The 56,937-nt window shown below is 69.1% G+C and carries 49 protein-coding genes (2 of these 49 cut by a window edge); 16 read left to right on the forward strand and 33 right to left on the reverse strand.

Annotation, left to right across the window (positions count from 1 at the left end):
• The 3 genes from AC07XP_RS09755 to AC07XP_RS09765 all read left to right on the forward strand — a co-directional run.
• A protein-coding gene (locus tag AC07XP_RS09755) for a transglutaminase TgpA family protein (RefSeq protein WP_495264523.1) crosses the window boundary here: on the forward strand, positions 1-1,610 show its 3' portion. It extends 421 nt beyond the left edge of the window; the window shows 1,610 of its 2,031 coding nt (coding positions 422-2,031); its start codon lies off the left edge, out of view; it ends in the stop codon at positions 1,608-1,610.
• 65 nt (positions 1,611-1,675) lie between these two features.
• Entirely contained in the window at positions 1,676-2,779 is a 1,104-nt protein-coding gene (mltB, locus tag AC07XP_RS09760) for a lytic murein transglycosylase B (protein WP_062482271.1), read from the forward strand.
• 5 nt (positions 2,780-2,784) lie between these two features.
• Positions 2,785-3,405 carry an HD domain-containing protein gene (locus AC07XP_RS09765; RefSeq protein ID WP_495264524.1) on the forward strand — a complete coding sequence of 207 codons (621 nt, stop codon included), beginning with the start codon at positions 2,785-2,787 and terminating at the stop codon, positions 3,403-3,405.
• On the opposite strand, the gene AC07XP_RS09770 is transcribed toward AC07XP_RS09765, so the two are convergent.
• The 16 genes from AC07XP_RS09770 to glpD form a co-directional block, all read right to left on the reverse strand.
• Entirely contained in the window at positions 3,384-3,905 is a 522-nt protein-coding gene (locus AC07XP_RS09770; protein WP_495264525.1) for a hypothetical protein, read from the reverse strand. The genes AC07XP_RS09765 and AC07XP_RS09770 overlap by 22 nt on opposite strands.
• Positions 3,902-4,981: a beta-ketoacyl synthase N-terminal-like domain-containing protein gene (locus tag AC07XP_RS09775; protein WP_495264526.1), complete on the reverse strand. Its 1,080-nt coding sequence runs from the start codon at positions 4,979-4,981 to the stop codon at positions 3,902-3,904. Before AC07XP_RS09775 ends, AC07XP_RS09770 begins: the two co-directional genes overlap by 4 nt.
• Positions 4,978-5,256 (reverse strand): acyl carrier protein, encoded by a 279-nt coding sequence (locus AC07XP_RS09780; RefSeq protein ID WP_139706326.1) that lies wholly within the window; start codon positions 5,254-5,256, stop codon positions 4,978-4,980. The genes AC07XP_RS09775 and AC07XP_RS09780 overlap by 4 nt, the downstream gene beginning before the upstream one ends.
• Positions 5,253-6,410, reverse strand: coding sequence for an ABC transporter permease (locus AC07XP_RS09785; RefSeq protein WP_495264527.1), 1,158 nt, complete (start codon positions 6,408-6,410; stop codon positions 5,253-5,255). Before AC07XP_RS09785 ends, AC07XP_RS09780 begins: the two co-directional genes overlap by 4 nt.
• A 9-nt stretch (positions 6,411-6,419) precedes the next feature.
• Positions 6,420-7,328: an ABC transporter ATP-binding protein gene (locus AC07XP_RS09790; protein ID WP_495264528.1), complete on the reverse strand. Its 909-nt coding sequence runs from the start codon at positions 7,326-7,328 to the stop codon at positions 6,420-6,422.
• A complete protein-coding gene (darH, locus tag AC07XP_RS09795; RefSeq protein WP_495264529.1) occupies positions 7,328-8,308 on the reverse strand; it encodes a BtrH-related acyltransferase DarH in 981 nt (326 codons plus the stop codon). Before darH ends, AC07XP_RS09790 begins: the two co-directional genes overlap by 1 nt.
• Positions 8,305-8,700 (reverse strand): DarG family dialkylresorcinol biosynthesis protein, encoded by a 396-nt coding sequence (locus AC07XP_RS09800; protein ID WP_495264530.1) that lies wholly within the window; start codon positions 8,698-8,700, stop codon positions 8,305-8,307. Before AC07XP_RS09800 ends, darH begins: the two co-directional genes overlap by 4 nt.
• 2 nt (positions 8,701-8,702) lie before the next feature.
• Positions 8,703-9,839, reverse strand: coding sequence for a beta-ketoacyl-ACP synthase III (locus tag AC07XP_RS09805; RefSeq protein WP_492685257.1), 1,137 nt, complete (start codon positions 9,837-9,839; stop codon positions 8,703-8,705).
• Positions 9,829-10,833, reverse strand: a complete 1,005-nt coding sequence (locus AC07XP_RS09810; protein ID WP_495264531.1) for a dialkylresorcinol condensing enzyme — start codon at positions 10,831-10,833, stop codon at positions 9,829-9,831. Before AC07XP_RS09810 ends, AC07XP_RS09805 begins: the two co-directional genes overlap by 11 nt.
• Positions 10,834-11,001: 168 nt before the next feature.
• Entirely contained in the window at positions 11,002-12,732 is a 1,731-nt protein-coding gene (locus tag AC07XP_RS09815; protein ID WP_070059465.1) for an ABC transporter substrate-binding protein, read from the reverse strand.
• A gap of 88 nt (positions 12,733-12,820) precedes the next feature.
• A complete protein-coding gene (locus AC07XP_RS09820) occupies positions 12,821-13,129 on the reverse strand; it encodes a DUF2160 domain-containing protein (RefSeq protein WP_062476731.1) in 309 nt (102 codons plus the stop codon).
• A gap of 12 nt (positions 13,130-13,141) precedes the next feature.
• Positions 13,142-13,954, reverse strand: a complete 813-nt coding sequence (locus AC07XP_RS09825) for a carbohydrate ABC transporter permease (RefSeq protein WP_062476734.1) — start codon at positions 13,952-13,954, stop codon at positions 13,142-13,144.
• Positions 13,951-14,841, reverse strand: coding sequence for a carbohydrate ABC transporter permease (locus tag AC07XP_RS09830; RefSeq protein ID WP_062476737.1), 891 nt, complete (start codon positions 14,839-14,841; stop codon positions 13,951-13,953). The genes AC07XP_RS09825 and AC07XP_RS09830 overlap by 4 nt, the downstream gene beginning before the upstream one ends.
• Positions 14,838-15,908 carry an ABC transporter ATP-binding protein gene (locus AC07XP_RS09835; RefSeq protein ID WP_062476739.1) on the reverse strand — a complete coding sequence of 357 codons (1,071 nt, stop codon included), beginning with the start codon at positions 15,906-15,908 and terminating at the stop codon, positions 14,838-14,840. The genes AC07XP_RS09830 and AC07XP_RS09835 overlap by 4 nt, the downstream gene beginning before the upstream one ends.
• Positions 15,909-15,910: 2 nt before the next feature.
• Complete coding sequence (locus tag AC07XP_RS09840; RefSeq protein WP_495264532.1) at positions 15,911-16,984, reverse strand: ABC transporter ATP-binding protein; 1,074 nt, start codon at positions 16,982-16,984, stop codon at positions 15,911-15,913.
• Positions 16,984-18,660, reverse strand: coding sequence for a glycerol-3-phosphate dehydrogenase (gene glpD / locus AC07XP_RS09845; RefSeq protein WP_495262248.1), 1,677 nt, complete (start codon positions 18,658-18,660; stop codon positions 16,984-16,986). The genes AC07XP_RS09840 and glpD overlap by 1 nt, the downstream gene beginning before the upstream one ends.
• A gap of 122 nt (positions 18,661-18,782) precedes the next feature.
• Between glpD and AC07XP_RS09850 the strand changes: the two genes are divergently transcribed.
• Both AC07XP_RS09850 and glpK read left to right on the forward strand, forming a co-directional pair.
• Entirely contained in the window at positions 18,783-19,553 is a 771-nt protein-coding gene (locus tag AC07XP_RS09850) for a DeoR/GlpR family DNA-binding transcription regulator (protein ID WP_062476748.1), read from the forward strand.
• A gap of 19 nt (positions 19,554-19,572) precedes the next feature.
• Positions 19,573-21,069, forward strand: coding sequence for a glycerol kinase GlpK (gene glpK, locus AC07XP_RS09855; protein ID WP_159272363.1), 1,497 nt, complete (start codon positions 19,573-19,575; stop codon positions 21,067-21,069).
• A 12-nt stretch (positions 21,070-21,081) separates the two neighbouring features.
• On the opposite strand, the gene AC07XP_RS09860 is transcribed toward glpK, so the two are convergent.
• Complete coding sequence (locus tag AC07XP_RS09860) at positions 21,082-21,546, reverse strand: SH3 domain-containing protein (RefSeq protein WP_095947351.1); 465 nt, start codon at positions 21,544-21,546, stop codon at positions 21,082-21,084.
• A gap of 42 nt (positions 21,547-21,588) precedes the next feature.
• On the opposite strand from AC07XP_RS09860, the gene AC07XP_RS09865 reads away from it, so the two are divergent.
• Entirely contained in the window at positions 21,589-23,400 is a 1,812-nt protein-coding gene (locus AC07XP_RS09865) for a sulfatase-like hydrolase/transferase (protein ID WP_495264533.1), read from the forward strand.
• A gap of 6 nt (positions 23,401-23,406) precedes the next feature.
• On the opposite strand, the gene AC07XP_RS09870 is transcribed toward AC07XP_RS09865, so the two are convergent.
• The 4 genes from AC07XP_RS09870 to AC07XP_RS09885 form a co-directional block, all read right to left on the reverse strand.
• Positions 23,407-24,009 (reverse strand): Lcl C-terminal domain-containing protein, encoded by a 603-nt coding sequence (locus tag AC07XP_RS09870; RefSeq protein ID WP_495264534.1) that lies wholly within the window; start codon positions 24,007-24,009, stop codon positions 23,407-23,409.
• 112 nt (positions 24,010-24,121) lie between these two features.
• Positions 24,122-25,078 (reverse strand): alpha-E domain-containing protein, encoded by a 957-nt coding sequence (locus AC07XP_RS09875; protein WP_062476763.1) that lies wholly within the window; start codon positions 25,076-25,078, stop codon positions 24,122-24,124.
• An 11-nt stretch (positions 25,079-25,089) separates the two neighbouring features.
• On the reverse strand, positions 25,090-26,586 hold the full coding sequence (locus AC07XP_RS09880) for a circularly permuted type 2 ATP-grasp protein (protein ID WP_495264535.1): 1,497 nt from the start codon (positions 26,584-26,586) through the stop codon (positions 25,090-25,092).
• 98 nt (positions 26,587-26,684) lie between these two features.
• Positions 26,685-29,144, reverse strand: coding sequence for a DNA internalization-related competence protein ComEC/Rec2 (locus tag AC07XP_RS09885; RefSeq protein WP_495264536.1), 2,460 nt, complete (start codon positions 29,142-29,144; stop codon positions 26,685-26,687).
• Between the two features lie 121 nt (positions 29,145-29,265).
• Here AC07XP_RS09885 and AC07XP_RS09890 point away from each other — a divergent pair, with 121 nt between their 5' ends.
• The 5 genes from AC07XP_RS09890 (at position 29,266) to AC07XP_RS09910 (ending at position 38,053) form a co-directional block, all read left to right on the forward strand.
• The gene (locus tag AC07XP_RS09890; protein WP_495264537.1) at positions 29,266-32,766 is read left to right on the forward strand and encodes a transglutaminase family protein; all 3,501 of its coding nucleotides are present in this window, start codon (positions 29,266-29,268) and stop codon (positions 32,764-32,766) included.
• A gap of 215 nt (positions 32,767-32,981) precedes the next feature.
• Positions 32,982-35,726, forward strand: a complete 2,745-nt coding sequence (locus AC07XP_RS09895; protein WP_495264538.1) for a circularly permuted type 2 ATP-grasp protein — start codon at positions 32,982-32,984, stop codon at positions 35,724-35,726.
• 42 nt (positions 35,727-35,768) lie between these two features.
• Positions 35,769-36,590, forward strand: coding sequence for a basic amino acid ABC transporter substrate-binding protein (locus AC07XP_RS09900; protein ID WP_307583858.1), 822 nt, complete (start codon positions 35,769-35,771; stop codon positions 36,588-36,590).
• A 15-nt stretch (positions 36,591-36,605) separates the two neighbouring features.
• On the forward strand, positions 36,606-37,598 hold the full coding sequence (locus tag AC07XP_RS09905) for a transglutaminase family protein (RefSeq protein WP_307694111.1): 993 nt from the start codon (positions 36,606-36,608) through the stop codon (positions 37,596-37,598).
• The gene (locus AC07XP_RS09910; protein ID WP_062476784.1) at positions 37,595-38,053 is read left to right on the forward strand and encodes a RidA family protein; all 459 of its coding nucleotides are present in this window, start codon (positions 37,595-37,597) and stop codon (positions 38,051-38,053) included. Before AC07XP_RS09905 ends, AC07XP_RS09910 begins: the two co-directional genes overlap by 4 nt.
• Before the next feature lie 22 nt (positions 38,054-38,075).
• Here the strand turns inward: AC07XP_RS09910 and AC07XP_RS09915 are convergent, their stop codons facing one another.
• Entirely contained in the window at positions 38,076-39,272 is a 1,197-nt protein-coding gene (locus AC07XP_RS09915) for an ABC transporter substrate-binding protein (RefSeq protein ID WP_495264539.1), read from the reverse strand.
• A gap of 122 nt (positions 39,273-39,394) precedes the next feature.
• Here AC07XP_RS09915 and AC07XP_RS09920 point away from each other — a divergent pair, with 122 nt between their 5' ends.
• Positions 39,395-40,459 carry a sensor histidine kinase gene (locus AC07XP_RS09920; RefSeq protein WP_495264540.1) on the forward strand — a complete coding sequence of 355 codons (1,065 nt, stop codon included), beginning with the start codon at positions 39,395-39,397 and terminating at the stop codon, positions 40,457-40,459.
• Positions 40,456-41,088: a response regulator gene (locus tag AC07XP_RS09925; RefSeq protein WP_062476788.1), complete on the forward strand. Its 633-nt coding sequence runs from the start codon at positions 40,456-40,458 to the stop codon at positions 41,086-41,088. Before AC07XP_RS09920 ends, AC07XP_RS09925 begins: the two co-directional genes overlap by 4 nt.
• A 17-nt stretch (positions 41,089-41,105) precedes the next feature.
• On the opposite strand, the gene AC07XP_RS09930 is transcribed toward AC07XP_RS09925, so the two are convergent.
• From AC07XP_RS09930 to AC07XP_RS09955, 6 genes are all read right to left on the reverse strand, one after another.
• Positions 41,106-42,860: a carboxylesterase/lipase family protein gene (locus AC07XP_RS09930; protein ID WP_495264541.1), complete on the reverse strand. Its 1,755-nt coding sequence runs from the start codon at positions 42,858-42,860 to the stop codon at positions 41,106-41,108.
• A 166-nt stretch (positions 42,861-43,026) separates the two neighbouring features.
• On the reverse strand, positions 43,027-44,031 hold the full coding sequence (locus tag AC07XP_RS09935) for a hypothetical protein (protein ID WP_495264542.1): 1,005 nt from the start codon (positions 44,029-44,031) through the stop codon (positions 43,027-43,029).
• Positions 44,028-44,780 carry a hypothetical protein gene (locus AC07XP_RS09940; protein WP_495264543.1) on the reverse strand — a complete coding sequence of 251 codons (753 nt, stop codon included), beginning with the start codon at positions 44,778-44,780 and terminating at the stop codon, positions 44,028-44,030. Before AC07XP_RS09940 ends, AC07XP_RS09935 begins: the two co-directional genes overlap by 4 nt.
• Positions 44,781-45,049: 269 nt before the next feature.
• A complete protein-coding gene (locus tag AC07XP_RS09945) occupies positions 45,050-45,709 on the reverse strand; it encodes an aspartate/glutamate racemase family protein (protein WP_495264544.1) in 660 nt (219 codons plus the stop codon).
• A 40-nt stretch (positions 45,710-45,749) separates the two neighbouring features.
• Positions 45,750-47,204, reverse strand: a complete 1,455-nt coding sequence (locus tag AC07XP_RS09950; protein ID WP_495264545.1) for an MFS transporter — start codon at positions 47,202-47,204, stop codon at positions 45,750-45,752.
• Between the two features lie 273 nt (positions 47,205-47,477).
• Positions 47,478-48,014 (reverse strand): peroxiredoxin-like family protein, encoded by a 537-nt coding sequence (locus AC07XP_RS09955; protein WP_390344961.1) that lies wholly within the window; start codon positions 48,012-48,014, stop codon positions 47,478-47,480.
• 119 nt (positions 48,015-48,133) lie between these two features.
• Between AC07XP_RS09955 and AC07XP_RS09960 the strand changes: the two genes are divergently transcribed.
• Entirely contained in the window at positions 48,134-48,787 is a 654-nt protein-coding gene (locus AC07XP_RS09960) for a TetR/AcrR family transcriptional regulator (RefSeq protein WP_495264546.1), read from the forward strand.
• Between the two features lie 6 nt (positions 48,788-48,793).
• Here the strand turns inward: AC07XP_RS09960 and AC07XP_RS09965 are convergent, their stop codons facing one another.
• Genes AC07XP_RS09965 through AC07XP_RS09985 form a run of 5 tightly spaced genes read right to left on the reverse strand, consistent with a single transcriptional unit; the run spans position 48,794 to position 54,976 of the window.
• On the reverse strand, positions 48,794-49,825 hold the full coding sequence (locus tag AC07XP_RS09965) for an acyl-CoA dehydrogenase family protein (RefSeq protein WP_495264547.1): 1,032 nt from the start codon (positions 49,823-49,825) through the stop codon (positions 48,794-48,796).
• 24 nt (positions 49,826-49,849) lie between these two features.
• Positions 49,850-51,040 (reverse strand): acyl-CoA dehydrogenase family protein, encoded by a 1,191-nt coding sequence (locus AC07XP_RS09970; RefSeq protein WP_495264548.1) that lies wholly within the window; start codon positions 51,038-51,040, stop codon positions 49,850-49,852.
• 40 nt (positions 51,041-51,080) lie between these two features.
• Positions 51,081-52,049 (reverse strand): tripartite tricarboxylate transporter substrate binding protein, encoded by a 969-nt coding sequence (locus tag AC07XP_RS09975; protein WP_495264549.1) that lies wholly within the window; start codon positions 52,047-52,049, stop codon positions 51,081-51,083.
• A gap of 38 nt (positions 52,050-52,087) precedes the next feature.
• Complete coding sequence (locus tag AC07XP_RS09980) at positions 52,088-54,175, reverse strand: acetate--CoA ligase family protein (RefSeq protein WP_495264550.1); 2,088 nt, start codon at positions 54,173-54,175, stop codon at positions 52,088-52,090.
• 3 nt (positions 54,176-54,178) lie between these two features.
• Positions 54,179-54,976 carry an enoyl-CoA hydratase gene (locus AC07XP_RS09985; protein WP_070059491.1) on the reverse strand — a complete coding sequence of 266 codons (798 nt, stop codon included), beginning with the start codon at positions 54,974-54,976 and terminating at the stop codon, positions 54,179-54,181.
• Between the two features lie 90 nt (positions 54,977-55,066).
• On the opposite strand from AC07XP_RS09985, the gene AC07XP_RS09990 reads away from it, so the two are divergent.
• Positions 55,067-55,828 (forward strand): IclR family transcriptional regulator, encoded by a 762-nt coding sequence (locus AC07XP_RS09990; protein ID WP_495264551.1) that lies wholly within the window; start codon positions 55,067-55,069, stop codon positions 55,826-55,828.
• A gap of 384 nt (positions 55,829-56,212) precedes the next feature.
• A protein-coding gene (locus AC07XP_RS09995) for an RES family NAD+ phosphorylase (protein WP_495264552.1) crosses the window boundary here: on the forward strand, positions 56,213-56,937 show its 5' portion. It continues 508 nt past the right edge of the window; the window shows 725 of its 1,233 coding nt (coding positions 1-725); it begins with the start codon at positions 56,213-56,215; the stop codon falls past the right edge of the window.

The following is a 56,937-nucleotide window of genomic DNA, read 5'->3' on the forward strand; positions in this document are numbered from 1 at the left end:
TGGCGCTGCTGGGCCTGCTGACGGCGCTGGTCAACGCCCACATGCCGGTGGGCCGGCCGCCGCTGATGCAGGCCGCGCGCATGGCCGGCTGGATGGCGCTGGCGGGGGCACCGGTGATGCTCGCGCTGTTCCTGCTGTTCCCGCGCTTCGCGCCGCTGTGGGGCACGCCCGGCGACGCCATGGCCGGGCGCACCGGCCTGTCGAACACGATGCGGGTCGGCACCATCGCCGAGCTGGCGCTCGACGGGAGCATCGCGGCACGCATCAAGTTCGACGACAACCGCGCGCCGCCGCAGAGCCAGCTGTACTTCCGCGGCCCCGTGCTGGCGCAGTTCGACGGCCGCGAGTGGACCGCACTGCCGACCTGGGCGCGCAGCGGGCAGGCGATGCCGAACCTGCGCACGCGCGGTGAGCCGGTGCGCTACGAGGTCACGCTCGAAGCCAGCCAGCGCCCGTGGCTGCTCACGCTCGACGCTGCGCCACGTGCGCCCGAGGTGCCCGGCTACGAGGTCACCGGCACGCCCGACCTGCAGTGGTTCGTGAACCGGCCGATCATGGACCTCGTGCGCTACCGCGCCGAGAGCCACCCGCAGTTCCAGAGCGGCCCAATAACGCGCACCGGCGGCCGGCTGCAGCCCTACCTGGCGCTGCCGCCCGGCAGCAACCCGCGCACCGCCGCCCTCGCCGCCCAGATGCGTGCCGACCCCGCGCTGGCCGGCGCCGATGCCAACGCCTTCGTGCAGGCCGCCTTGCAACGCCTGCGCACCGGCGGCTACACCTACACGTTGGAGCCCGGCGTGTATGGCAACGAGACCGCCGACGAGTTCTGGTTCGACCGCAAGGAAGGCTTCTGCGAGCACATCGCCTCGGCCTTCGTGGTGCTGATGCGCCACCTGCAGATTCCGGCGCGCATCGTCACCGGCTACCAGGGCGGCGAGCTCAACAACGTCGACAACTACTGGGTGGTGCGCCAGAGCGACGCGCACGCCTGGGCCGAGGTGTGGCAAGAAGGCGCGGGCTGGGTGCGCGTCGACCCGACCGGCTCGGTCGCGCCGGGGCGCATCGGGCAGTTCCAGCGCCTCACGCCGCAGCCCGGCCTGCTGGCCGGCGCCATCGGCGTCATGAGCCCGACGCTGGTACAGAACCTGCGCGCCGCCTGGGAGGCCGTGAACAACGGCTGGAACCAGTGGGTGCTCAACTACACGCAGAGCCGCCAGCTCGACCTGCTCAAGACCCTCGGCTTCAACGCCCCGAGCCTGGAAGACCTGGGCTACGTGCTGCTGTACCTGCTGGTGGCCGCGAGCCTGGCCGGCGCCGGCTGGACGCTGTGGGAGCGCAGCCGGCACGACCCGTGGCTGCGCCTGCTGGGCCGGGCCCGCGCGCGCCTGGCCAAGGCCGGCCTGCCGCTGCCCGAGACAGCGCCGCCGCGCCAGATGGCCCAGGCCGCCGACGCCCGCTTCGGGCCCGCCGCGCAGGCCGTGCGCGACTGGCTGCTCAAACTCGAAGCCCAGCGCTACGCGCCCGCCGCATCCGGCCCATCGGCCTCGCTCGCCGCGCTGCGCGCCGAGTTCCGCCGGCTGCCTTGGCCGCCCGCACCGCCGCGCGCCTGAAGCGCGGCTGCAACCACATGTGTCCCCCGAAAGTGCGCATGCGCACGGGCGGCACAATCGTGCCCATGTCACACGCCTTCCCCACGCCCTTGCGCGCCGCAGTGGCCGCCACCGCCCTCCTCGCCGCCTGCGTCGCCTGGCCCACGGGCGCCCTGGCCCAGAAGCCCCAGGCCAATGGCCGCCCCGCCGTCACGCCGGTGCGCGGCAGCACCCCCTACGCCACGCGCGACGACGCCATGGCGTTCGCCGACGACGTCGCCCAGCGCCGCAACCTCGACCGCGACTGGGTGCGCGCCACCATCGGCGCCGCGCGCTTTCTGCCCAACGTGCCGCGCCTGATGCTGCCGGGCCCCGTCGGCACCGTGAAGAACTGGCAGACCTACCGCAGCCGCTTCATCGACCCGGTGCGCATCGCGGCCGGCGTGCGCTTCTGGCGCGCCAATGCCGAGACGCTCGCGCGCGCCGAGGCCACCTACGGCGTGCCGCCGGAGATCATCGTCGGCATCGTCGGCGTCGAGACCATCTACGGCCGCAACATGGGCAACTTCCGCGTGATCGATGCGCTGGCCACGCTGTCCTTCGACTTCCCGCAGGGCCACCCGCGCGCGGCCGAGCGCATCGCCTTCTTCCGCGGCGAACTCGAGAGCTTCCTGAGCACCGAAAGCCGCACCGCCGACGACCCGCTCACACCCGTGGGCAGCTACGCCGGCGCCATGGGCATGCCGCAGTTCATGCCCAGCAGCATCGCCAAGTACGCGGTCGACTTCGACGGCGACGGCCGCATCGACCTCGTGAACAACCCGGTCGACGTGATCGGCTCGGTGGCGAGCTACTTCAAGGGCTTCGGCTGGACGCCGGGCATGCCGTCGATCTATCCGGTGCACTTCGAGGAAGCGCGCCTGAAGAAGGCGCTGCTGCTGGCGCCCGACATCCTGCCGACCTTCAGCGCCGACAGCTTCGTGGCCGCAGGTGCCGTTCCCGAGGGCGAAGGCCTGAAGCACAAGGGTCTGCTGGCGCTCATCGAACTGCAGAACGGCCTCGACGCGCCGCCCACCTATGTCGCGGGCACGCGCAATTTCTACGTGATCACGCGCTACAACTGGAGCAGCTACTACGCGATGTCGGTGCTCGACCTCGGCCAGGAGGTCAAGGCCGCGATGGAGCAATAACGGCGATGACACCGCAGGCGCTGCACGCGAACTGGAACGCCGCCTGGCAGGCGCTGGGCGTGGCCGCGCCCGACGACGCGCTGCGGCTCGAACTGCAACGCCGCTACGGCGAACCGCAGCGCCACTACCACACGATGCAGCACCTGGGCGAATGCCTCGCGTGGTTCGACCGGGAGCAGGCGCTCGCCGAACGCCCCGGCGAGGTGGCGTTGGCGCTGTGGTTCCACGACGCGATCTACGACGTGCATGCGCACGACAACGAAGCCCGCAGCGCCGACTGGGCGCGGCAGGCGATGCAGGCCGCCGGTGTGGACGCTGCGGCGGCCGACCGCGTCCACGCACTCGTCATGGCCACGCGCCACGACGCCGTGCCCGAAGGCCGCGACCCCGAGCTGCTGATCGACATCGACCTGTCGATCCTCGGCGCCGAGCGCGCGCGCTTCGACGAGTACGAGCGCCAGGTGCACGTGGAATACGGTTTCGTTCCCGAGGAGATTCGCCTGCCGCGCCGGCGCGCGATCCTCCAGCGCTTTCTCGACCGTCCGGCGATCTACGCCACGCCGCGCATGCACGCCCTGCTCGAAGCACGGGCGCGCGAGAACCTTCAGCACTCGATCGCAGGCTGAACCGTCGGCACCAGCCTCCACCATTCGGAGCGCGGCGGCACGTCGCCGAACGTCTCCTCCACCACGCCGAACAGCAGCCCGTCGCGCCCCGCGCCCAGCTGCGACAACGCCAGCGGCCGCGCGAGATCGCGGCACAGCATGAAGCTCGCATCGCCCTGCCACTCGAGGCAGCGGCCGACCTCGGCCAGCATCAGTGCGGGCTGGCCCTGCATGAAGGTGAAGGGCATCGGCAAGCCCGCGTCGAGCTGCGCCAGCCCCGCGCGTGTGGCCTCCCAGGCACCGCGCCGGCTGGTCACGCGCAGGCGCGCGCCCGCCGGCAGCGCGGCCTCGCCGGCCGCGTCGAGGCAGCGCAGCGCGCCGTACATCGCCAGCTCGGTCCACAGGCCGACGCGGCGCGGCCGGCGGCCCAGGCGGGTCGCGAGCGCGTCGCGCCAGTCGTCGGGCGGCGGATGCGCCACGACGTGCGCGACGGTGCGCCAAGGGGTTGCAGCGTGGCTCATGCGGCGTTGCAATCCTTGAGCACCAGCGACGCATGCCCGCCGCCGAAGCCCACCACGTTGAGCAGGATGTGACGCAGCTGCGCCGGCGGCCCGTCGCTCAGCGCGATGCCCAGCGTCTCGTCCAGCGCGTAGCCGACCGACGGCCAGGCGCCGCCTTCGATGCAGCCGACCAGCAGGGCCAGCTCCGCTGCCCCGGCCGCGCCCAGCGTGTGGCCGATCGCCGACTTGAGCGACACCAGCGGCGGCAGCGGCGCGAACACCTGCCGCAGCGCCTCGACCTCGATCGCGTCGTTGACCGGACTGCCGGCCGCCTGCACCTTGATGAGGTCGATGTCCGCGGGCTGCAGGCCGCTGCGCGCCAGCGTGTCGCGGCACATCGCGCGCACCGCGCTCGCCTCGGTGCCCGAGGGGTTGCGGCCGTCGACCACGTTGGCGCCGCCCAGCAGCGCCCAGCGCGCGGGTTGCGATCCGAGCCGCAGCGCCGCCACCGCTTCGCCGAGCACCAGCCCCTGGCGCCCCGCGCCGAAGGGCCGCGCGCTGTCGGGCGCCAGCAGCTGCATCGCGCCGAAGCCGGCCACGGTGAAGCGGTTGTCGAGTTCGGCGCCGATCACCAAGGCTTCGCGCGCCTCGCCCGCGCGCACCATGTCGGCCGCCGCCAGCATCGCGTTGAGCGCCGAGGTGCAGGCGGTCGAGACGGTGAAGACCGGGCCTTGCCAGTCGAGCGCGGCGGCGGCGATGTCGGCGAAATCCTGCAGGTCGCCGCTCAGCCGTGCGTCGTGCTGCGCGTGCTCCATGGCCCCGATGTCGAGCGACGACGAGGCCACGAACAGCGGCCCCTGCCGGTCCAGCCCGTCGCCGGTCTGCGCCACCACGCGGCGCACCGTGTGCTGCACGCGCTGCGCCCAGTCACCGGGCGGCACCGCCAGCGTGTAGACCGGCCACTGCAGACCCTCGGCCACCGTCACCGGCGTGGGCGGCACGCCGCCGCGCCGCAGCGCTGCGAGCGCCGACGGCACATCGTCGCCGAGCACACAGGCCAGGCCCATGCCGGCCAGGTACACCGGCATCAGGCTCATGCCTTGCCCGCTTGCACCAGGTGTTCCGCCAGGTGCGCGATCGACGTCATCGCGCGGCGCGTGTCCTTGCTGTCGGGCATGCGCAGGCCGAAGTGCTGCTGGATCGCCATCGACACCTGCAGCGCGTCGAGCGAGTCGAGGTCGAGCCGCGCCTCGGGGCCGAACAGCGGCTCGTCGTCGCCGAGGCCACCGGGCGGCGCGTCTTTTTCGACAGCCTCGAGCACGAGGGCCTTGAGGCGGGCGATGAATTCAGGAGAAGAAACGGTGCTCGTCACGGTGCGCGCCTGCGAAACAGAAAGACAGCCACGAAGAACATGAGGGCCGCGAACGCCACCAGCCGACCGACCTGCGGCAGCACCTCGGCCACGCCGCCGCCGCGCAGCAGCACGGTGAGCAGCGCTTCGAGCCCCCAGTTCATGGGAGAGATTTCGACCATGCGCTGCATGAAGCCCGGCATGACGAACTTGGGCACCATGATGCCGCCCGCCGCCGCCATCAGCACATTCACCATCGGCCCCAGCGTGGCGGCCTGCGCATGGCTCTTGACGAGGCAGGCCACCGCCAGCGACAGGCTCACCGCCGCCAGGCTCACGGCCGCCAGCGACAGCAGCAGGCCGCCCCAGTGGATGCCCGCGAGCGAGAGCGCGTCGCCGCCGATCAGCGGCATGAACCAGATGCCCGCCGCCAGCATCAGCAGCGCCTGCAGCGCGTTCACGCCGAGGTAGGGCAAGGCCTTGGAGGCCAGCAGCATCGAACGCGACACGCCCAGGCTCTGCAGCCGCCCGAGCGCGCCCGAGCCGCGCTCCTGCACGAACAGGCTGGACAGCGAGGCCACCACGAAGAACATGCCGAACACCAGCCAGGCCGGCACGTTCTGCTGCACCGACGTGGGCCGCGGGCCGGTGGTGGCAAAGCGCTCGGCCTGCACCATCGCCTGGATGGACGCGTCGGGCGCGGGGCTGGCCGTGCCGGGCACCGCCAGCGCAAGCCGCGCCTTGAGTTCGCCCGAGGCGCCGATGAGTTCGGCACGCAGTGCGTTGAACAGGTTGGCGTCGATGCCGGGCTCGGCCAGCAGGCGGATGTGAGCGCGCGTGGAGAGCGCGGCCGATTCCAGTTCGTCCGACAGGCCGGGCTCCAGCACGATCACGTACTTGAGCGTGCCGCTGCGCAGCCGCGCCTGCCAGTCGCTGCCCAGCGGTTGCGGCGCGCCGTGGCTGCGCTGCCAGATCTGCAGCAGCCATTTGGCGGGCGTGCCGCTGTCGCGTGCATCGACCGCGTAGCTCAGCTCGGCCAGCGGCGGGCGGTAGATGTCCTTCAGCGTGAGCGACATCAGCACGATGAACACCATCGGCATCACGAACAGCACGGCCAGCCCGTGCATGTCGCGCACGAGGGCCAGCAGTTCCTTCTTGATGAGCGCTAGGAGCATGGCGTTCGGTCAGTCGCGCAGCGAACGGTGGGTGAGCGCCATGAAGAGCTGCTCGAGGTCGTGCCGGCCGAACTCGGCCTGGCGCACCTCGATGCCTTCGGCTTCGAGCGCGGCCAGCACGGGGCCGGGGCCGGTGCCTGCGTGCAGGTGGATGCGCCAGTGCGTCGCGCCCTGCTCCACCGTGCCGAAGCGCGACAGCGTCTGTGCGTCTAGCCCGTCGGCGGCCAGGGTCAGCAGCATCGCGCTTTGCGACAGCAGCGCGTCGAGCGGGCCTTCGCGCAGCACGCGGCCCTGGTCGAGGATGGCCACGCGGTCGGCGATGGCCTCGATCTCTTCCATGTAGTGCGAGGCGTAGATCACCGCCGCGCCGGCCTGCGCCAGGCTCTTGATCGCATCGAGGATGAAGGCGCGCGACTGCGGATCGACGCCCACCGTCGGCTCGTCGAACAGCATCAGCTCGGGTTCGGGCAGCAAGGCGATCGCGAGGTTCAGGCGCCGCTTCAGGCCGCCCGAGAGCCGCTCGGCGCGCACGCCCGCGAACTGTTCGAGCTGCGCGAACTGCGTGCAGGTGTCGATGCGCGCCTTCCTGCGCGCGCCCGAAAGACCGCCGGCCGCGGCGAAGCACGCCAGGTTCTCGGCCACGGTGAGCATCGGATAGAAGGCCTGGTCCTGCGGCGCGACGGCGATGCGCGTGGGCGCCTTCGCGCGCACCTGCTGCAGCGGCAGGCCGTCGATGCGGATGTCGCCCGACTGCACCGCGAGCGCGCCCGACAGGTGCGAGATCAGCGTGGTCTTGCCGGCGCCGTTCGGGCCGAGCAGGCCCAGCACGCAACCGCGCGGCACGGCGAGCGACACGTCGGCCAGCGCGGCCTTGTCAGCGTGCGGGTAGCGGTAGCCGAGCTGGTGCAGCTCCAACATCAGGCAACAGCGGCCTTGAGGTCGCGGAAGAAGGTTTCCTCTTGCTGCGCCTGCTCGCGCAGCTTGCCGGCGAGTGCGACGGGATCGACCGGCTCGCGGCCCTTGACCATGCGCGCTGCCTTGAGCGCGAACGCGCGCCAGCCGTCGCCGATGGCGATCAGGCGTTCGGACATCTGCGTGAGCTGCGGCTTGTCGAGCAGCTGCGCCGCCTCCTGCAGGAAGCCCGCGTAGATGAAGCGAAAGCCCGCCCCGCCCGTGCCGATTTCTTCCTGCATGCGCACCAGGTGGCCGATGAAGTCGATGCTGCGCGGATCCGTAGGCGACAGCTTCTGCATGCGCTTGGCCAGCGTGCGCATGCCGCGCACGCCCACGATGGGCACGGGCGCGAGCATGTTGCGCACGGTCTTGCGGATGGCCTTGGTGACCGAGGCGGCGTCGACCGCCTTGCGCTCGATGGCCTGCGGGTAGTACATGAGGCCCTTGGGCGCCAGCACGCCCTTGGCGAAGCGCGCGCGCGACAGGTCTTCGCTCGCGCAGCGCACGGGCTCCTCGAACACCGGGTCGCTGATCAGGTAGTCGTCGCCGTCCTTGCCGTAGACCAGCAGGTTGTGCGCGTTGAAATGAAAGCGCATGTTCGGCGGAAAGTACGGCAGCCAGTAGACCGAGGTCTGCAGGCCCACGAGCTGGCCGTCGGCCAGCAGCGCGTCCAGCCGCTGCTGCCCGGCCTGCGGGCTGCGGAAGGTCTCGAAGCGAAAGCGCGCGGCCATCGGTGCCAGCAGGCCCTTGATGATGGCCTTGGGCGGCATGCGGTACGAGATGAGCGGCAGGCCCGACAGCTTGATGAACGGCAGGTAGGCGAACGACAGCGCCGAGGACAACCCCAGCGCCATCGCCTCGCTCATCGGCGCGCCGTGGTGGCGCATGAGGCTGGAGATGACGCCGCTTTCGCAGTGCGCCGCCTGTTGGTGTTGGAAGTTCACGGCAGGCCTTGCAGGGTGGAAACGGGCAGCCCCAGCGCCTGGCCATAGCGGGCAAGCTGGGCCGGCGACAGCGCGGCGAAATGGCGCGGCAGCAGGTGGCGGCGCACGCGCCATTGCCAGAAGCCGCTGGTCTGCGAGAGCAGCGCCACGTCCATGCGGCGTTCGTACATCCAGTACTCGAGCGGCGAAGCCAGTCCGGCCTTCACGCGCGCCCTCGCCTCCTGCGTCTGCTCGATGAGCACATCGACCGCGTGGCTGGTGACGATCTCTTCCGCCTCCCAGCCCTTGGACGTGGTGGTGACGACGCGGCCTTGCGCGTCGCGGGCGTACATCAGCTTGGAATGGCCTGCGAGGGTTGCGTTGCCCTCTTGCGGCACGGCATCGAGGTCCATGGCTACACAGCCTCCAGGTAGATGAAGCCGCTGGAGAAGCGACCGCTTTCGGGCACGAACATCAGCAACTTCTGGCCGGGCTTGATACGACCGGAACGGAACAGCTCGTCCAGCATGATGTACGGCGAGGCCGAGCCCGTGTTGCCCTTGGTCGCGAGGTTGCTGAACCAGCGCTCGCGCGGAATCGGCAGGCCCAGCGATGCCAGGCTCGCGGCCACGGGCTCGACGAAGTAGTGCGACGACAGGTGCGGCAGGAACCAGTCGATGTCGTCGGTCTTGAGCCCGCGGCGTTCGATGATGGCCGCGAGTGGCTCGGCCAGCGTGGCGCGCACGATGTTGTCGTTGAGCAGTCGCACGTCCTGCTTGACGGCGAAGGTCGAGTCGCGCTGCCAGTCGGCCGGCGAGGTGCGGGCCCAGCCGTCGAGGCCGCCCTGCTCGTTCTTGTCGGCGCCGGCGTACATGCACACCGGCAGCTCGTGCGCCGCCGACGACAGCTCGATCCATTCGACGCGCAGCGACAGCGGCCCGCGCGGCTCGCGCTCCAGCAGCACCGCGCCGGCGCCGTCGGACAGCATCCAGCGCAGGAAGTCTTTCTCGAAGGCGATCTCCGGGCGCGCTTCGAGGGCCTCGAGCTTGTGCTCGAGCTCGGCCTCGAAGTTGATGCCGCGCATCACGGCCGAGGCCAGCTCGGAGCCCGTGGCGACCGCACGGCGCGCATCGCCCGCACGCACCGAGAGCCACGCATGCTTGAGCGCCGCCGCGCCGGCCAGGCAGATGCCGGCGCAGGCCACCACCTCGAGCCGGGGCCAGCCCAGTTCGCCGTGCACCATCACCGCGTGGTTGGGCATGAGCTGGTCGGGCAGCGAGGTGCCGGTGGCCAGGCAGTCGACCGGGCCGATGTCGTCACCCAGCGCGCGGATGGCCGCGGCGGTGAGCTGCGCGTTGGTCATGGCCAGCTGGCCGGTGGCGCGGTCGATGGCGTAGTGGCGCGACTGGATGCCGTTGCTGCGCAGGATGAGGCGTCGCGCACGCGACACCTTGCCGCCGATGCGGCCCAACACTTCTTCGATGTCTTCGTTGCTGACCGGAGAAAAAGGCAGGAAGGCAGCGGTGCGGGTCAGGAAAACATCAGTCGTCATAGAGAGGGAGCCGGTCCGTGGCAGAGCCCGACGGGCGCTCGAATTGAGCCGTCATTTTAGTCAGCCACCCTCGGAACAACGGCCGCAGCAGGGCCTGCAGCGTCAGGCTCACCGGCACGACGGTGACGATCAGTGCCAGCAGGAACAGCACGTACAGCAAGAGCAGCGGCTTGCGCACCGCCGCGCCCGGCCCGCCGGCCGCCATGATCAGCTTGCCCCAGAGGTAGAAGCTGCGCGTGCCGGCCTTCTCGCTGATGAGCAACCGCGCCTGGGCGCGCACCGCGCCCAGCCCGGCCAGCAAGGGCGCATCGCCCTGCTCGCGGCCTGCGTGCAGCGCATCGCGCAGGGCCCGGCCGAAGCGGCCGCAGCCGCGGATCTGTTCCTCGCTCAGGCCCGCATCGGGCATGCCCCAGAAGCCGCGCTTGCGGCCCCAGATGAGCCAGGCCGGCGTGGTGAAGAAGGTGGCGAGCGTGGGGCCCGGGTCGGTGAGCACCACGTTGTCGATCAGGCGCGCGCCGGTGGCGGCGAGCAGGCCCTTGAGCTTTTCGTGGGCCAGCAGCCACATGTTGCGACAGGCAATGACCGTGACCACGGGTTTTCCCTTGAGCAGCCGCGCCGCAACGGGGTGCTGCAGGAAGGCCACGACCGGCTGCGCGGGCGCCAGGAACCACACCTGGTACGGCAGGATGACGAGGTCGAAGTCTTCATCGCCCATGAGCGTCAGCGGCGCCAGCGGGCCCGGCTTCAGGTGGGCCGACTCGGGGAACGCGTCGAAGAAGGTCAGGAAGGGCCAGGGAAAGGGAAAGCGCTGCAGCGGCCGCAGCGTTTCCACGCGCAGTTCGATGCCCGGGTCGGCGCGCAGTGGCGCGGCGATCTGCCCGGCCACGCGGTCGAGTTGCCCGGTCTGCGAGTACTGGATCAGCAGGACGCGTTTGACACGCGCGCTCGGGGTGGCAGGAGGGCTGGCGGTGGGGCTGGAAGAACTTGGATTCACTGGCGGGCCGTGGCGGGGGCCGTCGAATGTAAGCGAACCTTTTCAAAGGTGCATCTGCCATAGGTCATGGCGTCGCGTGAATCCGACGAACCAGGGCGCCAGAAAGCGAAAAAGGGCCGCACCTCGCGGCGCGGCCCTTGTTTGCAATTGCTGCTGGCGAAGCGCCGATCAGCGCACCTTGCCGGCCTTCCAGGCGCTCAGCAGCTTGTTGTAGTCGATGGTCTCGCCCTTGGGCTTCTCGTTGGCCAGCTTCTTCCACGGGGCGTGCTGGTCGCTGAGCCACTTGTTCGGGTCGCCCTTGGCGTTGAGCTTGGGCGCGCAGTGGGCCATGCCGGCGCGTTGCAGGCGGCCCATCACGTTGTCCATCTCGTCGGCCAGGTTGTCCATGGCTTTCTGCGGGGTCTTCTCGCCCGTGACGGCCTCGGCCACGTTCTTCCACCACAGCTGCGCCAGCTTGGGGTAGTCGGGCACGTTGGTGCCGGTGGGCGTCCATGCCACGCGGGCCGGGCTGCGGTAGAACTCGACCAGGCCGCCCAGCTTGGGCGCCATGTCGGTCATGGCCTTGCTCTGGATGTCCGATTCGCGGATCGGGGTCAGGCCCACGATGGTCTTCTTGAGCGAGACGCTCTTGGAGGTCACGAACTGGGCGTAGAGCCAGGCGGCGGCCGTCTTGTTGGCGTCATGGCCGTTGAAGAACGACCACGAACCCACGTCCTGGTAGCCGTTCTGCATGCCCTGCTTCCAGTACGGGCCGTTCGGGCCGGGCGCCATGCGCCACTTGGGCGTGCCGTCCTCGTTCACCACGGGCAGACCCTTCTTGGTCATGTCGGCGGTGAAGGCCGTGTACCAGAAGATCTGCTGGGCGATCTGGCCCTGCGCGGGCACCGGGCCGGCTTCGCCGAAGGTCATGCCCATGGCTTCCTTGGGCGCGTACTTCTTCATCCAGTCGATGTACTTGGTGAGCGCGTACACGGCGGCCGGCGAGTTGGTCGCACCGCCGCGCGACACGGCCGCGCCCACGGGCGTGCACTTGTCGTCGGCCACGCGGATGCCCCACTCGTCGATCGGCATGCCGTTGGGGGTGCCGATGTCGGCGGTGCCGGCCATCGAGAGCCACGCATCGGTGAAGCGCCAGCCCAGCGACGGGTCCTTCTTGCCGTAGTCCATGTGGCCGTAGATCGGCTTGCCGTCGATGGTCTTCACGTCGACGCTGAAGAACTCGGCGATGTCCTCGTAGGCGCTCCAGTTCAGCGGCACGCCCAGGTCGTAGCCGTACTTGGCCTTGAACTTGTCCTTCAGGTCCTTGCGATCGAACAGGTCGGCGCGGAACCAGTACAGGTTGGCGAACTGCTGGTCGGGCAGCTGGTAGAGCTTGCCGTCGGGCGCGGTGGTGAACTTGGTGCCGATGAAGTCCTTGAGGTCGAGCCCGGGGTTGGTGTACTCCTTGCCCGCACCGGCCATGTAGTCGGTGAGGTTCATCATCTTGCCGTAGCGGTAGTGCGTGCCGATGAGGTCGGAGTCGGAAATCCAGCCGTCGTAGATCGACTTGCCCGACTGCATCGAGGTCTGCAGCTTCTCGACCACGTCGCCTTCCTGGATCAGGTCGTGCTTGACCTTGATGCCGGTGATTTCCTCGAAGGCCTTGGCCAGCGTCTTCGATTCGTATTCATGCGTGGTGATGGTCTCCGACACCACCGAGATTTCCTTGACGCCCTTGGCCTGCAGCTTCTTGGCCGCGTCGATGAACCACTTCATCTCGGCCGCCTGCTGGTCCTTGCTCAGGGTCGACGGCTGGAACTCGCTGTCGATCCATTTCTTGGCTTCGGGCTCTGCGGCCCATGCGCCGTGCGCGGCGACCATCGCCGCCGCCATTGCCAATGCCGTGTAGCGCATCTTCATGAATGTGTCTCCTCGGTTGTGCTTCCCCGGTTTTTTCATCGCGGCTCCGGGGAGGCGGAGAGCCGGACGCGTTGACGAAATCGGTGGGCTAGCCTTTGCGCATCACGAGCGCGAGCACGAACATCGACAGCACGAAGCCGATCCAGATCGAGGGCTCGGCCTCCAGGCTCAGCCACTCCTGCACCTTGCCGGCCAGGCCGACGAAGATCAGGTTGACGTAGGCCGCGGACAAGAGGCCGATGAAGAGCCGGTCGCCGCGCGTGGTGGCAATGGGCAGCCAGCCGCGGCGCATCGTGGTGGGCGACTTGAATTCCCACACGGTCATGCCGACCAGCATGAGCGCGATGCAGCTGAAGAAAACGGCCACCGGGGTGGTCCAGACCATCCAGTCGAACATCTTTCGACCTCCTTAGACGCGACCCATCGCAAAGCCTTTTGCGATGTAGTGGCGGACAAACCAGATCACGATCGCGCCCGGCACGATGGTGAGCACGCCGGCCGCGGCCAGCGTTGCCCAGTCCATGCCCGAGGCGCTCACCGTGCGCGTCATCGTCGCCACGATGGGCTTGGCGTTCACGCTCGTGAGCGTGCGCGCCAGCAGCAGCTCGACCCAGCTGAACATGAAGCAGAAGAACGCCGCCACGCCCACGCCGGCCTTGATGAGCGGCAGGAAGATGGTGAGGAAGAAGCGCGGGAACGAGTAGCCGTCGATGTACGCCGTTTCGTCGATCTCGCGCGGAATGCCGCTCATGAAGCCTTCGAGAATCCACACCGCCAGCGGCACGTTGAACAGCAGGTGCGCCAGCGCCACGCCCAGGTGCGTGTCCATGAGGCCGACGGTGCTGTACAGCTGGAAGAACGGCAGCAGGAACACCGCGGGCGGCGTCATGCGGTTGGTCAGCAGCCAGAAGAACACGTGCTTGTCGCCCAGGAACGAATAGCGCGAGAACGCATAGGCCGCCGGCAGCGCCACGGTGAGCGAGATCACCGTGTTGATCGCCACGTAGATCAGGCTGTTGATGTAGCCCGAGTACCACGACTCGTCGGTGAAGATGCGCGCGTAGTTGGCCCAGGTGAGCTGCTGCGGGAAGAACGAGAAGCTCGACAGGATCTCCTCGTTCGTCTTGAAGCTCATGTTGACCATCCAGTAGATGGGCAGCAGCGCGAACAGGATGTACAGCAGCAAGAAGATGCTGCGCTTGTGGAAGCGTTTTTCGTTCATTGTTCTTTCTCCACCTCTTGCGTGCCCACGCGCTGCATCCAGTTGTAGAGCACGAAGCAGAACAGCAGGATGATCAGGAAATAGATCAGCGAGAACGCCGCCGCCGGCCCGAGGTCGAACTGCCCCACGGCCTTCTGCGTGAGGTACTGGCTCAGGAAGGTGGTCGCATTGCCCGGCCCGCCGCCCGTCAGCACGAAGGGCTCGGTGTAGATCATGAAGCTGTCCATGAAGCGCAGCAGCACCGCGATCATCAGCACGCCGCGCATCTTGGGCAGCTGGATGTAGCGGAACACCGCGAACTTGCTGGCGCCGTCGATGCGCGCGGCCTGGTAGTAGGCGTCGGGAATGGAGCGCAGGCCGGCATAGCAGAGCAAGGCCACCAGCGGCGTCCAGTGCCACACGTCCATCACCAGCACCGTGAGCCAGGCGTCGGTCGCACTGCCCGTGTAGTTGTATTCGATGCCCATGACCTGCAGCGCGTGGCCCAGGAGGCCAATGTCGGCACGGCCGTAGATCTGCCAGATGGTGCCCACCACGTTCCATGGAATGAGCAGCGACAGCGCCACCACCACCAGCACCGCCGACGACTTCCAGCCCGTGGCCGGCATCGACAGCGCGAGCGCGATGCCCAGCGGAATCTCCACCAGCAGCACCGACAGCGAGAAGCCCAGCTGGCGCCACAGCGCCTGGTGCAGCTCGTCGTCGCGCATCACGGCGGCGAACCATTCGGTGCCGACGAACACGCGCCGGTCGGGCGAGATGATGTCCTGCACCGAGTAGTTGACCACCGTCATCAGCGGCACGATGGCCGAGAAGGCCACGCAGATGAGCACGGGCAGCACGAGCCACCACGCCTTCTGGTTGATCGGCTTGTTCGTCGGGTTCATGCCACCAGTTCCTCGTCCTTGTAGTAGCAGGTGTGGGTGTCGAGCACCCGCAGCCACACCGTGTCGCCCACCGAGGGCGGCTGTTCGTCCGAATGCATGCGCACCTTGACCACGCCGCCGTCGACCTCGGCGCTGAGCATCGCGTGCGTACCGACGTCCTGCACCTGCTTCACCACCGCCGGCACGGCGCCGGCGGCGCCCGCGTTCGACAGGCGCAGGTACTCGGGCCGGATGCCGATCTTGAGCGCGCCGGGCGGCAGCTCGCGCGTGGGCACCAGCGGCGTGCCGGCCACTTCGAGCGCACCGTTGGCACTGTGGGCCGACAGGAAGTTCATGCCCGGCGAGCCGATGAAATGGCCGACGAAGGTATGGGCCGGCCGCTCGAACAGCGCCTCGGCGCTGCCCACCTGCACGGCCTTGCCGCGCGTCATGACCACCACCTCTTCGGCGAAGGTGAGCGCCTCGACCTGGTCGTGCGTCACGTAGATCAGCGTGAGCTTGAGCTCGCGGTGGATCTGCTTGAGCTTGCGGCGCAACTGCCACTTCAGGTGCGGGTCGATCACGGTGAGCGGTTCGTCGAACAGCACCGCCGACACGTCGCTGCGCACCAGGCCGCGGCCCAGCGAGATCTTCTGCTTGGCGTCGGCCGCCAGGCCCGCGGCGCGCTGGTTGAGCTGGCCGCTCATGTCGAGCATTTCGGCGATCTCGCCCACGCGCTTCTTGATCTGGTCTTCGGGCACCTTGCGGTTGCGCAGCGGGAACGCCAGGTTCTCGGCCACGGTCATGGTGTCGTAGATCACCGGGAACTGGAACACCTGCGCGATGTTGCGCTCCTGCGGCGTGGCGCGCGTCATGTCGCGGCCATCGAAGCTCACGCTGCCCTGCGAAGGCACGAGCAGGCCCGAAATGATGTTGAGCATGGTCGTCTTGCCGCAGCCCGAGGGGCCGAGCAAGGCGTACGCGCCGCCGTCGCGAAAGCTCATTTTCAGCGGGAGCAGCGCGTAGTCGCTGTCCTGCGTGGGGTTGGCGCGGTAGGCGTGGGCCAGGTCGAGATCGATGCGTGCCATGACTAGCTTCCTTTGCGCCATGCCGGCGCGAGCGCCAGCTTTTCGCTGGCATCGAACACATAGGCTTGCGATGCGCTGAAGTACAGCGTGATCGAAGCGCCCAGCTCGAAGCGGTGCACACCGGTGAGCTGCGCCACCAGTTCGCCCACCGCCGTGTCGACGTGCACGAAGGTGTCGGAGCCCGAAATTTCGGCCAGCTCCACCTTGCCGGGCAAGGCGATGTCGCCCTCCCCTGCGTTCACGTTCAAGGCGCTCGCGCGCAGGCCGACCGTGACCGCGCCCGACACGCTGTCAGGCAGGGCCAGCGTCAGCGCGGGCCCGCCCGAGAGTTGCACGCGGCCGGCCGCCGCCGTGCCCGCCAGCAGGTTCATCGGCGGATCGCTGAAGGCGCGCGCCACGCGCAGCGACTGCGGCGCGTGGAACACCTCGGCGGTCGGGCCGTACTGCAGCAGCTCGCCGGCGTCCATCACGGCCGTGTAGCCACCCAGCAGCAGCGCTTCGCCCGGCTCGGTGGTGGCGTAGATGACGGTCGAGTCGCCGGTGGCGAAGAGCTGCGTGAGTTCTTCGCGCAGGCCTTCGCGCAATTTGTAGTCGAGGTTGACCAGCGGCTCGTCGAGCAGCATGAGCGGTGCGTTCTTGGCGAGCGCGCGCGCCAGCGCCACGCGCTGCTGCTGGCCGCCCGACAGCTCCTGCGGGTAGCGGTCGAGGAACATGCCGATGTGCAGCTTGTCGGCCAGCGCCTTCACCCGCGCGTCGATGTTCGACTCGCCGCGCAGCTTCAGCGGCGAGGCGATGTTGTCGGCCACCTTGAGCGAGGGGTAGTTGATGAACTGCTGGTAGACCATCGCGACATTGCGCTCGCGCACCGGCGTGCCGGTGACGTCCTTGCCGTCCACCAGCACACGCCCGGTGCTCGGCGTGTCGAGCCCGGCCATGAGGCGCATCAGGCTGGTCTTGCCGGCCTGCGTGGCGCCGAGCAGCACGGTCACCGCGCCGCTTTTGGGCGCAATGCTCTGCTCGTAGAGCCAGGTTTGCGCGCCGACCTTCTTGGTGACGCGCTCCAGAGTCAGCTGCATCAGCTCACCTCCACTTCCACGGTGTCGTTGTTGTTCTTTGCGTTGGCCTGCAGCCAGATGGCCACTTGCTCGCGCTCGGCGGGCGTGTAGTGCAGGCCGAGCTTGGTGCGGCGCCAGAGCACGTCGTCCGAGCTCACGGCCCATTCGCGCGCCTGCAGGAAGCGCAGCTCGCGCTCGTACAGGCCGGGCGCCACCTCGGCGCCCATGTCGGCCAGCGATTGCGCCTCGCCGACCAGTTCGGCCACGCGCGCGCCGTAGCCGCGCGCCAGCCGCAGCGCGACCTGGGCGTCGAGCCAGGGGTACTTCGCCTGCACGGCGGCCACGAAGCGGGCGAAGTCGTCGTCGGGGCGCTTGGGCGCGCCGATCCAGGCCGACAGGTCGCCGCCGGCCAGGAAGGCGCCGTCGGTCCAGGCCGGGCGCTGGGCATTCGACTGGCCGAGCATCTTGCCGACCTCGTCGGCCGCGTCCTCGGCCAGCTTGCGGAAGGTGGTGATCTTGCCGCCCCACACCGACAGCAGCGGCGCGGCGGTGGTGTTCGACTCGAGCAGGTAGTCGCGCGTGACGGCCGAGGGGTCGCCCGAGGCGTCGTCCAGCAGCGGGCGCACGCCCGAGTAGGTCCAGACCACGTCGGCCGGCACGATGGCCTTGTCGAAGTAGCGGCTGGCCTGGGTGCACAGGTAGTCGATCTCTTCCTGCGCGATGCGCGCGGCGCCGGGGTCGTCGCCGCTGATCTCGATGTCGGTGGTGCCGATCAGCGTGAACGCGCCCTGGTAGGGAATGGCGAAGATGATCCGCTTGTCGGGGTTCTGGAAGATGTAGGCGTGGTCGTGGTCGAACAGGCGCGGCACGATGATGTGGCTGCCCTTCACGAGCCGCAGGCTCTTGGTGGCCAGCGCCTCGCCGCGCGCCGACTGGGCCACGCCGCGCAGGAAGGATTCGGCCCAGGGGCCGGCCGCATTCACCACGGCGCGCGCACGCACGGTGCGGTGCGCGCCATCGGGGCCTTCGAGCGTCGCGACCCAGCCGTCGGCGCCACGCTGTGCGTGGATGCAACGCGTGCGCGTGAGCACTTCGGCGCCCTTCGAACGCGCATCGATGGCGTTGAGCACCACCAGCCGCGCGTCGTCGACCCAGCCGTCGGAGTACACGAAGCCGCGCTTGTACTGTGCCTTGAGCGGCGCGCCGGCCGGGTGCTGGCGCAGGTCGATGCCGCGCGACGGCGGCAGCACCTCGCGCCTGGCGAGGTGGTCGTACATGAACAGGCCGATGCGGATCATCCAGGCCGGGCGCATCGAGGGGTCGTGCGGCATCACGAAGCGCAGCGGCCACATGATGTGCGGCGCGCTCTTGAGCAGCACCTCGCGCTCCTGCAGCGCCTTGCGCACCAGCGAGAACTCGTAGTACTCGAGGTAGCGCAGCCCGCCGTGGATCAGCTTGGTGGACGACGACGAGGTGTGCGAGGCCAGGTCGTCCTTCTCGCACAGGACCACGCGCCAGCCCCGGCCGGCGAGGTCGCGCGCAATGCCGCAGCCGTTGATGCCACCGCCGACGATCAGCACATCGCAATCGGTGGCAGGTTCGGCCGCTGGAGAGGAGAAATCGGTCACAGGCTGGAGGTCCGTAGGTTCGTGACTTTTGTCAGCAAAGGCCGAGATTGTATTTTCGCGTTTTTTCATTTGGATTCCTTTTGGCGCGATTTTCCTCCGAGTTTTCCCTTACTCGGCTTCGTTTTCTTTCGTTTTAAAGTGACGCGGCCTGTACCCTCGACCCCAGTCTTTCCGCTTTCCACGACGCCTCTGTGAACTCCAACCCGCGCCAGATCAACCTCCTCGACACCGTGCGCGCGCGCGGTTCGGTCACCGTCGAACAGCTCGCCGACATGCTGGGCGTCACGCTGCAGACCGTGCGGCGCGACGTGCAGCGGCTGGCCGATGCGGGCTTGCTCACGCGTTTCCACGGCGGCGTGCGCGTGCCCAGCTCGACCACCGAGAACATCGGCTACCAGCAGCGCGAAACGCTCAATGCCGACGGAAAAGCGCGCATTGCGCGCCGCGTGGCCGAGCTGGTGCCCAACGACTGTTCGCTGATCCTGAACATCGGCACCACCACCGAGGCCATCGCCAAGGCGCTGATGCGCCACACGGGCCTGCGCGTGATCACCAACAACCTGAACGTGGCGACCATCCTCAGCGGCAACACGGCCTGCGAGGTGATCGTGGCCGGCGGCTCGGTGCGCCCGCGCGACCGCGCCGTGGTGGGCGAAGCCACCATCGACTTCATCCGCCAGTTCAAGGTCGACATCGCGCTCATCGGCGTGTCCAGCATCGAGGCCGACGGCTCGCTGCGCGACTTCGACCTGCGCGAGGTGAAGGTCGCGCAGACCATCATTGCCCAGGCGCGCGAGGTGTGGCTGGCGGCCGACGCGAGCAAGTTCAACCGGCCGGCCATGATCCAGCTGGGCACGCTCTCGCAGATCGACCGCCTGTTCACCGACGCCGCGCCGCCGCCGCCCTTCCCCGACCTGCTGCACGCCGCGCAGGTGCGCCTGGAGATCGCGCGCGACAACTGAACCCCATCAGACTCATCGAATGACCACCTACCTGCTTGCCCTGGACCAGGGCACCTCCAGCTCGCGCAGCATCGTGTTCGACCGCGAAGGCCGCATCGTCGCCATCGCCCAGAAGGAACTCACGCAGATCTACCCGCAGCCGGGCTGGGTCGAGCACGACCCGATGGAAATCTGGCGCAGCCAGCTGGCCACCGCGCGCGAGGTGCTGGCCAAGGCGAAGCTGCAGCCCGCCGACATCCACGCCATCGGCATCACCAACCAGCGCGAGACCACCGTGCTGTGGAACCGCACCACCGGCCAGCCGGTGCACCACGCCATCGTCTGGCAGGACCGCCGCGCCGAGCCGCTGTGCGCGCAGCTGCGCGAGCAGGGCCTGAGCGACACCATCCGCGAAAAGACCGGCCTGGTGATCGACGCGTATTTCTCGGGCACCAAGCTGCGCTGGCTGCTCGACAACGTGCCCGGCGCGCGCGCCCAGGCCGAACGCGGCGAACTGGCCTTCGGCACGGTCGACAGCTGGCTCATGTGGCAGCTCACCGGCGGCAAGGTGCACGTGACCGACGTGAGCAACGCCTCGCGCACCATGCTCTTCAACGTGCACACGAACGACTGGGACGCCGACCTGCTGAAGGCGCTGGACATCCCCGCCGCGCTGATGCCGAAGGTGCAGCCGTCCAGTTCGCACTTTGCCGACACCGACGCCGCGCTGCTGGGCCACGCGCTGCCCATCGGCGGCGTGGCCGGCGACCAGCAGAGCGCCCTCTTCGGCCAGGCCTGCTTCGAGGCCGGCATGGCCAAGAACACCTACGGCACCGGCTGCTTCCTGCTGATGCACACGGGCGGCGCGTTCCAGCCTTCGCACAACGGCCTGCTCGTGACCAGCGCCGCGCAGGTCGACGCGACCCCGCAGTACGCGATGGAAGGCAGCGTGTTCGTCGGCGGCGCCGTGGTGCAGTGGCTGCGCGACGGCCTCAAGGCCATCAAGGGCAGCGCCGAGGTGCAGTCGCTCGCCGAGAGCGTTCCCGACGCCGGCGGCGTGATGATGGTGCCGGCCTTCACCGGCCTGGGCGCGCCCTACTGGGACGCGGACGCGCGCGGCACGATCACCGGCCTCACGCGCGGCACCACGGTCGCGCACATCGCGCGCGCCGCGCTGGAAAGCATCGCGTACCAAAGTGCCGCGCTGCTGCAGGCCATGAGCCGCGACGCGGTGGCCGCGGGCGGCAAGCCCGTGGCCGAGCTGCGCGTGGATGGCGGCGCGAGCGTGAACGACCTGCTGATGCAGTTCCAGGCCGACCTGCTGGGCATTCCCGTGGTGCGACCCGAGGTGGTCGAGACCACCGCGCTGGGCGCGGCCTACCTCGCGGGACTGTCGACCGGCGTCTACACCGACGCGCGCCAGCTCTCGAAGCTGTGGAAGGTGGAGCGCCGCTTCATGCCGACCATGGGCCGTGCGCAGGCCGAGGAATCGATGGCGCGCTGGGAGCGCGCGGTGCGCCAGGCGACCGCGACCTGAGCGGGCGCGGGCTTACCAGCCCCAGAGGGAGCGCTTCAGCACCCAGCCGGTGGCGCCGCCTTCGTGGCGCACCTTCACCCAGTCGCCGCGGCGCTCGAGGGTGCGCAGCACGTCGCCGTACACGGCCTTCTTCACGACCGGGCTGCGCGCGCCGGGCGCGCGGCGCAGCTGCGCGGTCTTCGCCTTCACGACGTGGTGCGGCGTCTTGCTCGTCATCGAACGGAAGACCCAGGCCTTGTCGTTCTCGAAATCGGTGACGCGCAGCCAGTCGCCCTTGCGGCCGATCACGCGCAGCGGATAGCCCCGGCTCACGGTCCAGTGCGCCTCGGCGCGCTGGCTGGGGGCGGTGCGCATGTTCAGGGTCTTGACCGCGACACTGACCATCTGCGGCTGCGCGGCAAAGGCGGACGGCAGCAGCATCCACGAGAAGAAGAATGCGAGCAGGAGCGCGGGCAGTCGGCGGCTGAATCGGGCCATGGGGCGAGGGTTCCTTTCGAGAAGACACGGGAGGTCCGGCAAATGCCGGTCGAAGCCCCCTCTGGGACGCTGAGCGCCGATAAGTTCCGCGGGGATATCCCTGAGCCGCACTCCAAAGACCCCGCGAGGGTCGGGACACTGGACGCGTGGCCGCAGGGTGCGGGGCAGAATTCGCCCGCCCTCGACTCCCCCGCGCCGCGCTTGACACATTCCGCCATCGACACCCCGCGTCCTCCCTCCAGCGCCCTGCTGGCCTGCGGCGTGGTCGGCGCGACGCTGCTGGCGCTGATCGCCCTGGGCCACGACGGCCGCCGCATCGCCCAGCTCGCGGTGCTCGCCGCACCGCCCGTGCTCTGGCTGCTGTGGCCGCTGCACAGCGCACGCCTGCGGCGCTGGCGCACGGCGCTGGTGTGGCTCTGGGTCATGGGCTTCGGCCTGGACGCCGTGGTCCGCGCCTACCTGCTCGACACCTACCAGGCCGCGCCCGACAGCGCCATGGTGCTGGGCGCCGCGGCCAACACCAACGCGCGCGAAAGCGCCGAGTACCTGCGCATGCACTGGCGCTCCGCTGTCGTCTGGTCGGCCGCGCTCGCGGCGGCGGGCCTGCTGGCGGGCCTGTTCGCGCGACGCGGTGCCACGGCGCCGCGTGCGCGGCGGCCGTTCTGGGCGCGCTCGCTGATGCTGCTCATCCTGCTCGTCGCCTGCGTGGCCTACGTGAGCAAGCCCTGGCGCCGGCTGCACCCGGTCGTCTTCTGGACCCAGTGGTCGCAGTCGCTGCACGACCAGCGCGCCGCCTGGGCCGACCAGGAAAAAACCCGCGATGCGCAGATGGCCCAGGCCCGGCAGATCGCACCGGTGATCACGCGCGAGGGACCGTCCACCGTCGTGCTGGTGATCACCGACAGCATCAACCGCGACAACATGGGCCTGTACGGCTACGGCCGCCCGACCACGCCGCGCCTGCAGGCGCACAAGGCGCAGGAAGGCGACCGCATGGCCGTGTTGCGCAACGCGTGGTCGGTCGACGCGAGCACCCTGCCCGCGCTGCGCAACATGTTCCATTTCGGCCAGCCCGCGAATGGAAACAACGGAAACGGCGACAGCCCGCCCCACCTGCTGGCCCTGGCGCGCGCCGCCGGCTACAAGGTCTGGTGGATCAGCAACCACGACGACCTCGCCATCGAGCAGCAGCACGCGCGCTACGCCGACGTCGTCGACATGGTGAACCGCACGCCGGGCCGCGCCAGCGCCTCGCTCGACGGCGAGATCCTCGACTGCGTGCAGGAAGCCTTTGCCGACACCAGCACCGAGCGCAAGCTCATCGTGGTCCACCTGATGGGCGCGCACCCGCACTACAGCCTGCGCTTTCCCGAGAACGCCAACCCCTTCGACGACAGCGTCGACGCGGTCGAGAACGGCCTCGTGAAGGACGGCCGCTCGGCCTGGGTGCGCCACTTCCGCCAAGAGTACGACGCCGCCCTGCTGTACCACGACTTCGTGGTGTCGGAGCTGCTGCAGCAGACCCGCAGCACCGGCAAGCCGGACGACTACCGCGCCTGGATGTACCTGTCGGACCACGGCCAGGAAGTCGGCCACGGCAGCGACCGCGCAGGCCACAGCCCCGCCACCGCCTCGGGCTACCGCATCCCGGCCGTCGTCTGGCGCAACCGCGAGCCGCTGCCCACCGGCGCCGCCACGCAGCAGCCCTTTCGCGCGGACTGGGCCGGCTGGAGCCTGATGGACCTGCTGGGCATCCGCTGGAGCGGGCAGAAGGCCGAACGCAATGTGCTGGGCGATGCCTACCAGTGGCAGGCGCCGGAGATTCCGGTGGTGGTGGAGTCGTTCTCGAAGTAGCGGGAGTCAGCGATCGGCCACCGGCCGCACGGCGTGGGTGGCCTCGGCCGCCTCGTTCTGGCCGATCCACGCATTGCTGAAGTCCACGGCATAGAAGTGCTGCGCGGCCTCGCTGCCCGAGCCCGACCAGAACTTGCGCAGCGGCGTATCGGGAAAGCGTGCGCCGTCGATGGTGGGAACGGAGGTTTCGCGGGCGCACCACCGGGGCACGGTGACGGGCTCCCGTTCGGGACTCAGTTCGAGCGTGAAGGTCTCGTCGACCAGGCCATGGTCGCAACGCCGCAGCGCCGCCAGCTCCACGATGGTCGGCAGCCGCCATTGCGAGATGCCTTCGTGGCCCTTGGCGTTGAGCGCCTGCACGCGCTCCTGCGCGTCCATCAGGCTCAGGGCTTCGGCCTCGCCGACGCAACGCCCGCCCTGCCAAGTCTGCCCCAGCGCGCAGCGGAGCCAACGCAATCCGGTGGCGGCATCGAGCACGACGGCCGTCGATGCCTGCGCGGAGGCTTGTTCTTTCGGTGAGGCGGCCTGGTCGCAGCCGGCGAGCAACGCGACAGCCGCCAAGGCGGCAGCCATCCACTTGCCATCACGGGCAAGCATTGATTTCTTCATGAGAACTCCCTGCGGTCAGCAACTTGGATCGAGATCGAACTCGAATGCTACCGCCGGGTGCGCGATGTCCCGGGGCCTGCACGGGCCCGCAGGACATCGACTCGATACGCCGTCAGTGCGCCGGCACCAGGAAGTCCTGGCTGATCCGCCCGCCCAGCTCGTTCACCCGGTCGAGGAACTGCGTGAGGTAGGCGTGCAGGCCCGTCGCCAGGATCTCGTCGACGCGTGCGTACTGCAGGTCGGCCAGCAGCTTGCCGGCGCGGCGTTGGGTTTCGGCGCTCTGCTCGTTCTGCACCTTGGCGAGGTTGTTGACCACCTCGACCAGGCTCGCGTGCAGCGAGCGCGGCATGTCGGCGCGAAGAATGAGCAGCTCGGCCACGCGCTCGGGCTTGATCACGTCGCGATACACCTTGCGGTAGACCTCGAAGGCCGAGACGCTGCGCAGGATCGCGCTCCAGTGATAGAAGTCGTACTCCTGGTCTTCCTCGGTGGCGGCGCCGAAGAACTCGCTGTTGAGCGCGTGGAACTTCACGTCGACCAGGCGCGCCGTGTTGTCGGCACGCTCCAAAAAGGTGCCCAGGCGCGAGAAGTAGAACGCCTCATCCTGGAGCATGGTGCCCAGCGTGACGCCGCGCGACAGGTGCGAGCGGAACTTGACCCACTCGAAGAACTGGCCCGGGTCGCGCTCGAAGTCGCCGGCGCGCAGCATGCGGTTCACTTCGAGCCAGGTGGTGTTCTGCGTTTCCCAGGCTTCGGTGGTGAGCGCGCCGCGCACGGCACGCGCGTTCTCGCGCGCGGCCTTCAGGCAGGAGACGATCGACGACGGATTGCTCTCGTCCTTGACCATGAACTCCATGACTTCGTTGGGCGTGATCTGGTCGTACTTCTTGCTGTACCAGGGCAGCAATTCGCTGATCGAGAGCACGCCCTGCCAGCCGTACTTGGCAACCTCGGCCGACTGCGGCAGCAGCGAGGTCTGGTAGTTGACGTCGAGCATGCGCGCCGTGTTCTCGGCACGCTCGGTGTAGCGCGACATCCAGTAGAGGTGGTCTGCGGTGCGGGACAGCATCGTGGGTGCTCCTACTGCGATTGGCTTTGCGACTGCGTGGCCGCCTTCGGCTTGGCCGTGCGGTCCGCTTCGAGAATCCAGGTGTCCTTGGTGCCGCCGCCCTGCGACGAGTTGACCACCAGCGACCCCTCCTTGAGCGCCACGCGCGTGAGGCCGCCGGGCACCATCTGCACTTCGCTGCCCGAGAGCACGAAGGGGCGCAGGTCGATGTGGCGCGGCGCGATGCCGGCGTCGACGAAAGTCGGCGAGGTCGACAGGCTCAGCGTGGGCTGGGCGATGTAGCCGTCGGGCTTGGCGATGACGGCCTTCTTGAAGTCTTCGATCTCGGCCTGCGTGGCGGCAGGGCCGATGAGCATGCCGTAGCCGCCGGCGCCGTGCACCTCCTTGACGACCAGGTCCTTCATGTTGTCGAGCGTGTACTGCAGCTCGTCCTTGTTGCGGCACATGTAGGTGGGCACGTTCTTCAGGATCGGCTTCTCGCCGAGGTAGAACTCGACCATCTTCGGCACGTACGGATAGATCGACTTGTCGTCGGCCACGCCGGTACCCACGGCATTGCAGATCACGACGTTGCCCGCGCGGTAGGCGCGCATGAGGCCCGCGCAGCCGAGGGTGGAGGTCGGACGGAACACGTCGGGGTCGAGGAAGTCGTCGTCGACGCGGCGGTAGATCACGTCGACCCGCACCGGGCCGCGCGTGGTGCGCATGTAGACGAAGTCGTCCTTGACGAACAGGTCTTGCCCTTCGACCAGTTCCACGCCCATCTGCTGGGCCAGGAAGGCGTGCTCGAAGTAGGCGCTGTTGTACATGCCGGGCGTGAGCACCACCACCGTGGGCTCGGCCGTGGCCGGCGGCGCGCTGGCGCGCAGGGTTTCGAGCAGCAGGTCGGGGTAGTGGGCGACCGGCGCGATGCGGTTCTGGTTGAAGAGCTCCGGGAAGAGCCGCATCATCATCTTGCGGTTCTCGAGCATGTAGCTCACGCCGCTGGGCACGCGCAGGTTGTCTTCGAGCACGTAGTACTCGCCGTTGCCCTGGGCATCGGGGGCGCGCACGATGTCGATGCCCGAGATGTTCGAGTAGACGTTGTGCGGCACGTTCACGCCCATCATCTCGGGACGGAACTGGGCGTTGTTCAGAATCTGCTCGGCCGGGATGATGCCGGCCTTGATGATTTCCTGGTCGTGGTACACGTCGTACAGGAAGCGGTTGAGCGCCGTGACACGCTGCACCAGCCCCTTTTCCATGCTCTCCCACTCGTGGGAGGGAATGATCCGGGGCAGCAGGTCGAACGGGATCAGCCGCTCGGTGCCGGAGCCGTCCTCGTCCTTGGCGCCGTACACCGCGAAGGTGATGCCGACCCGGCGGAAAATCATTTCCGCCTCTTCACGCCGCGATCGCATCACCTCACCGGGTTGCTTCGCAAGCCATTGGTCGTAGCGCTTGTAGTGCTGTCGGATTGCAGCGCCCGCATAGGGGAGCTGCTCATACATCTCGTCGAATTTGTGCATGGAACGACCAATCTCCTTGAGCCATAGCTTAGCAAGTTCGAGGCCAGTAGAAGCCCTAGGTTTGGGCCCGATGCGAGGGCATTTCGCGTTTCGGACCTTCATGGCATGCGGTGGCGCCAGTAGCGCGGATCATTCGCGCGTTCACACTTCAGCTCGGCCGGCGCCGGGCTCGCCCAGTGGGCGGCGCCGCAGCGCGGGCTGTCGACCACCTGCACGCCGCGTTCGACGTAGCGCGCCACCACCTCGGGCGCGGGGTGGCCGAAGCGGCTGCGGTAGCCGGCCTGCACGAGCGCGATGCGCGGGCGCACGGCGTCCAGAAAAAGCTCGCTCGACGAGGTCTTGCTGCCATGGTGCGGCACCAGCAGCACGTCGGCCGCAAGCCCGGGCGTTCGCGACACCAGCGCGGCCTCCTGCAGCCGTTCGATATCGCCCGCCAATAGAACCGTGGCACGGCCGTTGCCGATGCGCAGCACGCACGACACGGCATTGGGCCGCGTGAAGCCGAGGTAGTCGCTGTCGAAGGGAAACAGTACCTCGAAATCCACCCCGTCCCAGGTCCAGTGCTGCCCGGCCTCGCAGCGGCGCGCGGGGCGCAGCGCCTGCAGCGGGTGCCCGGCCTCGATGGAACTCAGCAGCGCCGCCTGCGGCTGCATGGCGAGCACGGCGGGGGCGCCGCCGGTGTGGTCGATGTCGCGGTGGCTCAGCAGGAGCATGTCAAGCCGCTCGCCCCGCGCGCGCAGCAGCGGCACGAGCACGCGGTGGCCTGCGTCGCTGTCGAGCCCGTAGCGCGGGCCGGCGTCGTACAGCAGGCTGTGCGTGGCGGTGCGCACGAGCACCGCGTTGCCCTGCCCGATGTCGGCGGCGAGCAGGTCGAACTCGCCCACCGCAGGTCGCGCTGGCTGCCACAGCAGCACCGGCAACAGCAGCGGCAGGCCGAGCGCGCGCATCGACCACGGCAGGCGCATCGCCAGCAGCACGCCGCCTGCCACGCCACCCGCAGCCAGCCACGCGGGTGGCGCGGCCATCGACAGCGTGGCGAACGGCAGGCCGGCGAGCGCCTGCAGCAACAGCGCGAACAGCTTCACGGCGCCAGCCGCCACGTCCCACAGCGGCGGCACCGCCACGCCGAGCATCGCCAGCGGCGTGATCACCAGCGTCACCCACGGGATCGCGATCGCATTGGCCACGAGCCCGACGGCCGACACCTGCTGGAACAGCAGCAGGCTCAGCGGCGCGAGCGCCAACGTGATGGTCCATTGCTCGCGAAAGAAGCGGCCCAGGCGCGTGAGCGCCCCCACCCGCCCCTCGCCCGGCACCGCCGTGGCGGAGGCGAACAGCACCGCCACCGCCACGAAGCTGAGCCAGAAGCCGGCCTGCAGCAGTGCCCACGGATCGGCGGCCACCACGACCGCCGCCGTCAGCAGCCAGACGTGCGGCCACGGCCAGCGCCGGCCCGTCAGGCGCAGCAGCGCCACGGCCGCGAGCATCCAGACCGTGCGCTGCGAGGGCACGCCCCAGCCGCTGAAGAGCGCATAGAGCGCGGCCAACAGCACGCCGCCGGCGAGCGCAGCCTGCTGCGCGGGAAGCCGCAGCATGAGCCGGCCGCTGCGCCGCCAGAGCGCGCCCACGACATGCGCCGCGAACCACGCGAACAAGGTGATGTGCAGGCCCGAGATCGACATCAGGTGCGCCACACCGGTGGCGCGGAACACGTCCCAGTCGGCACGGTCGATTGCGCCCTGGTCGCCGGTGACGAGCGCGGCGATCACGCCGGCCTGCCGCCGGTCGTCCACGCGGGCGAAGACCGCATCGCGCACGGCCTCGCGCGCCCGCTCGATCGGGTGCAGCCACGTCGTACCCAGCAAGCGCGGTGCGGTGTCGCGCGCCCCGGCCCGCACATGGCCCTGCGCATGCACGCCCTGCTCCCACGCCCACAGCTCGCTGTCGAAGCCATGCGGATTGAGGTTGCCGTGCGGCGCGCGCAGGCGCACGGTCAGTTGCCAGCGCTGGCCGGCGTGCACCTCGCCCACGATGCGTGCGACGGACGCACGCCGCTCGGCGGGCTGCTCCCACATCCCGCCGTAGTCGCCGTACCAGGCAAGCGCGATGCGTGACGGCACCGTCGGTGGCGCAGCGTCAGGCAGGGCCTCGGCCCACTGCGCCGTCTCCACGTCGAAACGGAAGCGCGTTCCGATCTCGCCGGGTTGTGGCATCTGCGAGACCACGCCCGTGAGCCGCAGGTCGCGTCCTTCGAGCGGCGGCTCCAGCGCCCCTTGCGCGTAAGCCGTGGCGCGCCATCCAGCCAGGCCCGCGCCGGCCATCGACAGCATCAGCACGATCAGCCGAGTCCCCCGCCACCGCCACCGCCACAGCAGCCATCCGCCGCCGAGCCCCACGAGCAGCAATGCGACGTAGACACCCGCCGCCCACAGCAGCGGCTGGCGCAGCTGCACCGCCGCGCCGAGCAGCGTACCGCCCAGCGCAACGAAGGCCCCCGACCCACCCGCGACAGCCTCGGACGCACGCCGCGACTGCCCTCCCGACACCCCGGAATCCATGATGCAAACCCTCCCCCAACCCACGCTCGATGGCGCGTTAATTGCTTGGCAACTGGGCTAGTATGCGTCTCACCAGAGACATCTTTTCGATGCAACCTCGCTGCACTGCACGCCCCTACGCATGTCCATCCACGCCGCACTCCACCACGTCACCCACTACACATACGACCGCCTGGTGCAGTTGGGCCCGCAAGTCGTGCGACTGCGCCCCGCGCCCCATTGCCGCAGCAATGTGATCTCGTACTCGCTGCGCGTCGAACCGGCCGAGCACTTCGTCAATTGGATGCAGGACCCGTTCGCCAACTACCAGGCGCGGCTCGTGTTCCCCGAGAAGACGCGCGAGTTCAAGGTCACGGTCGACCTCGTGGTCGAGATGGCGGTCTACAACCCCTTCGACTTCTTTCTCGAGCCGCAGGCCGAGAACTTCCCCTTCAAGTACACGGCCTCGCAGGCCGAAGAACTGGCGCCCTACCTCGTCACCGAAGAGCCCACGCCGCTGCTGCAGGCCTACCTCGACAGGATCGAGCGCAAGGAACAGCGCACCATCGACTTCCTGGTCGGCATCAACCAGCAGGTGCAGAAGGACGTCAGCTACCTCATCCGCATGGAGCCCGGCGTGCAGACGCCCGAAGAAACGCTCAGCAACGGCAGCGGCTCGTGCCGCGACTCGGGCTGGCTGCTGGTGCAGCTGCTGCGCCATTGCGGCCTGGCCGCGCGCTTCGTGTCGGGCTACCTGATCCAGCTCACGCCCGACGTGAAGGCCCTCGACGGCCCCAGCGGCACCACGGTCGACTTCACCGACCTGCACGCCTGGTGCGAGGTGTTCCTGCCGGGCGCCGGCTGGATCGGCCTGGACGCCACCTCGGGCCTGCTGGCCGGTGAAGGCCACATTCCACTCGCCTGCACGCCCACGCCGTCGAGCGCCGCGCCCATCGAAGGCGGCGTCGACGAGTCCGAGGTCGAGTTCAGCCACGAGATGAAGGTCACGCGCATCTACGAATCGCCGCGCGTCACCAAGCCCTACACCGAAGAACAATGGGCCGAGGTGCTCGCGCTCGGCGACGCGGTCGATGCACGCCTCGTGGCCGGCGACGTGCGCCTGACGATGGGCGGCGAGCCCACCTACGTGGCCACCAGCGACCGCGACGCGCCCGAATGGAACACCGACGCGCTCGGCCCCACGAAGCGCGGCTACGCCACCGAACTGGTTCACAAGCTGCGCGCCGAGTACGGCCAGGGCGGCTTCCTGCATTTCGGCCAGGGCAAGTGGTACCCGGGCGAGCAGCTGCCGCGCTGGGCGCTGTCGATCTTCTGGCGCGCCGACGGCCAGACGCTGTGGCACGACCCCGAGCTGTTCGCCGACGAGCGCTTTCCCACGCACTACACGAGCGAGGACGCGCGCCGCTTCACCACCGTGCTGGCGCACAAGCTGGGCCTCACCGAGCGCTACATCCAGGCCGGCTACGAGGACACCTACTACTACCTGTGGCGCGAACGCCGCCTGCCGGTGAACGTCGACCCCTTCGACTCCAAGCTCGACGACGAACTCGAACGCGTGCGCCTGCGCCGCGTGTTCACGCAGAAGCTCGACGCGGTGATCGGCTACATGCTGCCCATCGAACCCGGCAACGCCAACGGCGACACGCCCGCGCTCGCCGGCCCCGGCTGGAAGACCGGGCCCTGGTTCCTGCGCGACGACCGCCTGTTCCTGATCCCGGGCGACTCGCCCATGGGCTACCGCCTGCCGCTCGACTCGCAGCCGTGGGCCAGCAAGGGCGACTACCCCTACCTCATCGAGCGCGACCCGACCGCACCGCGCGCCGCGTTGCCCAGCGCGTCCGACTACCGCGCGCGCTATGCCACCGCCACCCCGGTGGCCGGCGCCGACCTGGGCGAGGTGCCCTACACCTTCGGCGCGCCACCCGTGGTGGCCGCGTCGCTGCGCATGCAAAGCCCCGGCGATGCGGCGAAGGGCGATGCAGCAGTTGCGGCTGATGCCGCCACACCCGCCACGCGCCAGCCGCTGCGCGGCGAATCGGCCCACTGGGTCACGCGCACCGCGCTGTGCGTCGAGGTGCGCGACCCGCGCCGCGCCAACGGCCCCGCGGCCGAGAAAAAGGGCAGCGCCTCGGGCGTGCTCTACGTCTTCATGCCGCCGCTGGCGCGCCTGGAGGACTACCTCGACCTCGTCGCCGCCGTCGAAGCCACCGCGCAGCAGCTCGGCGTGCGCATCGTGATGGAAGGCTATCCGCCGCCGCGCGATCCGCGCCTGAAGATGCTGGCCGTGACGCCCGACCCGGGCGTGATCGAAGTCAACATCCACCCGGCCCACAACTGGAAGGAACTCGTCGACCACACCGAGTTCCTCTACAACGCCGCGTTCGAGACGCGCCTGTCGGCCGAGAAGTTCATGACCGACGGCCGCCACACCGGCACCGGCGGCGGCAACCACTTCGTGATGGGCGGCGCCACGCCCGCCGACAGCCCCTTCCTGCGCCGTCCCGAACTGCTCGCCAGCCTGCTGCTGTACTGGCACAACCACCCGTCGCTGAGCTACCTGTTCTCGGGCATGTTCATCGGCCCGACCAGCCAGGCGCCGCGTGTGGACGAGGCGCGCAACGACCAGGTCTACGAACTCGAAATCGCGCTGAAAGAGATCGCCAAGAACCGCGAGATCTACGGCCAGAACATGCCCGCATGGCTGGTCGACCGCACGCTGCGCAACATCCTGATCGACGTGTCGGGAAACACGCACCGCAGCGAGTTCTGCATCGACAAGCTCTACTCGCCTGACTCCAGTACCGGCCGCCTCGGCCTCCTGGAGCTGCGCGCCTTCGAAATGCCGCCGCATGCGCGCATGAGCATCGCGCAGCAGCTGCTGATCCGCGCGCTGGTCGCCCGCTTCTGGGACGCGCCCTACCAGGCGCCCGTCACCCGCTGGGGCACCGAGCTGCACGACCGCTTCCTGCTGCCGACCTTCGTCAAGATGGACTTCGACGACGTCATCAGCGAGATGCGCCAGGCCGGCTTTGCCTTCGATGCCGACTGGTTCGCACCGCACTTCGAGTTCCGCTTCCCGCTCGTGGGCCAGATGCAGTCGATGGGTGTGGAGCTGTCGCTGCGCAACGCGCTCGAACCGTGGCACGTGATGGGCGAGGAAGGCTCGGCCGGCGGCACGGTGCGCTATGTCGATTCGTCGCTGGAGCGCATCGAGGTGCGCGTGACCGGCCTGAACGAAAGCCGCCACGTCGTCACCGTCAACGGCAAGGTGCTTCCGCTGCAGCCCACGGGCGTCACCGGCGAGTTCGTGGCTGGCGTGCGCTACAAGGCGTGGAACCCGCCTTCGGCGCTGCACCCCAGCATCCCGGCCCACGCACCGCTGACCTTCGACCTCGTCGACACCTGGATGAAGCGCTCGCTGGGCGGCTGCCAGTACTTCGTCGCCCACCCGGGCGGCCGCAACTACGACACCTTCCCGGTCAACGCCTACGAGGCCGAGAGCCGCCGCCACTCGCGCTTCACGCGCACCGGCCACACGCCGGGCCTGCTGCGCACGCCGCCGGCCACCATCGAGCTGCCGGGCAGCCGGGAGTTTCCGTTCACGCTGGACCTGCGGCGCTGAGGAACGAGGTGGGCTCTGTTCGCGCGGGGCGCTTATTGCTTGCCGCGCGCCTTCGGGGTCCAGTGGCCGTTGTTTGAGGTCACCGTCCGTGACCTCAAAACCGCCCACTCCTCGGGCGGGCGCTGCGCATGAAATCGGCCAGGAAGCGTTCGGCATTTCGCCGGATCGCTTCGCTTGGCGGGCCCCGGTGACGGTGATGTGACAATCTCCCCCCTGTGGAACCCCTGAACGAATCCCTGTTCGACGCCCAGGCCCCGGAGCATCCGGCGGCACTGGCGTCTTCGCTCGCGCCGGCGGCCCTGCCTGGGCATTTCGACGAATTGCGGGGACAAGCGACGCCCGCGGCGCCCTCGCGGCCGGTGTCGGGCGCGGCCCCGGCGCCCGCCGCGGCCCCGCTGCTGTACGACGCCGCCGAGGAGCGACCGGCTCCGTCGCAATCGCAATCCCAGTCACAGTCCTCCTCGCAATCACAGGCACAGGAACCTTCACCCTCCAGCGACCAGCCCCCGCTCACCCCCGCCTGGAACGCCTTCTTCGAACAGCTCGGCCCCGGTGGCATCAACGACCTGCCGCGGCGCGCGGTCAGCCTGGAGCGGCAGATCCGCGACAACGGCGTCACCTACAACGTGTACGCCGACGCCAACGGCCCGCAGCGGCCGTGGTCGCTCGACCTGTTTCCGCTGATCGTCTCGCCCGAGAGCTGGGCCCAGATCGAGGCCGGCGTGCAGCAGCGCGTGCGCGTGCTCGACCGCGTGATGGCCGACGCCTACGGCCCGCAGCAGCTGCTGGCCGAAGGCCTGCTGCCGCCGGCGCTGGTGCGCGGTCACCCGGGCTACCTGCGCGCGCTGCACGGCGTGAAGCCGGCGGGCGACACCTGGCTGCACATCGCCGCCTTCGACCTCGCGCGCGGCCCCGACGGCAACTGGTGGGTGGTCTCGCAGCGCACGCAGGCGCCTTCGGGCCTGGGCTACCTGCTGGAGAACCGGCTCGCGATCACGCGGCAGTTTCCGCAGGCCTTCGAGGCGCTGCAGGTGCAGCGGCTGGCCGCCACCTACAGCGCCATGATGGAAGGCCTGCAGCGCATGTGCCCGTCGGGCTCGCCGCCGCACATCGCACTGCTCACGCCGGGCCCGTACAACGAAACCTACTTCGAGCACGCCTACCTGGCGCGCTACCTCGGCCTGACGCTGGTCGAAGGCAGCGACCTCACCGTGCGCGACCAGCGCCTGTACCTCAAGACCCTGCAGGGCCTGCGCCCGGTGCACGGCCTCATCAAGCGGCTCGACGACCAGTTCCTCGACCCGCTGGAGCTGCGGCCCGACTCCACGCTCGGCGTGCCCGGCCTGCTGCAGGCGATCCGCGCGGGCAACCTGCTCGTGGCCAACATGCCGGGCTCGGCCTTCCTCGAGTCGCCGGCGCTGCTGGGCTTCCTGCCGGGGCTGGCGCTGCGGCTCATCGGTGAAAAACTCAAGCTGCCGGCGCTGCCGACCTGGTGGTGCGGCGAACGCGCCGCGCTCGAGGCGGTGCTGCCGCAGCTCGGCGAAAGCGCCATCAAGCCGACCTACCCCGGCTTCCAGGGGCGCTCCAGCTTCGACGCCGTGTTCGGCAGCCAGCTCGGCCGCCGCGAAATCGACGAATGGGCCGGCCGCATCGTGCGCGAGGGCGACGTCCACACGGTGCAGGGCTACCTGCCGCTGTCGCAGATGCCGACCTGGGCCAGCGACCTCGGCCCCGGCCACATCGCGCCGCGCGCGCTGATGCTGCGCGTGTTCGCGGTGAGCGACGGCCCGCAGTCGTGGCGCGTGCTGCCCGGCGGCCTGGCGCGCCTGGCGGGCCCCGATGCACAGATCGCCTCGATGCAGCGCGGCGGCAGCAGTGCCGACGTCTGGGTGCAGACGCACGGCGAGGTCGACCGCACCACGCTGCTGCAGCCGCACGCCACACCGGCCTCGCTCGCGCGGCACCGCGCACCGGTCACCAGCCGCGCGGCCGAGAACATGTTCTGGCTCGGCCGCTACACCGAGCGTGCCGAGAACGCGGTGCGCCTGGCGCGCCTCACGCTCAACCTGCTGGGCAGCGAAGACCAGTCCTCGCGCCCGCTGCTCGAATGGCTGCACCGCATGGCGGTGCGCAATGCGCTCGTGCCGGCCGAAGCGCCGAGCGCGCCGCAGTCGCGCCGCGTGTTCGAACGCGCGTTGATCGCCGAGCTGGGCGACGTCGACAACGGTGGCAGCGTCGGCTACAGCCTGCGCAGCATCCGGCAGGCCGCGGCGGCCGTGCGCGAACGGCTGTCGCAGGACAACTGGAACCAGATCGTGCGCGCCGAAAGCGACTTCCTGCGGCGCGCGGCCGAGCAGGCCGGCGAAGGCAGCTTTGCCGCCAGCGCCGCCTTGCGCGCGCTCGAATCCGCCAGCACCGCGCTGGCCGCCATGACCGGCGCGCAGACCGACCGCATGACGCGTGACGACGCCTGGCGACTGCTGTCGATCGGCCGCCACATCGAGCGGCTGGGCTTCCTCTCGAGCGCGCTCGAGGCCGGCTTCGCCAACGGCGCCGTGCACGAGGTGAGCGGCTTCGAGGCGATGGTGGCGCTGTTCGACAGCACCATCACCTTCCATGCCCGCTACCAGCAGCGCCGCGATGTCGCCACGCTGGTCGACCTGCTGGTGCTCGACGCCGAGAACCCGCGCTCGCTGGCCTGGGTCACGCAGACGCTGCGCGGGCGCATCGCGCGGCTCGCGGGCAGCGCGCCGGGCAAGCTCACGGCCCTGTCGTACGAGCTGCCCGACCCCGCCACCTGGACGCTCGAACACCTGTGCGCGGCCGGCCCCGGCGCCGACTACCCCGCGCTGGTCGAGCTGCTCGCCACCTGCGAGACGGCCGCGTACCACGTGTCGGACGCCATCGGCACGCGCTACTTCACGCTCACCTCGGAATCGCTGCGCTCAGTGGGCGCCTGATTCCACAGAGACACACAACGATATTTCGAAGGAGGCATTTCCATGTCCGGCATCGCCCTCAACCGCCGTCTCACACTGACCGCCGCCAGCCTCCTGGTCGGCCTCGCGCTCGCCGGCTGCGGCAAGCAGGAACCCGCCGCGCCCGCGGCCGCTTCGGCACCGCCGCCCGCTGCCGCGCCGCGCGTGCTGGTCGTGGGCACCGACGCGGCCTACACGCCCTTCGAATCGCAGAACGAAAAAGGCGAGGTCGTGGGCTTCGACATCGATGTGGTGAAGGCCATCGCACTGAAGGCCGGCATCGAGGTGAAGTTCGTCAACACGCCGTGGGAAGGCATCTTCAACACGCTCGAGCTGGGCGACCGCGACCTGCTGGTGTCGGCCATCACCATCACGCCCGAGCGTCGCCAGACGATGGACTTCTCGCAGCCCTACTTCGAAGCCCGCCAGCTCATCGCCGTGAAGAGCGATTCGACGGTCGCGAAGTTCGACGACATCAAGAAGCTCAAGGTCGGCGTGCAGAACGGCACCACCGGCGACGAGGTGGTGGGCAAGCTGCTGGGCAAGTCGAGCACCGACATCAAGCGCTTCGAGTCGACGCCGCTGGCGCTCAAGGAACTCGAGGCCGGCGGCGTGCAGGCCGTGGTGGCCGACAACGGCGTGGTGGCCCACTACCTGGCCAACAACCCGGGCGGCGGCTTCAAGACCGTGAGCGATGCCGGCTTCTCGACCGAGCAGTACGGCATCGCCGTGAAGAAGGGCAACGCCGAGCTGCTGGCGAAGATCGACAAGGGCCTGGCCGACATCAAGGCCGACGGCACCTACGCGAAGATCTACGCCTCGCACTTCGGCGCCGAGTCCAAGTAGACAGCGAGCCGCGCGATGCTGCTGCACGTCACCCACGAAACGCGCTACGCGTACGCGCCGGCGGTCGAGACGGCGCAGCACCTGGCGCACCTGCGCCCGCTGGCCACCGCCTCGCAGGAGCTCGTGAGCCACCAGCTCACGATCGACCCCGCGCCCGCGCAACGCAACGAAGTGCCCGACCTGTACGGCAACACGCGCGCCTTCTTCGCGCTCGAAAGCACGCACGACCACCTCATCGTCACGGCCGAAAGCGTCGTGAAAACGTCGGCACCCGTGCTCTCGCCCGCCGTGGCGCGCGAGCTGCCCTGGGAGACCGTGCGCGAGCGCTTCCGCTTTCGCAAGGACGCGCCCTTCGACCCCGCCTCGGAGTTCGTCTTTCCCTCGCCGTACGTGCCGCGTCACGACGACTTCGTCGCCTACGCGCGCGCCAGCTTCGTGCCCGAGCGTCCCACCTTCGACGTGGCGATGGACCTCACCGAGCGCATGTACCGCGACTTCGCCTACGACGCCGACAGCACCGAGATCAACACCCCCGCCGTCGAGGCCTTGGCGCAGCGCAAGGGCGTGTGCCAGGACTTCGCCCACATCCTCATCGCGTGCTTTCGCGCCATGGGGCTGCCGGCGCGCTACGTGAGCGGCTACCTGCTCACGCAGCCGCCGCCGGGCCAGCCGCGCCTGGTCGGCGCCGACGCCTCGCACGCGTGGGTGTCGGTGTATCTGCCCGGCGAGGGCGAAGGCCCCGAGAGCGTGGGCGACTGGGCCGACTTCGACCCCACCAACGGCCGCCAGCCCGGCGAGGACTACGTCACGCTCGCCATCGGGCGCGACTACTCCGACGTCTCGCCGATGCGCGGCGTGCTGCATGGCGGCGCGCGCCACACGCTGCATGTCGGCGTGACCGTGCAACCCGTGGGGGAAGTGGTGCAGCTGCCGGCGTCGGCGGCGCAAACACAGACACAATCACCCCCGTCATCGTCATCATCATCCCCAGATCAGGAGTCTCCATGAGCGTTTACGACAAGCTTTCCAGCCTCGGCATTTCCCTGCCCCCGGTGTCCGCACCCGCCGCCGCCTACGTGCCCTTCGTGCAGACCGGCAACCTCGTGTTCCTGTCGGGCCACATCGCCAAGAAGGACGGCAAGGTCTGGGTCGGCCAGCTCGGCGCCAACATCGGCACCGACGAAGGCAAGCAGGCCGCACGCGCCATCGCCATCGACCTGCTCGGCACGCTGCACGCGGCCGTGGGCGACCTGAACAAGGTCAAGCGCATCGTCAAGGTGATGAGCCTCGTGAACTCGGTCGGCACCTTCACCGAGCAGCACCTGGTGACCAACGGCGCCAGCGAGTTCTTCGCCGAAGTGTTCGGCCCCGAAAAGGGCGCGCATGCACGCAGCGCCTTCGGCGTGGCGCAGATCCCGATGGGCGCCTGCGTCGAGATCGAGCTGATCGCAGAGATCGGCTGATCTTCTTCAGGGCGGCTCAGCCTCAATGAATGAGCCGCCCTCCGTTTCCGATCATTGAAAGCGTCACTGGGTGCGGACGCACACCCGGATCGTCGCCACTCGACACCGGAATCCCCTCGATCTCACGCCGCAGCATCAGCTTCATGGCGTCCTGCATCGAGCGGCGCGGTGAAGCGGCCAGCGCCGAGCGCGCCGCCTCCACCGTCACCATCGCCACCACGTACCCTTCCAGCGAAAAATAGCTGAACTCGTCGCGGCCCATGTGGCTGCGCATGTCCTGCTGGTAGCGCTGCACCAGCGGCGAGGTCGCCAGCCGCGGGTTGGGCATGACCTGCGAGATCACGGTGCCGCGCGCCGCCGGCCCCACGCTCTTGGCGAGCACCTCGCCGTTGACGATCGAGAGCATGTACGGCGTCGGCCGTGCCACGCCACTTTCTGCCGCCAACCCCGACAGCAGCTTCACCCCACATGGCGTCACGCACAGCGCGAACAGCGCATCGGGCTTGGCCGCGCGCACGCTCGCGGCCAGCGCGGCGCCGTCCATCTGCGCCAACGCCACGCCCTGCTGCCCCACGAGTTCGATGCCCGCGCCGCGCAGCGCGATCTCGAGCGCGGCAAACGCATCGCGCCCCAGCCCGTCGTCCTGCCAGACCGCGAACACGCGCCGCTGCCGCACCGACACGGCCTGCGCGACCAACTGGCGCACCTCGTCGGCGTAGCTTGCGCGCAGGTGGTAGATGAGCGCGCGCTGCGCGCCGTGCAGCGCCGACGCGCCGGTCATCGCGCCGATCAGCGGCGTGCCCGCCTCGCGCATCGTCGGGTAGGCCGCGTCGATGTGCGAGGTGCCGGCCGACAGGCCCAGCGCATCGACCTTGTCCTGCACCACGAGCTGGCGGATGTTCTGCGTGTGGCGCTCCACCGAGTAGCCGTCGTCCAGCGCGCGCCACACCAGCTTGTGGCGCCCGAGCAGGCCCTCGCGCTGCACGCGCGCCAGGTAGGCGTCGATGCCGTCCTTCACGTTGCGCCCGGCCTCGCCGAGCGGCCCGCTCAACGGCAGCGACTGCCCCACCACGATCTCGTCGGCGCGGCCCGGCAGGCCCAGGCACAGGAGGAGCAGAGGCGCAAGCCAGCGGTAGACCATCGTCGTGTCGTCCTTGCCGGCGTCGCCGGCCGTGGGGCAGCCTGAAGCAGGCGGGCCCCGATCTTGGCGGCGCACCATGCGCGGCGGCCATCGGACATTTCCGGCCGGCGCTACGGGGAACCCTGCTGCTCGCAAACCCTCGGGCGCGGCCGTGCGGCGCGGCCCGCGACCTATCATGCAGCGCGCCACCGCCCGCCCCCATGACAGCACCCGCCCGCGAGAGCCTGCAGGACATGCCCTTCGACACCATCGTCGAACAGGCGGTGGCGGGCATCTACGTGATCCAGGACGACCGCTTCGTCTACTGCAACGCGACCTGGGCCGCCATCGTGGGCTACACCGCAGAAGAAATGACCGGCATGTCGCTGGCCGAGATCGTGCCGCCCGACTTCGTGGAAGTCGTGCGCTCGCGCATCCGCATCCGGCTGGCGGGCAATCCGCCGAGCATGCACTTCATCACGCGCGGCCTGCACCGCGACGGGCGCGTGCGCTTCGTCGAAGTCCACGGCTCGCGCATCGAGCACCGGGGCCGTCCGGCCGTGATGGGCGTGGGCGTGGACGTGACCGACCGCGTGCGCAACGAGGAAGAACGCCAGCGCTCGCGCGAGCAGCTGCAGGCCCTGGCCGCCTACACCGCCAACAAGCTCGAGGAACAGCGGCTGGCGCTGTCGCGCGACGTGCACGACGTGCTCGGCGGCATGCTGACCTCGATCAAGATGGACGCCACGCGCATCCAGCGCCGCGCCGACAACCCCGAGGTGCAGGCGCTCACGCAGGGCCTGATCGCGCTCACGCAGCAGACCATCGACACGGTCAAGCAGATCTCGGAGGCGCTGCGCCCCAGCGCGCTCGACCACCTCGACCTGTCGGTGGCGCTGGCCCATGAGCTGCTGGCCTTCACGCGCCGCTCGGGCGTGCTGCATTCGCTGGACACCGACGCGCCCGCGCTGCGGCTCGCGCCCAAGCAGGCCACCGCCGTCTACCGCATCTTCCAGGAAGGCCTGACGAACGTCCTGCGCCACGCGAAGGCGCAGCGCGTGGACGTGCGGCTGCGCGTGGACGGCGAGCGCCTGCGGCTCGCGCTGCACGACGACGGCTGCGGCTTCGACCCCGACGCGCCCGAGGGCAGCGCGCTGGGCCTTCTGAGCATGCGCGAACGCGCGCGCGAGATCGGCGGCGAGCTGCACATCCACGCGGCGCCCGGCGCGGGCACGCGGCTGGCGCTGAGCGTGCCGCTGCTGCAGCCGGAGAGCGGCCCGGCATGATCGACATCCTGATGGTCGACGACCACACGATCTTCCGCTCGGGCCTGCAGCGGCTGCTGCTCGACGAGACCGACCTGCGCACCACCGCCGAGGCCGGCAACGGCGCCGAGGCGCTCGAGCTGGTGCGCCAGCGCCGCTTCGACGTGGTGCTGCTGGACATCAACATGGAAGGCCGCAACGGCCTGGAGGTGCTGGCCTCGATCCGCGCGCTGCAGCCCGCGCTGCCGGTGCTCATGCTGTCGATGTACGCCGAGGAACAGTACGCGCTGGTCGCCATCCAGGCCGGCGCGCGCGGCTACATCGCGAAAGACGCGGAGCCCGCCGAGCTGGTGCGCGCGATCCGCTGCGTGGCGGCCGGCGGCCAGTACCTGAGTGCGCGCGCCGCCTCGCAGGTCAGCGGCCAGCTCGAAGGCCGCGACGACCGCCCCGCGCACCAGCGGCTCACGGTGCGCGAGCACCAGATCATGCTCATGATGCTCAAGGGCCTGTCGCTCACGGCCATCGGCGACGAGATGCTCATCAGCGTGAAGACCGTGAGCACGCACCGCAGCAACATCCTCGACAAGCTGGGCGTGGCCAGCACGGCGGAGCTGGTGCTCTATGCCGTGCGGCACGGGATCATCCAGTAGCTGGCTCTTTCAGGAAATCAGCGGGTACCGTTGCGCAGCGGGTCGACCGAATCGGGCAGCGCGTTGAAGTCGATCTGCTGGAACAGGAACTCGCGCTGCTGCGGCGACAGCAGCGAGTAGCGCGGCCAGAAGAACAGGTAGTCGTCGGCCGACATGCGCGGCTGGTTGTCGAAGACCATGCGCTTGCTGCACAGCAGGCACACGAAGTTGGTCCAGTTGTTCCAGGTCGTCTGGCCGTCGAACATGCGGCTCGGTGCACCGTAGCGGGCAAAGCTCGCCGCGTGGCCGATGAACTTGTCCGACAGCGCCTTGCGGCTGCTTGCGTTCGCGCCGCTCCAGGCAAAGCGCATGAAGTTCGGCTCGTCGGTCACGAAGTTGCCGAACAGCGCCGCCACGTCGATGCCGTGGAACGCGCCGAAGGTGTCCTTCCAGGGCTGCGGCGTGTCGTCCCAGTTGTAGTTGTAGCGGTAGATGTCGCCGTTCTGCAGGCGCAGCACGCGGATCACGTTGTCGATCACGTTGTCCAGCGCGTAGCTGATCACTTCATGCGTCTGCGTGTAGATCGGCCGGAACTCGGGCTTGATCAGCTGGTTGAAGGTCACGCTGCCGGGCGCCGCGTAGTTGGTCAGGTTCCACAGCTCCTGCTGCGAGGGCTGGCCCATGCCGAACAGGAAGGCGAAGTACGAGCCCTCGTCGTGCGTGGAGCCGATCATCAGCGGCATCTTGTTGTAGTTGCCCGCCAGCAGGCCGGGCAGCCCGCTCGCGCGGATCACGGTGCCGTCGGTGAAGTGGCCCGGCACCACGGGGCTGGGCGTGAACTTCATGATCTGCGCCGCGCTCGCACCGCGCAGCAAGGCGGCGATGTCGGCGGCGCTCATGGTCAGGCGCTGCGCCGCGGCCTGCAGCGTGGTCGAGGCGCGGCCGGTGTCGACCAGCAGGTTGTCGATGAGCGAGTCGGCCGCCAGCGTGCCCACCACCGGCGGGTACGCATTGGGCACGCCCGACATGCACAGTGCGCGGTGGAACTTGCCGTCGGCCAGTGGCGACTGCAGCAGGCCCCAGGTGTTGATGCAACCGGCCGACTGGCCCGCCACCGTCACCTGCCCCGGGTTGCCACCGAAGGCGCGCGCGTTGGCCTTCACCCAGTCGAGCGCGCGCACGAGGTCCAGCGTGGTGAAGTTGCCCGAATCGTCCAGCGCGTTGCCGGTCTTCATGGCCGGGTGGTTCAGCCAGCCCAGCATGCCCATGCGGTACTGCACGGTGACCACCACCATGTTGGCCTTCTGCGCCAGGTAGGCGCCGTCGTAGGCCGGCTCGCGCGCCGAGCCCTTGGTGTTGCTGCCGCCGTGGATCCAGAAGAACACCGGCAGGTTCTCGGCGCTGGAGTTCGGGCGCCACACGTTCAGGTACAGGCAGTCTTCGGTGCCCACGGGCTGGCCGAAGGTGGCCGGGTCGGGCTCGCCGAAGGGGTTGCCGACCTGCGCGCACATGCCGGCCAGCGTGGTCGCGGCACGCGCGCCGCTCCACGGCTGCGGCGGCTGCGGGGCGCGCCAGCGCAGGTTGCCGACGGGCGGCTGCGCGAAGGGAATGCCCAGGAAGGCGTGCGTGTTGTTGGCCGCGACCTTGCCGTAGATCTGGCCGGCGTCCAGCGTGCGCGTGAGGCTCTGGTTGTAGGCGGCCAGCGCGGGCGCCGCGAGCATCGCGAGCGCCCACAGGACGGTGGTGCGAAGCAGCAGGCGAACGAGGCCTGCGAGAGAACGGGAGCGGTGCATGGTGGTTGTCTCCTCGAGGTGGATGCGGCGGGCTCTGACGGCCTCGGTCATGCATCGATTCTCGTGAGCACCCTGCCCCGCCCGCCTCGGTGTCATCGCAGGGGGGCGGCAAGAATCCTCCGATTGACATCCGGCCCGCAAAGGGCCATGCAACGCTTGGCGGCTGCTACTTGCGCTTCCAGCTCGCCACGGTGATGTACACGCCGGTTTCCTTCGCGTCGCGCAGGCGCACGCTGTAGCGGCCCGCGCCGTCGGTGCCGTTGAAGACGACCTCGCGGCCCTCTTCGTCCAGCGTCGCGCCCTTGGCGAGTTCGCGGTAGACGTCGACCAGCTTGGCGATCGGCTCGTAGCTGCGCAGCGTGACCTCGGCGTCGGGCAGCCGCGCCTCGGGGCGCTGAGCGCTCTGGTAGGCCGTGCGCATCGGCAGGCCGGCCAGCCCCTTGGGCAGCACGATCTTGCCGGCGCTGGCGGTGCTGTTCACCTCGGCCGTCTGCACCAGCAGCGGATGCAACGACGCCGGGAAGCCCGGCGGCAATTGCTCGGCGCGCCAGCCCGGCACGCCCGGCTGGCCGGTGATGTATTCGACGCTGGCGATCTTCTGCGCGGCGGCCACGTCCGCCGGATCGTCGCTGTCGGCCATGGCCGCGAGGAACGAGGGCAGTTGCTTGCTCCAGGCCACCAGCGGCGCGGCGTCGGCCTGGCTGGCACCGGCACGCTGGAAGACCGACAGCACGGTCTGCGGCAAGGGGTTGCACACCTTGGGATCGTCGCGCTTGGCAGCCGCGCGGCAATGGCCGTTGACCAGCCCCACCGCCTGCACACGGCCGTCGGCGTCGATCAGCATCGCCGCGCGCTCTTCACCATGGCCGCCGCCGCCGACCGAGGCGATCACCTGGCGGCCGTCGGGCCACACGGTGCGCGTGACGTCGAACTTCGAGCGCATGCCTTCGAGCAGCTGCTGCGCGATCAGCGTGTCGGGCTCGGTGTAGCTGCCGCGCGCGTAGCCGACCAGGCCGATCACAGCGCTGCGGATGCGCGTCTGCTCGCTGAGGCGCAGCGTGGGCGGCGGCAGTTCGGTCGTGACGGGCGCGGCAGCGTCCTGTGCATGGGCTGCGGACGCGCAGGCGAACACCAGCGACGCGAGCGCCGCCGGAATCAATGTCTTCTTCATTCGGAAATTTCCACTTCGATGTTCGTGATCGCGGGCATGTCGCGCGGGACCGTCGTGCTGACGGAGAAGCTCAGGCCGTTGCGGCTGCCGGCGATGAAGCCGTCGCTGGACTCGATGTCCTTCAGCGGCGGCGACAGCTGCTTGTAGAACGCCAGCACCTGCTGTGGCGTGTCGACGGTCTGCAGGCGCAGCACGCGCTTGGCCTTGGCGTCGCTCAGTGCGTCCTGCGCGGTGCCGTAGATCAGCGCCTTGGGGTACAGCGGCACTTGCGCGGAGAAGGCCTTGTTGGGCCGCACGATGGGACGCGCCGTGGTGCGCGCGGCGTCCATCGTGACGTACTCGGTCGTGGCGATCTTCTCGCCCACGCCCTCGCCGCCCTGCATGCGGTCGGGAACCTGCTGGCTCCATGCGACCAGCGATTGCGCCTTGGTGCGGTCGAGGCCGGGGCGCAGGAAGACCGAGAGCACCGCGTGCTGGTCGTCGAGGCAACCGCTCGACGACGAGTCCTTGCCGCAGCTGCGATGCACCAGTGCGGCGGCCAGCACGTCACCGCTGCGGTCGTCGACCAGCACGGCCGCGCGCTCGCCGCCGTCGTAGGGTCGGCGGTACGACGAAAGCAGTCGTTGGCCGTCAGGCAGCGCCTGCTGCTTGCGGTCGGGGCGCGAGGCCAGGCCCGAGATCAGCTGCTCGGCCAGCAGGCCTTCGGGCCAGTAGTACGAGCCCGACGCCATGCCCGCGAAGCGCGTCACGGCAAGGTCGAGTGCGGGGGCTTGGGATGTTTCCGGGGCGCGCTCGTGATGCGGCACGAGGACCAGCTGGGGTGTCGCGGTTTGTGCGACGGCGCCGAGGGAAGAGAGGAGAAGAAAAGCGAGGAAAGCGGAACGCGGTCGAAGGTGAGGCATGCAAGAAAGAAAACGAACGATGCGGCTTGCCCGATGTTTGCGGACAAGTGTGTCGTTTCATTCTAGAAGGCGTTCATTGCCAAAACGCATCGCACCTCATCGCCGCGACGAACGTCTTAGGGTGTGACCGCGAGCTTCGAACACAGCAGCCGCATCGCGGCACCGATCGGCGCGATCACCGGCACTTCGAAGCGCGGCGCGAGCGCGAGTGCGGCCTGCCCGAGCGGACCGCCGCCGATGATCACGGCCTGCGCGCCGTCGTCGTCGATGCAGCGTTGCACGGCCTGCGCCAAGGCCTCTTCGAGCGCCTTCGCATCGGCCGCGAGCGCGCGCGGATCGCCTTGCGTGAGGCGGATGCCGCTGAACTGCGCGCCCAGCCCGAGCGCGGCGGCGCGCGCTTCGATGGGCGCCACGAGGTCGGGCGTGACGGTAGCGATGCCGAAGCGCCGCCCGCCCTCGCCCGCCGCGAGCATCGAGGCTTCGGCGATGCCGACCACGGGCACGCCGGCTTCGCGCCGCAGCAGCGCCACGCCGGGGTCGCCGAATGCGCTGACGATCACGCCGTCCCAGCCCTCGCCCGCCGCCGCGCGCCACACCTTCTGCACTTCGAGCGCGGCCGCGTTCAGCTCGTCTTCGTTGACGATCATCGGCGGGCCCTGCACCGCCGTGCGGCCGGTCACGCGGCAACCGGCGGGCGCTTCGGCGGACGCGATGCCGACCATCATGTCGGTGGTGGCGACGGAGGCGTTGGGGTTGATGAGCAGGATGTCGGGCATGCGGAAAAACGCTTTCTTTGGAGATCGTTCGGTGCGTGGCTCAGTTCGAGCGGGCCAGCGTCGCGCCCGGTGCGCGGTCTTCGGCCTCGGCCTCACCGGGCAGCGGCAGCGCATCGGGCGACTGGCCGTAGGTCTCGGGCACGCACTGCACGCTGGCGACGAACACCGCGTACATCGCGGCGGCCAGGCCGAACACGCCGACCAGCCCGAAGCTGTCGAACAGGCGGCCCGCCACCAGCGGCATCAGCGCGCCGGCCGCCGTGCCCGTGGCGAGGATGAAGGCCGTGCCGAAGGCGCGCACGCGCGTCGGGTACAGCTCGGGCGCAAAGATCCAGATGGTGGTGTTGAGCAGCAGCACGAAGAACTGGAACACCGCGCCCGCAATGAGGATCACGACGATGCTCTTGGCCACGAAGCCGATGGTCAGCGCCGCGAGGCAGGCGCACACGGCGCCGGCCGTCAGCACGCGCTTGCGCGGAAAGTGAAAGCCCAGCAGCGAGGCCGCGATGGCGCCCAGCAGGCTGCCGCCCTGCATCACCATCGTGAACAGCAGGCTCTTGGACATGCTGTAGCCCAGCGTCACGAGGATGGTCGGCATCAGCGTGAGCACCGAGATCTGCGCGCCATAGGTCATCCAGATCGTGATGCACAACGGCACCGTGCGCCGCGCCAGCGCGCCGCGGAAGATCTCGGTCACGCGCACCTTCGGCCGGGCGGCCTGCGCGAGTGTGCCGTCGTCGGTGATGTATTGCTGGGGCGCCGCTGGCTTGCCCGACAGCTTCCCCGAGGCGAGGCGCGACAGCACCGCGTTGGTCTCCTTCACGCGGCCCTGCGACAGCAGGAAGCGCGGCGTCTCGGGGATGTAGCGACGGTAGAAGGCGCCCAGCAGCGCCGGCACCATGAGGCAGGCGAACAGCCAGCGCCAGGCGTTGTCGCCCGGGAACATCCAGAACACCAGCAGGCCGAAGCCCGGTGCCAGGAAGTTGCCCAGCCCGCCTGCGCCCACGTTCACCATCCCCACGGCCGTGCCGCGGAACTTGGTCGAACAGAACTCGGCCAGCATGGTCACGGCAATGGCGATCTCGCCGCCCAGCCCGAAGCCCACGACCGCGCGGCCCAGCGCCATCACCGTGAAGTTGGGTGCCATCGCGCAGATGCCCGCGCCGAGCGTGAACAGCAGCAGGTCGATCGACAGCATCACGCGGCGGCCGTAGCGGTCGGCGATGAAGCCCGAAATGATCCGTCCGATGGCCGCGCAGGCGAAGGTGACGGTGTTCAGGAAGCCGATGTCCGACGCGCTCAGCCCCCACTGCTCGCGCAGCATCGGGCCGACGATGCCCACCGCGTTCTGCTCGAAGGCATCGAACAGGCAGCCGATGAGGATCAGGAAGATGATCGTGTGGTGCGAGCGCGTGACGCCGACGGTGTCGAGCGCGCGATCGAGCTCCGCGACTCGGGGCGAGTCGGGCCCGGAGGAGAGTGCAGGTCCAGCCATGGAAAAACCCCTTGAGAAGGAATGAAGTGCTTGCTTGCGCGGTGCAGCCCGGTGTCGCGGATCGCATCGTAGGCCGCATCGCGCCTGAATGGCATATGGATTTCACCTACTTTGAATAGTTGAAATTCAAATTTCATTCAATTGCGAGCGTTTGCAAGCTTCATGCCGGGTGGTTTTCGGGCCTGGAAGACGGGTTCTCCGGGGTCGGGCTGGAAAGAGCCGCGCATGCGCACCTGCAGCGTGCGCTCGCGCACCGCAGGCGTGCACTTCTGTCTAGGAACTCGCGGCGCCGGCCAGCGCCAGCAGCTCGTCGACCTCCCAATGATCGTCCGCGTGCCCGCCGTACTTGACGGCGACCACGGTGCCCCGCGCGTCGATGAGCACGTCGGCCGGCAAACCCGTGATGCCGTTCTCCGCCTTCCTGTAGAAGCGGCCCGTCGCGAGCACCCAGCGCAGGCCGCTCCAGAAGACGCGCGGATGCAGGAACGCCAGCCGCGAGGTTTCCACGCCGAAGCGCCGGTAGTGCGCCTTGGCGGGGTCGGCCACGCAGTCGAACGGCAGCTGCGCCTGGTACTTGCGCATCTCCTGCGCGGACGAGTGAAAGAGCACGACCTCGCGGATGCCCGCCGCCGCCAGCTCGCCCTGCCTTCGGGCGAAGGTCATCAGATGGAAGTTGCAGACCGGGCAGCCCGCGAAGCGGCGAAACTGCAGGTGGACCCAGCGCGAACCGGCGTCCGGCAGCTGCAAGGGCTTTCCGTGGATCGTTTCCAGGGCCGTGGCGGGCACCACATCGCCGGGCGAGAACTTCATCGATGATCCTTCAGGAAGGGTTGCGAAGACGCCGGGCCGGGTGGCTGGAAAGCGTCTTCCGATTTTTAAGTACACTGTACGTTTATTACTTTACAAGCTCTTCGAGAACGGAGTCAAGCGTGGGACGTCCCGCCAAATTCACCCGTGAACAGCTCCAGCAGGCCGCGCTGGCGCTGGTCGATGCGGAAGGCCTCTCCGGCCTGACCATGCGCGCGCTCGCGAGCCGGCTCGAAACCGGCGCGATGACGCTCTACAACTACGTGTCGCAACGCGAAGAGCTGGAGATGCTGGTGGTCGAGGCGGTGCTGGGCAAGGTGCGCTGGGAGACCGACGACCGCCTGCCCTGGCACGAAGCGCTAGAGGACATCGCGATCGCGCTGTGGCGCGTGATCCGCGACCATCCCCATGTGATTCCGCTGATCCTCACGAAGCGCAGCCGCTCGCCCGCGGTGTTCGAAGTGACCGAAGCCCTGCTGCGCACGCTGGCCCAGAGCGGCCGCAGCGGCGCCCGCCTGCTCGTGGGTTTTCGCGCCGTGTCCGCGCTCATCATGGGCGCCGCACAGGCGGAGCTGGCCGGGCCGCTCACGCTGCAGGCCGACGAATCGCCCGATGACACCATCGCGCGCTTCCAGGCGTTGCCGCCGGACCGGTTCCCGCACCTGATCGAGATCGCCACCGCCGCCACGGCCAGCGATGCGGAGACCGAGTTCCGGGCGAGCCTGTCGCTGCTGATCGATGGCCTGCGCGCAGACGCTCCTGCGGCGCAGGCCTGACGCCGCTCAGGCCAGGGCCAGCGCCTCGACCTGGTCCAGCGCGCGCGACGCACCGCCCAGGCGCGTCGCCAGGTGCTGCGCGCGCTTCAGGTACAGGTGCGCGTCGTGCTCCCAGGTGAAGCCCATGCCCCCATGCACCTGGATGGCTGTGCGCGTGGCCTGCTGCACGCCTTCGATGGCCGTGAACTCGGCGGCGGCGCAGGCAAAGCGCCAGTCCGGCAGGCCGCCGTCGAGTGCGGCAGCGGCATAGCGCACGGCCAGGCGCGCGTTGTCCACGCCCATCCAGGCGTTGGCGAGCTGGTGCTTGATGGCCTGGTAGCTGCCGATGGGCTTGCCGAACTGCACGCGCTCGCGGGCGTAGGCGCTGGCGAGGTCGAGTGCGGCCTGCGCGACGCCGACGAGTTCCGCCGACAGCGCGACGCGGTGGGCGGCGCGCACGCGGGCACGTGATTCGGGGGCGATGGGCAACGTCTCCCATGCGAGTGACGGCGCGGGAGTCGTCGGTGCTTGTCGCAACGTAGGGTCGAGCGCATCGGACACAGCGCCCTCAGGCATCGGCCGCAGCGCGACGCGCAGCGGCACGGTGTCGTCATGCCAGCCCTGCACCACCACGAGGTCCGACGCCTGCCCTGCGTGCTCGATCCATGCATCGCCCTGCGCGATGCAATGGAAGGCGCGCTCGCCCGCCATCGCCGCGCGCACCCAGTCGCGGAGCGACTCGGGCGGTGCATCGCCACAGGCCTGCAGCCACAGCGGCAACAGCACGGCGCTGCCAGCCAGCGGCAGGTTCAACAGCTGCTGGCCTGCAGCCTCGGCCACGATGCAGGCCTCGCTCATGCCGAGCCCCAAACCGTCGTGCACCTCGGGCACCAGCAGCGCCATCCAGCCCATGCCGGCCATGTCGGCCCACAGCGACTGCTGCGTGGCATCGGTCCAGGGCAAGGCACGCCGTGCGCGCGCGAGCGGGTGGTGGTCGGCGAAGAAACGGTGGGCCGACGCGTGCAGCATCTGCTGCTCGTCGTTCAATGCGAAATCCATGGCGGGTCGTGTCGTCGTCTTCAATCAGTTCTTGGGCAGGCCCAGCATCTGCTCGGCCAGGATGTTGCGCTGCACTTCGGAGGTGCCCGCCAGGATGGTTTCGGCGCGCGTCCACAGGTAGTCGCGCACCCAGGCCGCGGCCTGCGGGTCAGCGCCCGTGGGCTCGGGGCCGGCCAGCGCGCGCTCGCCCAGCACTTCCATGGCCGTGGCGAGCAGCTTCTGGTGCGACTCGCTCCAGTGCAGCTTGGTCGACGAGCCCTCGGGCCCCGGCGGGCCGCCGCGCATCGCGTGCGTGAGCGCGCGGTACGACTTGAGCTTGAGCACGTGGCTGTCGACCGCCAGCCGCGCGAGGTCGCGCCGCAGGTGCGGGCAGTCGAGCGCGGGGCGTCCGCCCCTCTGCACGCCGGCCGCCAACCGCGTGAGCGCGCCCAGCTCCTGCGTGAAGCGCACCTGGCGCGGAATGAAGTAGGTGCCGCGCTCGAAGCTCGCGGCGGCCATGGCCAGCCGCCAGCCGCCGTTCTCTTCACCCACCAGCGCGTCGAGCGGCACCTTCACGTCCTCGAAGAAGACCTCGTTGAAGTCCGACTCGCCCGTGATCTGGCGGATGGGCTCCACGCGCACGCCGGGGCTCTTCATGTCGACCAGCAGGAAACTGATGCCCTTGTGCCGCGCGGCCGCGGCGTCGGTGCGCGCGAGCACGAAGCAGTGGTCGGCAATGTGTGCGAACGAGGTCCACACCTTGTGGCCGTTGAGCACGTAGTGGTCGCCGCGCCGCTCGGCCCGCGTGGACAGCGCCGCGAGGTCGGAGCCCGCGCCGGGCTCGGAATAGCCCTGGCACCAGATCTCGCGGTTGCTCAGGATGCCCGGCAGGTAGCGTGCCTTCTGCGCCTCGCTCGCGAAGTGGATCAGCGTGGGCGCCAGGATGCCGTGGCCGATGATGTTCACGCCCAGCGGCGCGCCGATGCGGGCCTGCTCCTCGTGGAAGATGGCCTGCCGCGTGAGCGGCCAGGCCTTGCCCCCATGGGCCTCGGGCCAGCCCAGGCCCGACCAGCCGGCCTGGCACACGTGGTCTTCCCAGGCGCGGCGCCAGGTCAGCTCGTTGGCGTCGGGCGCGCCCCCAGGCCAGGCCGCGACGAAGCGCGGATAGTGCGTCTCGAACCAGTCGCGCAACGTGAGGCGGAAGGCTTCGTCTTCCGCCGAGTAACCCACTTGCATGCTTGTCTGCTTTCTCGTTCTTGCTGATGGTTCGCGGGTGTCAGTCGGCCTTGGCGCCGGAGTCTTTAATGACCTTCGCCCACTTCACGATGTCCTTGCGCAGGAAGGCGGCGAACTCCTCGGGCTTGTTGCCGATGATGTCCAGGCCCAGGCTGCGGAACTTGTCCTTCACCTCGGGCTCCTTGAGCACCTCTTGCAGCTCGTCGTACAGCTTGTTCACGACCGCCGGGGGCGTCTTCGCCGGTGCGACCACGCCCAGCCACGGCATGGCCTCGTAGCCGGGCAGGCCCGACTCGGCGACGGTGGGCGTATCGGGCAGCGACTGCGAGCGCTGCGCCGTGGTCACGGCCAAGAGGCGCACCTTGCCGTCCTTGATGAAGGGGCCCGAGGACGCGTACGCGTCGAACATCACCTGCAGCTGGCCGCCGATCATGTCGGTGAGCGCGGGCGCGCTGCCCTTGTAGGGGATGTGCTGCATCTTCACGCCGGCCACGCTGTTGAAGAGCTCGGCCTCCAGGTGCGTGGACGTGCCCGCGCCCACCGAGCCGTAATTGGCCTTGTTGGGGTTGGCCTTGAGCCAGCTCACGAGCTCGCCCACGTTCTTCGCCGGAATGCTCGGATGCACCACCAGCACGTGCACCACCGAAGCCACCTGCGAGACCGGCGCGAAGTCTTTCACCGGGTCGTAGTTGACCTTGCTGTACAGGCTCGGCGCGATGCCCAGCGACGAGGCCGCGAGCAGCAGCGTGTGGCCGTCGGGCGCGGCCTTGGCGACGTATTCCGACGCGATCATGGTGCCGGCGCCGGGCTTGTTCTCCACCAGCACGGGCTGGCCCAGGCGCTTGTGCAGCCGCTCGGCCAGCAGGCGCGACATGATGTCGGCCGCGCCGCCGGGCGAGAACGGCACGACGAGCGTGACCGGCTTGGTCGGGTAGGTCTGCGCCGCGGCGGTGCCGCCCATGAGCGCGGCGGCGGCCAGGGCCACGCAGGCCAGTGCTTTCTTGAACATGGGATGTCTCCTGTCTCTGTCGATGGTTGTGGTTGTGTCTACGAAGCCAGGACCAGCGCGTCGAGCGCGCGCACGCCCTGGCCCTGTTCCTTCACGAGCAGCGGGTTGACTTCGACCTCGTCTGCCTGTTCCTGCAGCGCCAGCACGGCGCGTGAAAATCCGGCGATGGCGCGGCACGCAGCCTCGACGTCGCCCAGCGGCCGGCCGCGATACCCCGTGAGCAGCGGAAAGGCCTTGAGCTCGCCCAGCATGTCGCGCGCCATCGCTTCGTCGACCGGCAGCACGCGGTGGCTCACGTCTTTGTACAGCTCGGTGAGCACGCCGCCCAGGCCCACGGTCAGCGTCATGCCGAACACCGGGTCGCGCGTGGCGCCGAGGATGAGTTCGGCCTGCCCTGCTTCCATCTTCTGCAGCAGCGCGCCGTCGATCTGCGCCGTGGGCGCGTAGGCGCGCGCCGAGGCCATCACTTCGTCGAAGGCCTTGCGCACCTCCTGCGCATTGCCCAGGCGCAGGCGCACGCCGCCGGCTTCGGTCTTGTGCGCGATGTCGGCGCTGAGCACCTTGAGCACGACCGGAAAGCCCAGCCGCCCGGCCACGGTCGCGGCTTCGTCGGCCGTGCGCGCGATGGCCTCGTCGACCGGCTGCACGCCGAACTCCGCCAGGTAGCGCTTGGTGGTGTGCTCGTCGGCGCGGCCTGCCAGTGCGGCGCGCGGGGGCGCGGGCTGGCTGCGCACCTGCAGCCACGGGTTGTGCTTGCGCCGCTCCTGCCACAGCAGGAAGGGCGACAGCGCCGACACGGCCACGCCGATGTCCTCGAACACCGGCACGCCGCCCGCGCGCAGCTGCTCGCGCGTCTTCGCGGCGCCGGTGTCGATGGCGACGATCAGGCGCGGGTGCTTCTCGGCCACGGCGCACAGGTCGTCGGCCATGCGGTCGAGCATGTAGCCCGGCGCGTAGACCACGATGGCGTCGATGGCGTCGGACACCGCCAGCGCTTCCATCGCGGTGCGCACGAAGCCGGGGTCGTTCACCACGTTGCCCGTCACGTCGACCGGGTTGGAGACCATGCCGTAGTCGGGAATGCCGGCACGCAGCTGGTCTTGCAGCGGCTGCGACAGCGTGGGCACGTCGAGCCCCTGGCCGATGAACTTGTCCGCCAGGATCGCGCCCAACGCGCCCGAGATCGTGATGATCGCCACGCGCTTGCCGGCGCTGCGGTGCCGGTAGCCCGCCAGGTGCGCGAGCTGCGCCATCTGCGCGAAGTCGTGGCTCTGGATGATGTTGAGCTGGCGAAACGCCGCCTGGTAGATCTGCTGGTCGCCCGCCAGCGCCGAGGTGTGCGAGCGCACGGCCTCGGAGCCCTTCTCGGTCTCGCCGGCCTTGTAGAGGATGAGCAGCTTGTCGCGGCGCACGAACTCGGCCGCGGCCTCCATGAAGCGCGGGCCGTCGCGCAGCTCCTCGATGTAGCCGATGCCCACTTCGGTCGCGTCGTCCTGCGCCAGGTACTCGAGGTACTGCGCGAAGTCCACGCAGGCTTCGTTGCCGGTGTTGATGAAGTGGCTGAAGTCCACGCCCAGCCGGCGCGCAATGGCGTACACGGCCGCGCAGACGTTGCCGCTTTGCGTGAGCAGGCTCACGCGGCCCGAGCCCTGCTGCATCGGCGCGGTGTTGAACACCGAGGCGAAGTTGGTGTGGGCCTGCGTGTTGAGGTTGGCAAAGCCCATGGCGTTCGGGCCCGCGACCACCATGTCGGTGGTGGCCACGAAGGCTTCCAGCTCGGCCTGCAGCGCGGCGCCCGCGTCACCGGCTTCGGCAAAGCCCGCGGCATACACGATGACCGCGCGCACGCCGCGCGCCTGGCAGCGCTTGAGCATCGGCGTGACCTCGGCCGCGGCCAGCGCGAGCACCACCAGGTCGGGCGCGGCGGGCAGCGCTTCGAGGTCGGGCCAGCAGCGCAGGCCGAAGACTTCTTCGTACTTCGGGTTGATCGGGTAGATCGCGCCCTGGTAGCCGAATGTCGTGAGGTGCGCGAGCGGCATGCCGCCGATGCGCGCGGCATTGCCGCTGGCGCCGACCACGGCGATGGAGGCCGGGTTCAGCAGGGGTTCGAGACGGTGCAAGGTCATCGTTCAGGCGGAGGCGGGGTTCTTCTGGATGGCCGAAGCCAGGCCGCGGTCGCGGGCCGTGAGAAAGCCCTCGCTCAGGTGCGAGAGCTGGTGCGTGTCGAAATGCGCGGCCAGCGCGGTGCGCAGGCCCTGCGCGTCGAGCGTGCGATTGATCGAGCGCTTGATCAGCCGCAGCCCGAACGGCGGCGCCTTGGCGATCTGCTGCGCCAGCGCCAGCGCGGCGTCGGCCAGCTCGGCGTCGGGCACGACGCGGTTCACCATGCCGATGGCGTGCGCCTCCTGCGCCGACAGCTTGCCGCCGGTGTAGAGCATTTCCTTGGCCTTGCGCGCGCCCATCACCCAGGGGTGGATCAGCACCTCGGTGGCCGCCGCGCCCAGCGTGTGGCCCACGGGGTCGCTGAAGAAGGCCGACTCGCCCGCGACCACCAGGTCGCACATGTTGGCGATCATGAAGCCGCCCGCCACGCAGGCGCCCTGCACCTGCGCGATGGTGGGCTTGGGAAAGTCCCAGATGCGCATCGAGTAGTCGAAGTAGCGCAGCTCTTCGTAGGCCCAGCGCTCTTCCACGGTGAAGTTCGCGCGCTCGGCCTGCGCCTGCTTGAGGTCGTGGCCGGCCGAGAAGTGCGCGCCCTTGCCGCCGAGCACCACGGCGTTCACCGTGTCGTCGCGCGCGGCGTCGTCGAAGGCGGCCATGAGTTCGTCCAGCATCTGCTGGCTCTGGGCGTTGCGCTGGGCGTCGCGGGCCAGCAGGATGCGGCGCACGGCGCCGTGGTGTTCGATTTCGAGGGTGTCGTACGCCATCGTGTGTCTCCGGGTCTGTGTCTGGGGCGGGGGCAGTTTAGACTTCGAAATTCCTGCATCCCAAACACTAATTCCAATTTTTCCCACTATATGGACGAACCCAGAGAGACCGCCGGCGCCCAGAGCCTGCGGCGCGCTTTGCAGCTGCTGCGCCTGCTGGCCGAGCACCACGAGAAAGGCATCAAGCTCACCGAGGTGATCGCCGCCTCGGGGCTGGAGCGCTCCACCGTGCACCGCCTGCTGTCGTGCCTGGCCGAGGAGCAGTTCGCCGAACGCGACCCCGACGGCAAGGCCTACCGCCTGGGCATCGACGCCATGCAGCTGGGCTTCGCCTCGATGCGCCGCGTGCCGCTGGTGGACTCCTGCCGCGCCCTCATGCAAAAGCTCGCGCGCATGTCGGGCGACACCGTGTTCCTCGTGATCCGCCAGGGCGACTACTGCGTGTGCCTGCACCGCGAGGAGGGGCACTTTCCGGTGAAGGTGTTCACCACCGACGTCGGCGGGCGCCGCCTGCTGGGCCTGGGCGCGGGCGGGCTGGCGCTGATGGCCGCGCTCACCGATGCCGAGATCGACCGCATCCTCGAGCGCCACACCGCCGAGTACGCGCAGGCCGGCTTCACCCGCGAGCGCATGAAGCAGGCCGTGAAGCGCACACGCGCGGCGGGCCATGCGGACATCGTGGACACGCTCACCGAAGGGGTGTCGGGCGTGGGGCGCACCTTCGCGGCGTCGGCCACGACGTTGGCCGCGATCAGCTTCGGCGCCATCACGCCGCGGCTGCCGCCGGCGCGCAAGAAGGAGATGGCGCAGTTGTTGAAGGCGCAGTTGCCTTCGGGTGACACAAGCGCGTAGTGCCAGCACGTGAGATACATGGGCGCCGTATCACAACGAGGTTCTTTTGCTCCATATCGAGCGCGTTCGGCAAGTCAGTGTGTAGATCTGGGGCACAGATACTTCCTAGCATCGACTGGCGTGCGAGAACCTGATCGCGGCCAGTTGCACAATCAAGTGCTGCAGCGCATCGTTAGCAGCTGAGTGAGCAGACCGTCGCCACCTGCTAGAGCCCATCTGAAGTACCCCCGCAAGCGGCTGAGGCAAACTGCTATCGACAACTCTCCAGCCAATCTACTACGGTAGAGGCTTGACCTAGATCGCTCCGACCTCCACGCCACCCGGGACGATTCGAGTAGTACTCTTTCTCAGGAAAACAAAGCCGCAGCGGCTCTAAAAAAACGAATGCCACCTCGAACCAAAGAATTGTTTTCTCAAATCTTCCTAGAGATTGAGAATCGTGAAACGATGTTTTTGTGCCCGCAATGTTTCGACGACTACATACTAAAAGAGCGAAAGTTGGCGCTGCATGCCGAACGGAATTGCGTCGCTTGCGGCGAAAGCGTGGCATATGCACTCACGCCTGGAGACGTCGCAACGCTCATAGGCGAGGCACTACCCCGTCACTACGAAGTGGACTACGACCTGCATCCCGGGTATGAAAAGTCTCTAGAGGACATCATCAAGCAGGCCATCGGATGCTGCAGCGACTCCTTCGCCGAGGCCGTGGCGGAGCACTTGATTGACCCCCAGGCGAAAGAGGAAGACTTCTACTTCCATGGCCAGGAGTACCAAATAAAACCCAGCCCGTTCGATTCAGAAGAGCATGAACGATGGTATGTGGTTGGTGGCTGGAAAGACATCGCGAACGAACTCGCCCATGGTCGCCGCTTCTTCAACGATCGAGCTAGGAGATTCTTCGATTCACTTATTGCGGAAGCACTCGATGCGGAAGATCAAGAAAATCCTGGAGCACCCGCCGTAGTTAAGACGCTTCCAGCTGATACGGTTTTCTATCGGGCTCGAATCGCAGGTGATGCTTCACAAGTTGTCGCGTTTAAGGACAATCCCACCAAGGAGCTAGGTGCACCACCGAAGGAACGAGCGGCTAACAACCGGATGAGTCCTGC

The sequence above is a fragment of the Variovorax sp. GW531-E2 genome (assembly GCF_059423125.1).

Excerpts from the sequence above, each read along its gene's own strand:
- AC07XP_RS09900 (WP_307583858.1), top strand. The coding sequence starts at position 35,769 with ATGTCCGGCATCGCCCTCAACCGCCGTCTCACACTGACCGCCGCCAGC.
- AC07XP_RS09980 (WP_495264550.1), bottom strand. The coding sequence starts at position 54,175 with ATGACCTTGCACCGTCTCGAACCCCTGCTGAACCCGGCCTCCATCGCC.
- AC07XP_RS09970 (WP_495264548.1), bottom strand. The coding sequence starts at position 51,040 with ATGCAAGTGGGTTACTCGGCGGAAGACGAAGCCTTCCGCCTCACGTTG.
- AC07XP_RS09905 (WP_307694111.1), top strand. The coding sequence starts at position 36,606 with ATGCTGCTGCACGTCACCCACGAAACGCGCTACGCGTACGCGCCGGCG.
- AC07XP_RS09950 (WP_495264545.1), bottom strand. The coding sequence starts at position 47,204 with ATGGCTGGACCTGCACTCTCCTCCGGGCCCGACTCGCCCCGAGTCGCG.
- AC07XP_RS09820 (WP_062476731.1), bottom strand. The coding sequence starts at position 13,129 with ATGTTCGACTGGATGGTCTGGACCACCCCGGTGGCCGTTTTCTTCAGC.
- AC07XP_RS09990 (WP_495264551.1), top strand. The coding sequence starts at position 55,067 with ATGGACGAACCCAGAGAGACCGCCGGCGCCCAGAGCCTGCGGCGCGCT.
- AC07XP_RS09935 (WP_495264542.1), bottom strand. The coding sequence starts at position 44,031 with ATGAAGAAGACATTGATTCCGGCGGCGCTCGCGTCGCTGGTGTTCGCC.
- AC07XP_RS09835 (WP_062476739.1), bottom strand. The coding sequence starts at position 15,908 with ATGGCACGCATCGATCTCGACCTGGCCCACGCCTACCGCGCCAACCCC.
- AC07XP_RS09955 (WP_390344961.1), bottom strand. The coding sequence starts at position 48,014 with ATGAAGTTCTCGCCCGGCGATGTGGTGCCCGCCACGGCCCTGGAAACG.
- AC07XP_RS09985 (WP_070059491.1), bottom strand. The coding sequence starts at position 54,976 with ATGGCGTACGACACCCTCGAAATCGAACACCACGGCGCCGTGCGCCGC.
- AC07XP_RS09885 (WP_495264536.1), bottom strand. The coding sequence starts at position 29,144 with ATGGATTCCGGGGTGTCGGGAGGGCAGTCGCGGCGTGCGTCCGAGGCT.
- AC07XP_RS09800 (WP_495264530.1), bottom strand. The coding sequence starts at position 8,700 with ATGGACCTCGATGCCGTGCCGCAAGAGGGCAACGCAACCCTCGCAGGC.
- AC07XP_RS09785 (WP_495264527.1), bottom strand. The coding sequence starts at position 6,410 with ATGCTCCTAGCGCTCATCAAGAAGGAACTGCTGGCCCTCGTGCGCGAC.
- AC07XP_RS09880 (WP_495264535.1), bottom strand. The coding sequence starts at position 26,586 with ATGCACAAATTCGACGAGATGTATGAGCAGCTCCCCTATGCGGGCGCT.
- AC07XP_RS09870 (WP_495264534.1), bottom strand. The coding sequence starts at position 24,009 with ATGAAGAAATCAATGCTTGCCCGTGATGGCAAGTGGATGGCTGCCGCC.
- AC07XP_RS09930 (WP_495264541.1), bottom strand. The coding sequence starts at position 42,860 with ATGCACCGCTCCCGTTCTCTCGCAGGCCTCGTTCGCCTGCTGCTTCGC.
- AC07XP_RS09865 (WP_495264533.1), top strand. The coding sequence starts at position 21,589 with ATGCCGGTCGAAGCCCCCTCTGGGACGCTGAGCGCCGATAAGTTCCGC.
- AC07XP_RS09790 (WP_495264528.1), bottom strand. The coding sequence starts at position 7,328 with ATGTTGGAGCTGCACCAGCTCGGCTACCGCTACCCGCACGCTGACAAG.
- AC07XP_RS09830 (WP_062476737.1), bottom strand. The coding sequence starts at position 14,841 with ATGAACCCGACGAACAAGCCGATCAACCAGAAGGCGTGGTGGCTCGTG.
- AC07XP_RS09890 (WP_495264537.1), top strand. The coding sequence starts at position 29,266 with ATGTCCATCCACGCCGCACTCCACCACGTCACCCACTACACATACGAC.
- AC07XP_RS09840 (WP_495264532.1), bottom strand. The coding sequence starts at position 16,984 with ATGCAGCTGACTCTGGAGCGCGTCACCAAGAAGGTCGGCGCGCAAACC.
- AC07XP_RS09945 (WP_495264544.1), bottom strand. The coding sequence starts at position 45,709 with ATGCCCGACATCCTGCTCATCAACCCCAACGCCTCCGTCGCCACCACC.
- AC07XP_RS09805 (WP_492685257.1), bottom strand. The coding sequence starts at position 9,839 with ATGACGACTGATGTTTTCCTGACCCGCACCGCTGCCTTCCTGCCTTTT.
- AC07XP_RS09925 (WP_062476788.1), top strand. The coding sequence starts at position 40,456 with ATGATCGACATCCTGATGGTCGACGACCACACGATCTTCCGCTCGGGC.
- glpK (WP_159272363.1), top strand. The coding sequence starts at position 19,573 with ATGACCACCTACCTGCTTGCCCTGGACCAGGGCACCTCCAGCTCGCGC.
- AC07XP_RS09775 (WP_495264526.1), bottom strand. The coding sequence starts at position 4,981 with ATGAGCCTGATGCCGGTGTACCTGGCCGGCATGGGCCTGGCCTGTGTG.
- AC07XP_RS09815 (WP_070059465.1), bottom strand. The coding sequence starts at position 12,732 with ATGAAGATGCGCTACACGGCATTGGCAATGGCGGCGGCGATGGTCGCC.
- AC07XP_RS09910 (WP_062476784.1), top strand. The coding sequence starts at position 37,595 with ATGAGCGTTTACGACAAGCTTTCCAGCCTCGGCATTTCCCTGCCCCCG.
- AC07XP_RS09765 (WP_495264524.1), top strand. The coding sequence starts at position 2,785 with ATGACACCGCAGGCGCTGCACGCGAACTGGAACGCCGCCTGGCAGGCG.
- AC07XP_RS09915 (WP_495264539.1), bottom strand. The coding sequence starts at position 39,272 with ATGGTGCGCCGCCAAGATCGGGGCCCGCCTGCTTCAGGCTGCCCCACG.
- AC07XP_RS09875 (WP_062476763.1), bottom strand. The coding sequence starts at position 25,078 with ATGCTGTCCCGCACCGCAGACCACCTCTACTGGATGTCGCGCTACACC.
- mltB (WP_062482271.1), top strand. The coding sequence starts at position 1,676 with ATGTCACACGCCTTCCCCACGCCCTTGCGCGCCGCAGTGGCCGCCACC.
- AC07XP_RS09920 (WP_495264540.1), top strand. The coding sequence starts at position 39,395 with ATGACAGCACCCGCCCGCGAGAGCCTGCAGGACATGCCCTTCGACACC.
- AC07XP_RS09860 (WP_095947351.1), bottom strand. The coding sequence starts at position 21,546 with ATGGCCCGATTCAGCCGCCGACTGCCCGCGCTCCTGCTCGCATTCTTC.
- AC07XP_RS09975 (WP_495264549.1), bottom strand. The coding sequence starts at position 52,049 with ATGTTCAAGAAAGCACTGGCCTGCGTGGCCCTGGCCGCCGCCGCGCTC.
- glpD (WP_495262248.1), bottom strand. The coding sequence starts at position 18,660 with ATGAAAAAACGCGAAAATACAATCTCGGCCTTTGCTGACAAAAGTCAC.
- AC07XP_RS09825 (WP_062476734.1), bottom strand. The coding sequence starts at position 13,954 with ATGAACGAAAAACGCTTCCACAAGCGCAGCATCTTCTTGCTGCTGTAC.
- AC07XP_RS09965 (WP_495264547.1), bottom strand. The coding sequence starts at position 49,825 with ATGGATTTCGCATTGAACGACGAGCAGCAGATGCTGCACGCGTCGGCC.
- AC07XP_RS09770 (WP_495264525.1), bottom strand. The coding sequence starts at position 3,905 with ATGAGCCACGCTGCAACCCCTTGGCGCACCGTCGCGCACGTCGTGGCG.